At 61.4% G+C, this 56,656-nt stretch carries 54 protein-coding genes and 1 pseudogene (2 of these 55 cut by a window edge); 23 read left to right on the forward strand and 32 right to left on the reverse strand.

Annotation, left to right across the window (positions count from 1 at the left end; genetic code table 11):
- Together mmsA and chvE are read right to left on the reverse strand one after the other, a co-directional pair.
- Nucleotides 1–471, reverse strand: partial view of a multiple monosaccharide ABC transporter ATP-binding protein gene (mmsA, locus tag PVA39_RS08385; RefSeq protein WP_274123680.1) — the 5' end (the start) only. The gene continues 1,056 nt to the left of window position 1, outside the view; the window shows 471 of its 1,527 coding nt (coding positions 1–471); it begins with the start codon at nt 469–471; its stop codon lies beyond the left edge, outside the window.
- A gap of 106 nt (nt 472–577) precedes the next feature.
- Nucleotides 578–1,642 carry a multiple monosaccharide ABC transporter substrate-binding protein gene (gene chvE, locus PVA39_RS08390; protein WP_274123681.1) on the reverse strand — a complete coding sequence of 355 codons (1,065 nt, stop codon included), beginning with the start codon at nt 1,640–1,642 and terminating at the stop codon, nt 578–580.
- A 226-nt stretch (nt 1,643–1,868) separates the two neighbouring features.
- Between chvE and PVA39_RS08395 the strand changes: the two genes are divergently transcribed.
- Entirely contained in the window at nt 1,869–2,804 is a 936-nt protein-coding gene (locus PVA39_RS08395; RefSeq protein ID WP_274123682.1) for a LysR family transcriptional regulator, read from the forward strand.
- Between the two features lie 309 nt (nt 2,805–3,113).
- Here the strand turns inward: PVA39_RS08395 and PVA39_RS08400 are convergent, their stop codons facing one another.
- Nucleotides 3,114–4,025, reverse strand: coding sequence for a LysR family transcriptional regulator (locus PVA39_RS08400; protein WP_274123683.1), 912 nt, complete (start codon nt 4,023–4,025; stop codon nt 3,114–3,116).
- Between the two features lie 105 nt (nt 4,026–4,130).
- Between PVA39_RS08400 and PVA39_RS08405 the strand changes: the two genes are divergently transcribed.
- Nucleotides 4,131–5,126, forward strand: a complete 996-nt coding sequence (locus PVA39_RS08405; RefSeq protein WP_274123684.1) for an aldo/keto reductase — start codon at nt 4,131–4,133, stop codon at nt 5,124–5,126.
- Nucleotides 5,127–5,175: 49 nt separating this feature from the next.
- Here PVA39_RS08405 and tpx read toward each other — a convergent pair whose 3' ends face one another.
- From tpx to PVA39_RS08420, 3 genes are all read right to left on the reverse strand, one after another.
- A complete protein-coding gene (gene tpx / locus PVA39_RS08410; RefSeq protein ID WP_274123685.1) occupies nt 5,176–5,676 on the reverse strand; it encodes a thiol peroxidase in 501 nt (166 codons plus the stop codon).
- A gap of 109 nt (nt 5,677–5,785) precedes the next feature.
- Nucleotides 5,786–9,457 carry a translocation/assembly module TamB domain-containing protein gene (locus tag PVA39_RS08415; protein WP_274123686.1) on the reverse strand — a complete coding sequence of 1,224 codons (3,672 nt, stop codon included), beginning with the start codon at nt 9,455–9,457 and terminating at the stop codon, nt 5,786–5,788.
- Nucleotides 9,454–11,148, reverse strand: coding sequence for an autotransporter assembly complex protein TamA (locus PVA39_RS08420; protein ID WP_443200947.1), 1,695 nt, complete (start codon nt 11,146–11,148; stop codon nt 9,454–9,456). Before PVA39_RS08420 ends, PVA39_RS08415 begins: the two co-directional genes overlap by 4 nt.
- 176 nt (nt 11,149–11,324) lie before the next feature.
- On the opposite strand from PVA39_RS08420, the gene xthA reads away from it, so the two are divergent.
- From xthA to PVA39_RS08440, 4 genes are all read left to right on the forward strand, one after another.
- Nucleotides 11,325–12,137, forward strand: coding sequence for an exodeoxyribonuclease III (xthA, locus tag PVA39_RS08425; protein ID WP_274123688.1), 813 nt, complete (start codon nt 11,325–11,327; stop codon nt 12,135–12,137).
- 76 nt (nt 12,138–12,213) lie between these two features.
- Complete coding sequence (locus PVA39_RS08430; protein ID WP_274123689.1) at nt 12,214–13,593, forward strand: phosphate ABC transporter substrate-binding/OmpA family protein; 1,380 nt, start codon at nt 12,214–12,216, stop codon at nt 13,591–13,593.
- Between the two features lie 154 nt (nt 13,594–13,747).
- Nucleotides 13,748–14,740, forward strand: coding sequence for a TerC family protein (locus PVA39_RS08435; RefSeq protein ID WP_274123690.1), 993 nt, complete (start codon nt 13,748–13,750; stop codon nt 14,738–14,740).
- Nucleotides 14,737–14,931, forward strand: coding sequence for a hypothetical protein (locus PVA39_RS08440; protein ID WP_274123691.1), 195 nt, complete (start codon nt 14,737–14,739; stop codon nt 14,929–14,931). Before PVA39_RS08435 ends, PVA39_RS08440 begins: the two co-directional genes overlap by 4 nt.
- Nucleotides 14,932–14,935: 4 nt before the next feature.
- Here the strand turns inward: PVA39_RS08440 and PVA39_RS08445 are convergent, their stop codons facing one another.
- Entirely contained in the window at nt 14,936–16,147 is a 1,212-nt protein-coding gene (locus PVA39_RS08445) for an acyl-CoA dehydrogenase (protein ID WP_274123692.1), read from the reverse strand.
- Between the two features lie 139 nt (nt 16,148–16,286).
- Between PVA39_RS08445 and PVA39_RS08450 the strand changes: the two genes are divergently transcribed.
- Complete coding sequence (locus PVA39_RS08450; protein WP_274123693.1) at nt 16,287–17,216, forward strand: LysR family transcriptional regulator; 930 nt, start codon at nt 16,287–16,289, stop codon at nt 17,214–17,216.
- A 17-nt stretch (nt 17,217–17,233) separates the two neighbouring features.
- On the opposite strand, the gene PVA39_RS08455 is transcribed toward PVA39_RS08450, so the two are convergent.
- Nucleotides 17,234–17,626, reverse strand: a complete 393-nt coding sequence (locus PVA39_RS08455; protein ID WP_274123694.1) for a hypothetical protein — start codon at nt 17,624–17,626, stop codon at nt 17,234–17,236.
- Nucleotides 17,627–17,820: 194 nt separating this feature from the next.
- On the opposite strand from PVA39_RS08455, the gene PVA39_RS08460 reads away from it, so the two are divergent.
- Nucleotides 17,821–18,135, forward strand: coding sequence for a transcriptional regulator (locus PVA39_RS08460; RefSeq protein ID WP_274123695.1), 315 nt, complete (start codon nt 17,821–17,823; stop codon nt 18,133–18,135).
- A gap of 289 nt (nt 18,136–18,424) precedes the next feature.
- On the opposite strand, the gene PVA39_RS08465 is transcribed toward PVA39_RS08460, so the two are convergent.
- The 8 genes from PVA39_RS08465 to ppsA form a co-directional block, all read right to left on the reverse strand.
- A complete protein-coding gene (locus PVA39_RS08465) occupies nt 18,425–19,405 on the reverse strand; it encodes an OmpA family protein (protein WP_147177572.1) in 981 nt (326 codons plus the stop codon).
- A 105-nt stretch (nt 19,406–19,510) separates the two neighbouring features.
- Complete coding sequence (sigX, locus tag PVA39_RS08470) at nt 19,511–20,101, reverse strand: RNA polymerase sigma factor SigX (protein WP_274123696.1); 591 nt, start codon at nt 20,099–20,101, stop codon at nt 19,511–19,513.
- Between the two features lie 88 nt (nt 20,102–20,189).
- Nucleotides 20,190–21,014, reverse strand: coding sequence for a mechanosensitive ion channel family protein (locus PVA39_RS08475; protein WP_013791623.1), 825 nt, complete (start codon nt 21,012–21,014; stop codon nt 20,190–20,192).
- Between the two features lie 2 nt (nt 21,015–21,016).
- The gene (locus PVA39_RS08480; protein WP_093504413.1) at nt 21,017–21,265 is read right to left on the reverse strand and encodes a CrfX protein; all 249 of its coding nucleotides are present in this window, start codon (nt 21,263–21,265) and stop codon (nt 21,017–21,019) included.
- Nucleotides 21,266–21,319: 54 nt separating this feature from the next.
- Entirely contained in the window at nt 21,320–22,315 is a 996-nt protein-coding gene (locus tag PVA39_RS08485) for a zinc transporter ZntB (protein ID WP_274123697.1), read from the reverse strand.
- A gap of 40 nt (nt 22,316–22,355) precedes the next feature.
- A complete protein-coding gene (gene rraA / locus PVA39_RS08490; RefSeq protein WP_274123698.1) occupies nt 22,356–22,841 on the reverse strand; it encodes a ribonuclease E activity regulator RraA in 486 nt (161 codons plus the stop codon).
- A gap of 90 nt (nt 22,842–22,931) precedes the next feature.
- On the reverse strand, nt 22,932–23,936 hold the full coding sequence (locus PVA39_RS08495) for an alpha/beta fold hydrolase (protein ID WP_274123699.1): 1,005 nt from the start codon (nt 23,934–23,936) through the stop codon (nt 22,932–22,934).
- A 147-nt stretch (nt 23,937–24,083) separates the two neighbouring features.
- A complete protein-coding gene (gene ppsA, locus PVA39_RS08500; protein ID WP_274123700.1) occupies nt 24,084–26,456 on the reverse strand; it encodes a phosphoenolpyruvate synthase in 2,373 nt (790 codons plus the stop codon).
- Between the two features lie 177 nt (nt 26,457–26,633).
- Between ppsA and ppsR the strand changes: the two genes are divergently transcribed.
- On the forward strand, nt 26,634–27,452 hold the full coding sequence (gene ppsR, locus PVA39_RS08505) for a posphoenolpyruvate synthetase regulatory kinase/phosphorylase PpsR (RefSeq protein ID WP_013791629.1): 819 nt from the start codon (nt 26,634–26,636) through the stop codon (nt 27,450–27,452).
- Nucleotides 27,453–27,471: 19 nt separating this feature from the next.
- Nucleotides 27,472–28,110, forward strand: coding sequence for a LysE family translocator (locus PVA39_RS08510; RefSeq protein ID WP_274123701.1), 639 nt, complete (start codon nt 27,472–27,474; stop codon nt 28,108–28,110).
- A gap of 13 nt (nt 28,111–28,123) precedes the next feature.
- Here the strand turns inward: PVA39_RS08510 and prpF are convergent, their stop codons facing one another.
- The 5 genes from prpF to PVA39_RS08535 all read right to left on the reverse strand — a co-directional run bounded on the left by prpF (nt 28,124) and on the right by PVA39_RS08535 (nt 34,903).
- A complete protein-coding gene (gene prpF / locus PVA39_RS08515; protein WP_274123702.1) occupies nt 28,124–29,314 on the reverse strand; it encodes a 2-methylaconitate cis-trans isomerase PrpF in 1,191 nt (396 codons plus the stop codon).
- 159 nt (nt 29,315–29,473) lie between these two features.
- Complete coding sequence (acnD, locus tag PVA39_RS08520) at nt 29,474–32,083, reverse strand: Fe/S-dependent 2-methylisocitrate dehydratase AcnD (RefSeq protein ID WP_274123814.1); 2,610 nt, start codon at nt 32,081–32,083, stop codon at nt 29,474–29,476.
- 29 nt (nt 32,084–32,112) lie between these two features.
- Entirely contained in the window at nt 32,113–33,270 is a 1,158-nt protein-coding gene (gene prpC / locus PVA39_RS08525; RefSeq protein WP_274123703.1) for a bifunctional 2-methylcitrate synthase/citrate synthase, read from the reverse strand.
- Nucleotides 33,271–33,299: 29 nt separating this feature from the next.
- On the reverse strand, nt 33,300–34,187 hold the full coding sequence (gene prpB, locus PVA39_RS08530) for a methylisocitrate lyase (protein ID WP_274123704.1): 888 nt from the start codon (nt 34,185–34,187) through the stop codon (nt 33,300–33,302).
- Nucleotides 34,184–34,903 (reverse strand): GntR family transcriptional regulator, encoded by a 720-nt coding sequence (locus PVA39_RS08535; RefSeq protein WP_274123815.1) that lies wholly within the window; start codon nt 34,901–34,903, stop codon nt 34,184–34,186. The genes prpB and PVA39_RS08535 overlap by 4 nt, the downstream gene beginning before the upstream one ends.
- A 432-nt stretch (nt 34,904–35,335) precedes the next feature.
- Between PVA39_RS08535 and rloA the strand changes: the two genes are divergently transcribed.
- The 4 genes from rloA to PVA39_RS08555 all read left to right on the forward strand — a co-directional run bounded on the left by rloA (nt 35,336) and on the right by PVA39_RS08555 (nt 39,116).
- The gene (gene rloA / locus PVA39_RS08540; protein WP_093504393.1) at nt 35,336–35,866 is read left to right on the forward strand and encodes a retropepsin-like aspartic peptidase RloA; all 531 of its coding nucleotides are present in this window, start codon (nt 35,336–35,338) and stop codon (nt 35,864–35,866) included.
- A gap of 5 nt (nt 35,867–35,871) precedes the next feature.
- On the forward strand, nt 35,872–37,398 hold the full coding sequence (gene rloB, locus PVA39_RS08545) for an osmotic stress tolerance membrane protein RloB (RefSeq protein WP_274123705.1): 1,527 nt from the start codon (nt 35,872–35,874) through the stop codon (nt 37,396–37,398).
- A 4-nt stretch (nt 37,399–37,402) separates the two neighbouring features.
- Nucleotides 37,403–38,389 (forward strand): alpha-L-glutamate ligase-like protein, encoded by a 987-nt coding sequence (locus tag PVA39_RS08550; protein WP_093504389.1) that lies wholly within the window; start codon nt 37,403–37,405, stop codon nt 38,387–38,389.
- Between the two features lie 106 nt (nt 38,390–38,495).
- Nucleotides 38,496–39,116 (forward strand): phosphoadenosine phosphosulfate reductase domain-containing protein, encoded by a 621-nt coding sequence (locus tag PVA39_RS08555; protein WP_274123706.1) that lies wholly within the window; start codon nt 38,496–38,498, stop codon nt 39,114–39,116.
- Nucleotides 39,117–39,172: 56 nt separating this feature from the next.
- On the opposite strand, the gene cysB is transcribed toward PVA39_RS08555, so the two are convergent.
- From cysB to PVA39_RS08570, 3 genes are all read right to left on the reverse strand, one after another.
- On the reverse strand, nt 39,173–40,147 hold the full coding sequence (gene cysB, locus PVA39_RS08560) for an HTH-type transcriptional regulator CysB (RefSeq protein WP_013791640.1): 975 nt from the start codon (nt 40,145–40,147) through the stop codon (nt 39,173–39,175).
- A gap of 106 nt (nt 40,148–40,253) precedes the next feature.
- Nucleotides 40,254–40,751 (reverse strand): universal stress protein, encoded by a 498-nt coding sequence (locus tag PVA39_RS08565; protein WP_274123708.1) that lies wholly within the window; start codon nt 40,749–40,751, stop codon nt 40,254–40,256.
- A 112-nt stretch (nt 40,752–40,863) separates the two neighbouring features.
- On the reverse strand, nt 40,864–41,250 hold the full coding sequence (locus tag PVA39_RS08570) for a thioredoxin family protein (protein ID WP_274123709.1): 387 nt from the start codon (nt 41,248–41,250) through the stop codon (nt 40,864–40,866).
- Between PVA39_RS08570 and PVA39_RS08575 the strand changes: the two genes are divergently transcribed.
- The gene (locus tag PVA39_RS08575) at nt 41,249–41,665 is read left to right on the forward strand and encodes a PilZ domain-containing protein (protein WP_093504381.1); all 417 of its coding nucleotides are present in this window, start codon (nt 41,249–41,251) and stop codon (nt 41,663–41,665) included. The genes PVA39_RS08570 and PVA39_RS08575 overlap by 2 nt on opposite strands.
- 133 nt (nt 41,666–41,798) lie before the next feature.
- Entirely contained in the window at nt 41,799–42,875 is a 1,077-nt protein-coding gene (locus PVA39_RS08580; RefSeq protein WP_274123816.1) for a 3-deoxy-7-phosphoheptulonate synthase, read from the forward strand.
- Between the two features lie 59 nt (nt 42,876–42,934).
- Here PVA39_RS08580 and PVA39_RS08585 read toward each other — a convergent pair whose 3' ends face one another.
- On the reverse strand, nt 42,935–43,216 hold the full coding sequence (locus tag PVA39_RS08585; RefSeq protein WP_013791645.1) for a GNAT family N-acetyltransferase: 282 nt from the start codon (nt 43,214–43,216) through the stop codon (nt 42,935–42,937).
- Between the two features lie 354 nt (nt 43,217–43,570).
- On the opposite strand from PVA39_RS08585, the gene oprI reads away from it, so the two are divergent.
- The gene (oprI, locus tag PVA39_RS08590) at nt 43,571–43,822 is read left to right on the forward strand and encodes an outer membrane lipoprotei OprI (RefSeq protein ID WP_013791646.1); all 252 of its coding nucleotides are present in this window, start codon (nt 43,571–43,573) and stop codon (nt 43,820–43,822) included.
- 100 nt (nt 43,823–43,922) lie between these two features.
- Here oprI and PVA39_RS08595 read toward each other — a convergent pair whose 3' ends face one another.
- From PVA39_RS08595 to PVA39_RS08605, 3 genes are read right to left on the reverse strand one after another with little or no spacing between them, the layout of a single operon-like run.
- Nucleotides 43,923–44,876, reverse strand: a complete 954-nt coding sequence (locus tag PVA39_RS08595; protein WP_093505090.1) for a L,D-transpeptidase family protein — start codon at nt 44,874–44,876, stop codon at nt 43,923–43,925.
- Between the two features lie 59 nt (nt 44,877–44,935).
- Complete coding sequence (locus PVA39_RS08600) at nt 44,936–45,217, reverse strand: hypothetical protein (protein ID WP_013791648.1); 282 nt, start codon at nt 45,215–45,217, stop codon at nt 44,936–44,938.
- A 58-nt stretch (nt 45,218–45,275) separates the two neighbouring features.
- Nucleotides 45,276–45,881, reverse strand: coding sequence for an arylesterase (locus PVA39_RS08605; RefSeq protein ID WP_274123710.1), 606 nt, complete (start codon nt 45,879–45,881; stop codon nt 45,276–45,278).
- Nucleotides 45,882–45,891: 10 nt separating this feature from the next.
- Between PVA39_RS08605 and PVA39_RS08610 the strand changes: the two genes are divergently transcribed.
- The 4 genes and pseudogenes from PVA39_RS08610 to PVA39_RS08625 all read left to right on the forward strand — a co-directional run bounded on the left by PVA39_RS08610 (nt 45,892) and on the right by PVA39_RS08625 (nt 51,194).
- The gene (locus PVA39_RS08610) at nt 45,892–46,575 is read left to right on the forward strand and encodes an ABC transporter ATP-binding protein (protein ID WP_274123711.1); all 684 of its coding nucleotides are present in this window, start codon (nt 45,892–45,894) and stop codon (nt 46,573–46,575) included.
- Nucleotides 46,575–49,079, forward strand: coding sequence for an ABC transporter permease (locus PVA39_RS08615; protein ID WP_274123712.1), 2,505 nt, complete (start codon nt 46,575–46,577; stop codon nt 49,077–49,079). Before PVA39_RS08610 ends, PVA39_RS08615 begins: the two co-directional genes overlap by 1 nt.
- 33 nt (nt 49,080–49,112) lie before the next feature.
- Nucleotides 49,113–49,283 (forward strand): annotated as a pseudogene (locus tag PVA39_RS08620) (transcription elongation factor GreB); the annotation flags it as partial.
- 474 nt (nt 49,284–49,757) lie between these two features.
- A complete protein-coding gene (locus PVA39_RS08625; protein ID WP_274123713.1) occupies nt 49,758–51,194 on the forward strand; it encodes a hypothetical protein in 1,437 nt (478 codons plus the stop codon).
- A 205-nt stretch (nt 51,195–51,399) separates the two neighbouring features.
- On the opposite strand, the gene greB is transcribed toward PVA39_RS08625, so the two are convergent.
- The 3 genes from greB to PVA39_RS08640 all read right to left on the reverse strand — a co-directional run bounded on the left by greB (nt 51,400) and on the right by PVA39_RS08640 (nt 54,178).
- Nucleotides 51,400–51,873, reverse strand: coding sequence for a transcription elongation factor GreB (gene greB, locus PVA39_RS08630; protein WP_274123714.1), 474 nt, complete (start codon nt 51,871–51,873; stop codon nt 51,400–51,402).
- A gap of 460 nt (nt 51,874–52,333) precedes the next feature.
- Nucleotides 52,334–52,951: a hypothetical protein gene (locus PVA39_RS08635; protein ID WP_274123715.1), complete on the reverse strand. Its 618-nt coding sequence runs from the start codon at nt 52,949–52,951 to the stop codon at nt 52,334–52,336.
- 261 nt (nt 52,952–53,212) lie between these two features.
- Nucleotides 53,213–54,178, reverse strand: a complete 966-nt coding sequence (locus PVA39_RS08640; protein ID WP_274123817.1) for a DUF6216 family protein — start codon at nt 54,176–54,178, stop codon at nt 53,213–53,215.
- A gap of 423 nt (nt 54,179–54,601) precedes the next feature.
- On the opposite strand from PVA39_RS08640, the gene PVA39_RS08645 reads away from it, so the two are divergent.
- Both PVA39_RS08645 and tnpB read left to right on the forward strand, forming a co-directional pair.
- Complete coding sequence (locus tag PVA39_RS08645; protein WP_274123716.1) at nt 54,602–55,699, forward strand: DUF4236 domain-containing protein; 1,098 nt, start codon at nt 54,602–54,604, stop codon at nt 55,697–55,699.
- Nucleotides 55,700–56,145: 446 nt separating this feature from the next.
- Nucleotides 56,146–56,349: an IS66 family insertion sequence element accessory protein TnpB gene (gene tnpB / locus PVA39_RS08650; RefSeq protein WP_274123717.1), complete on the forward strand. Its 204-nt coding sequence runs from the start codon at nt 56,146–56,148 to the stop codon at nt 56,347–56,349.
- A gap of 89 nt (nt 56,350–56,438) precedes the next feature.
- On the opposite strand, the gene PVA39_RS08655 is transcribed toward tnpB, so the two are convergent.
- Nucleotides 56,439–56,656: the final stretch of a DUF3320 domain-containing protein gene (locus tag PVA39_RS08655; protein ID WP_274123718.1), read on the reverse strand. The gene runs 6,409 nt beyond the window's last position; only the last 218 of its 6,627 coding nucleotides appear in the window; its start codon lies beyond the right edge, outside the window — the gene reads right to left on this strand; its stop codon occupies nt 56,439–56,441.

Consider the following 56,656-nt stretch of genomic DNA (forward strand, 5'->3'; position numbering starts at 1 on the left):
CTTGGCGATTTCCACCAGTTGCTGCTTGCCGACGCCAAGCTTCTCGACCGGCGTGGTGGCGACCTCGTCGAGGCCAACCTTCTTGAGCAGCCCTTCGGTACGCTGATACACCTCCGGCCAGTCGATCACCCCGTTGCTGGCGATCTCGTTGCCGAGAAACAGGTTCTCGGCAATCGACAGCAGCGGCACCAATGCCAGCTCCTGGTGAATGATGATGATGCCTTCGCGCTCGCTGTCGCGAATGCCGCTGCAGGCCAGCGGCTTACCTTCGTAGATGATCTCGCCTTCGTAGCTGCCGTGGGGGTAAACACCACTGAGCACTTTCATCAGCGTCGATTTGCCCGCGCCATTTTCACCGCACAGTGCATGAATTTCGCCGCGCCGCACCTTGAGGTTGACGTTGTTGAGCGCCTTCACGCCTGGGAACGTCTTGGTGATGCCGCGCATTTCCAGAATGATGTCTTGCTGCATGGTTTTATCCGTCCGCAAGGCACGCGCCAACCGCAGCGGGCACGCCATGCTCAGGTAAACAAAGAGGTGGAGGGCCGGCAGCGCCTGGCTGCCGGCGGGGTGACGCTTACTGGACCTGGTCTTTGGTGTAGTAACCGCTGTCGATCAACACCTTTTCCCAGTTGCTCTTGTCGACGGTGACAGGTTGCAACAGGTAGGCCGGTACGACCTTCTTGCCGTTATCGTAGGTCTTGGTGTCATTGATCTGCGGCTCGCTGCCCTCGAGCAGCGCCTTGACCATACCGACGGTCACTTCGGCGAGCTGGCGGGTGTCCTTGAAGATCGACGAATACTGCTCGCCAGCCAGAATCGACTTCACCGACGGCACTTCCGAATCCTGACCGGTGACGATCGGCATCGGCATGTCGCCCGAGCCGTAACCAACACCTTTCAGCGACGACAGCACGCCAATGGAGATGCCGTCATAAGGCGACAGCACGCCGTCGAGGCGCTCCTTGGTGTAGTTGGCGGACAGCAGGTTATCCATACGCGCCTGGGCGGTGGCGCCGTCCCAACGCAGGGTGCCGACCTTGCCCATGCCGGTCTGCCCGGAGAGGATCTTGATCTCGCCCTTGTCGATCAGCGGCTGCAGCACCGACATGGCACCGTTGTAGAAGAAGTAGGCGTTGTTGTCGTCCGGCGAGCCGCCGAACAGCTCGACATTGTACGGACCCTTGCCGCGCGCCTGCATGCCCTTGACCAGGGATTCGGCCTGCAGCACGCCAACCTTGGTGTTGTCGAAGGTGGCGTAGTAGTCGACGTATTCGCTGTCACGGATCAGGCGGTCATAGGCGATCACCTTGATGCCGGCAGCGTCGGCGTTTTCCAGGGCGTTGGTCAGCGTGGTGCCGTCGATAGCGGCGATGACCAAGACGTTGACGCCCTTGACCATCATGTTTTCGATCTGCGAAACCTGGGTGGGAATGTCGTCTTCGGCGTACTGCAGGTCAGCCTTGTAGCCGGCTTTCTCCAGCTGCTTGACCATGTTGTTGCCGTCGTCGATCCAGCGCGCGGACGACTTGGTCGGCATCGCGATACCCACGAAGCCCTTTTCGGCAGCGCCAACCGATGCAGCGCTGACCAGAGTGGCGCCCATGGCCATGGCGGCCACGAGTTTACGGATGGTGTTCATTCAGCTTCTCCTGGCGACGCCTGGCGCGCTCAGGGACGCGCGACATCGCGATTTATTGTTGTTGGGGCAACGAAGAGCTCAAAGCAGAGCTGACGATAGAAGCACACCGCATATCAGGCAAATTCATATTTCGCTCAACTGCATACCAAAATTGTTATGCAGCTGATCGACAGTACTGACGCTCGGGCGCACACTCGCTCCCACAACGACAACAACGAGCACCACCATGGATATCGGAATTGCCCGCCATCTGAAGATCCCGCAACTGCGGCTGATCGCCGCGATTGCCGAGCACGGCCAGCTCGGCCTGGCCGCCGATGAGCTGACCGTCACCCAGCCGGCAGCCTCGCGCATGCTCGCCGACATCGAACACACCCTCGGCGCGCGGCTGTTCGAGCGCCACGCCAAAGGCATGGTGCCAACGCTGATCGGCCGAGCCCTGGCCCGTCGCGCACACAACATGCTGGTGGAGCTGCGCGACCTGGCCCAGGATGTTGAAGAGCTCAAACGCGGTGAAGGCGGCATGACCACGGTCGGCGCGGTGACCGGTGCAGCGGTGGGTTTCGTGATCCCGGCGATTCGCCAGCTCAAGGCCATCTCGCCGCGCGCCGACGTGCACGTCAACGTCGCCGCCAGTGACGAGCTGGTGCATGACCTGGCCAGCGGCAAGAACGATTTCGTGCTGGCCCGTCTGCCCCGTGGCGTCAACCCGGCGGATTTCGAGATCTACCCGGCGCGCACCGAAACCCTCAAATTGATCGTGCGTCAGGATCACCCACTGGCCAACGTCGACCAGGTGACGCTGCGCGACCTGTCGCCCTACGAATGGGTCATGCAGAGCCACCGCGCGCCGATCCGCGAGGCGATGGAAACCGCCTTTCTCAGCGCCGGCGCGCCGGTGCCGACCAACATCACCAACACCACTTCGCTCCTGGCGATGATTGCCATCCTGGTGTCGTCATCGGCCATCGCGCCGCTGGCCAGTGAAGTGCCGGACCTGCTGCTCGGCGATCAGGTCGGCGCCAAACTCAAGGTGCTGCCGCTGAACATGACTATCGAGATGTCGCCCTACTACCTGCTGCTGGTCAAAGGTCGCGAGCTGTCGCCGGTGGCCAACCGTCTGCGCCGGCTGGTCACTGCCGCGCTGAACAAGGCGCATTGAGCTAGGGTCTGTTGCCGTTTCAACGCGAGCCGCGTTGTCGCGAGAAATCTCGCCAGGCCGGGCGGCGATCCGCTAGGCGGAGGACGCAGGGAATGGACTAGCCGTCCGCGTTTCCCTTGCCAAGTCCTCCAACGACGCATGGCGAGATTTCCCGCACAATCCGAAGGGCCGGGCCCGTTCTGTCGCGATGCGGCGTTTCTCGCCGGCTCATTTAGCTAACTAAACTTCGCGGCTCGTGCCTTGCCTCGCGACAAAACGGGCACCGGCGCGGCCGTGCGTGAAACGGCAACAGACCCTAGGCCGCTTGCCCTATTGGCGATGCAGATCGGCCTGCCCGAACAGCTCGACCAGCCAATCGACGAACACCCGCACCCGCCGCGACAGCTGGCGATGCGGTGGATACAGAGCCGCCAACTCAATCGGCGCGGGCAGGTACTCGGGCAGCACCTCGAGCAGCGTGCCGGCGCGCAATTGCTCGCGCACGTGGTACAGCGGCGCTTGGATGATGCCCATACCAGCCTCACAGGCGGCCACGTAGCCTTCCGAGCTGCTGATCGCCATATAGCCGGGCATCTGCAATTCCCGACGCTCGCCGGCCACCATGAAATCGAAGGGAAAATGCCGGCCAGTAAGCGGCGACACATAGTTGACCGCCTGGTGCTTACTTAACAGTTCGTCCAGGTCCCGCGGTGAGCCATGCCGCTCGATATAGGCGCTGCTTGCACAGGTAACCTGCGGCAATCGCGCCAGCGGCCGAGCGACCAGGCTGACATCATGCACAGCACCGGCGCGCACCACGCAGTCGATGCCCTCACGGACCAGATCGACCGGCCTGTCACTGGCGCCAATCTGCAGCTCGATACGCGGGTAGCGCGTAAAGAACGCGGGTAACGCAGGTATCACCACGCGGTGGCTGATCGAGGCCGGCAGATCAACGCACAAACGACCTTGCGGGTTGGCGCGGGCATCGGAGAACAGCGACTCGGCGTCGTCAATCTCCGCCAGCACGGCCAGGCAGCGCTCGTAGTAGGCGCTGCCATCGAGCGTAGGGCTGACATGTCGGGTGGTACGCTGCAGCAGCTGCGCGCCCAGGTGCTTCTCAAGCTGTTTGATCAGTTGCGTCACCGAAGCCCGGGGTAGCCCCAGGCTGTCGGCCGCCTTGCCAAAACCACCGAGTTCGACGATGCGCGTGAAAACCTGCATGGCGAGCAAGCGATCCATAATTGATTATTTTCCAAAACCGAATAGTGCATGCACTTTTAGCCGGTTTATCTGCAAAACTTCAACAGCCAAACTCTTGGCTCCACTCATTTACAGGAGCTGACGATGAAAACCCGCCAACTAGGCCACAACGGCCCTCAGGTTTCCGCCATTGGTCTGGGCTGCATGGGCATGAGCGACTTCTACACGGCCGGCCGTGACGACCGTGAGTCCATCGCCACCATTCACCATGCCCTCGAGCGCGGCCTGAACTTCCTCGACACCGCCGATATGTACGGCCCGCACACCAATGAACAGCTACTGGCCCGCGCCCTGGCCGGCCGTCGCGAGCAGGCCTTCGTAGCCAGCAAGTTCGGCATCCTTCGCGACGCCAAAGACCCGCACAAACGTGGCGTCAGCGGTCATCCCGATTATGTGCGCCAATCCATCGAGGGCAGCCTGAAACGCCTGGGCACGGATTATCTGGATCTGTACTACCAGCATCGCATCGATCCCGCTGTCCCCATCGAAGAGACTGTCGGTGCGCTTGCCGAGCTGGTCGCTCAGGGCAAAATCCGCCATATCGGCCTCAGCGAAGTGGCACCGGCCACCCTGCGTCGCGCCCACGCGGTACACCCCATCACAGCAGTACAAACCGAGTATTCGCTGTGGACCCGCGACCCCGAGGAAAACGGCGTTCTGGCAACCTGCCGGGAACTGGGCATCGCCTTCGTGCCTTACAGCCCACTTGGCCGAGGCTTCTTGACCGGTGCGCTGCAGAGCCCTGACGATTTTGAGGCCGACGATTTCCGTCGCCACAATCCGCGCTTTCAGGGCGAGAACTTCGCCAGAAACCTGCAACTGGTTGCCAAGGTGCAGAGCATGGCTGCCGACAAGGGCATCAGCGCTGCACAACTGGCGCTCGCCTGGGTATTGGCCAAGGGCGAGGACATCGTGCCGATCCCCGGCACCAAGCGCCGCCGCTACCTGGATGAAAATCTGGCAGCACTGGAGATCGAGTTGAGCATGAACGAGGTGGCGGCGCTGGACGATATCTTTCCTGCTCAGGCTGTCGCCGGTGAACGCTACACGCCAGGGTCAATGCAGACGCTGAACCTCTGAAACGAAAACGGCCTGCGCAAGGCAGGCCGTTTCGGGTAACGCGGTTGGCTTACTTCAGCGCAGCCAGGGCCGCGTCATAGTTTGGTTCGTCAGCGATTTCGCCGACCAGCTCACTGTGCAGCACCTTGTCGTTCTCATCGAGCACCACCACGGCGCGGGCTGCCACGCCAGCCAGCGGGCCGGAGCTCAGGGCTACGCCGTAGTCCTTGAGGAACTCGGCGCCGCGCATGGTCGACAGATTCTGGACGTTTTCCAGGCCTTCGGCACCGCAGAAGCGCGCCTGGGCGAACGGCAGGTCGGCCGAGATGCACAGCACCGCAGTGTTCTCCAGCTTGCTGGCCTCGGCGTTGAACTTGCGTACCGAGGTGGCGCAGGTCGGGGTGTCGACGCTTGGAAAAATGTTCAGCACTTTGCGCTTGCCCGCCAGGCTGCTCAGGCTGACGTCAGCCAGGCCAGCGCCAACCAGGGTGAATGCCGGCGCTTGCTGACCGACTTGCGGCAACTGGCCAGCGACTTCAACCGGGTTACCGCGCAGGGTTACTTGTGCCATGAAACGATCCTTCTCTTGATGGTTGGAAACACGCAGGAGCGGTCATCCTACGCCAGTAACAGCGGCCCGCAAACGCTTATCTTGGCGCCGTGAGCCGCCGGCTACCGGCCTAGAAATCGCGCTTGTAGAACAGGTCAAGAGAGCTGGCCAGGCCGCTGGCAGCCTCCAGATACAGGCGTCGCGTCAGCGCGTAACGCAGCGCCACGGTGTTGACCGGCTCGAACACGCCGACGCCGTAACGCAGGCTCAAGCGCTCGGACAAGTTGCCACTGGCCACCACGCTGGTGCTGCGGCCGCTGCCGTCGGTGTCCAGCTGGAAGTCCTGAATGCCCAGGCTCTCGGCGACCGAGCCGGTGACCCCGGAACTGCCGGCCACGCCGAGAGCCAATGCCGCCTGGGCAAGCATGTTGTTGTCCTCGCTGCCGCTCGACAGCGGGCGCCCTAGCACCAGATAGGACAGCGCCTGTTCCTGGCTCATGGCCGGCTCGGAGAACACCTCGGTGCGTGGCTGATCGGCGCTGCCGGTCAGGCGCAGTCCGGCCACCACGTCGTCGACCTTGCGAATCGCTTCAATATCCAGGAACGGCTGGTCGATAGGCCCAGCGAACAGCAGACGCGCACGTCGGATGGTCAGACGCTGACCGTAGCCGCGGAAGTTGCCCTTGTTGAGGTTCAGCTCGCCGCGGGTATCGAGGTCATCGCCGATGTGCACCCGTCCGACCAGTTCGGCGTTGAGTCCAAAACCGCTGAAGGTCAGCTTGTCACTGCCGACGTCCACGTCGATGTCCATGCTGATCGCCACCGGCTGCTTTTCCCGGGTTTCGTCGCCAACGATCACAGCATCATCCGAGACTTTCACCGTGGACGGCGGCAGCTCGCGTACGACGATCTTGCCGCGGGGAATTGATACTTTGCCGCTGACCGACAATTGATCATCGGCCAGGCGCACCTGCATATCCGGCGCCACTTCCAGATTGGCGTACGGCTCGACATTCACCGGCAGGCGATTGCCCTGCACGTTCAGGCTGCCGCTGAGCGGGCCGCCCCAGGCCAGCGCTCCGTTGAGCGTGCCCTGGCCCTGCTCGCCACTGCGCCAGCCGCCGTTGAGCTGCAGGCTTTCACCAGCGATCAGCACGCGCACCTGCAGATCCTCGAAGCTGGTCGGCAACTCGCCGCCGGACACTTCGCCATTGCTGAGCGCCAACTGGCCGTTGACCAGGGGCTTGAGCAGATCGCCAGACAGCGTGCCGCTGCCATTCAGTTGCCCAGTCAGGCGCTCGACCATGGGCACGAACGGCCGCGCGATGGCCAGGTCGAGACCGCTCAAGCGGAACTGGCCGGACAGCGGCTTGTTATCCGGCCGCGGGTCCAACTGCGCCTGCACCGACAGCTCGCCGATGCGCGGGCCACGCAGGCTCAGCTCGCTGTCGATGCGCTGAGGCCGCAGCTCGCTGCTCAGGCGCAGGCTGTCGTAGGTGAAGTCGACCCACTGTTCGTTGTCGCGCACACGCCAGGTACCGCTGCCGGCATCCACCACCACGCGGCCATTGGGGCCGGCCGCTGGCAGATCCAGATGCACGTCGGCATCGAGGGTGCCCTGCCAGGCGAAATCCTTCGGAAACCACGGCGACAGGCTATCGAGCGGGAAGTCAACCAGGCGATAACGGATCTTCGGCTCCGGCTGCAGGCGCTGGTTCTCGCCGCACAGGCTGGCCCCACCGGACCGCAGGCAATGGGCACCAAGGTCGATCTCGCCACTGGCCAGCCGCACCAGGGAGGCCGGTGCCTGCAAGCGCCAGTCCTGCCCGTCGGCCTGGATCTCGACGCGGCTCAGGCGTCCCCGCCAGTCACCCTTGTCCAGAGTACCGTCCAGCGCCAGGCTGGTTTGCAGCTGCGGCCCCTGCAGGCTCAGGTCCATCTGCTGCTGGCGCTGGTTGCCGGCGCCATTGACCGTCAGGTTCCCAAACTGGCTATCGCCACTGGCGATGCCCTGCCCACGCAGTTGCAGCTTGGCCTGGCCGTTGCCATCCAGGGTGGCGTCCAGACCCAGCTGCCTCAGGCGGGTTTCCTCGAAGGCCAAGGACTGACCGCTCAAGCTGAAGGTGCCTTGCGGGGCCTGCAGGCTGCCGGCCAGATCCAGGCGACCGCTAGCCTGACCTTGCAAACCGGGCCACAACTGGCCGAGACGGTTGAGAGCGATCCGTAACTGGCCCTGCAGGCGCTGATCCAGCTGGCCGCTGCCATCAATGCGGTTGTCACCCAGGCGCAGGCTGAGCGTACTCACATCCCAGCGCTCGCCAGCGCCAGCCACCTGGATTTGCAATTGAGCCGGCTGACCCCGCAGGCGTCCCTGCAAGTCGAGGTCGCCAGTGAGTTCCAGGCGGCCGTCGAGCAGCTGACCTTTGCTGCAAATCGGTCCAGCGATGCGCCCCGGCAACTCGGCGACCCAGTAGGCCGGATCGAAGTCGCTGACCTGCAATTGCGCATCCCAGCGGATCGCCTCGGCAAAACCCACAGTGAGCTGGCCCTCGATCTTGCCCTGCCCGGCACGCACCTGTAGCTGCGGCAGATGGATCTGTTGCAGGTCGCCGCTCAATGGCGTCTGCACTTCGAAGGCGCCGGCCGGGCCATCCAGTGCCGCGGACAGGTTGCCGAGGTAATTGCCATTGTCGTAGGCCAGATCACCGGTCAGCGTCTTCAGGGTCACTGGGGGTGCATCGTCCATGGGATAGAGGCGCTGCCAGGGGAAGTTTTCCCAATCGATGTGGGTATCAGCGCTGAAGCCGTCCTGCCAGTCGAGGCGTCCGTTGACGGCTAAGCGTTCGCCTGGACCGGCTGACAGGCTCAAATTCTCGATATCCGCACCCTTGGCGTCGACGCGGCCGTCCAGCGACAGCGCCACCACGGCGCCATCGGCAGGCAGCAAGCCGACACCGTGAAACTGGTAGCCGTCCTGCAGGTTGCCACCGGCCCGCAGTGCCACACCCTTGAGGCGCAGGGTTTCGGGCAACGAATCGACAGCCTTGAAATCGTCGGCCCTGAAGGACAGGCGCGCCGGAATGTGCTCGGCCAGTGGCTGCACCTCGCCGCTCAGGCGGCCCGCCAGATAGCCGGAGCTGTCGATCATCAGCGCCAGGCCCTGGCGTAGCTCACCTTCTATCTCTAGCGCCAGATTCCAGGGCTTGTCGCCGGGTGCCGGCAGCACAGCGCTACCCTTGAGCTTCAACGGCCATTCGCCACTGGGTTGCACATGGCCCTGTAAGTCGACGACCAGCTCATCGCGCTGCACATGCAGGTGACTGATGTTCAGCCCCTCGCTGGCCCAGTCCGCAGCAAGTTCCAGGCCCTGCAGCTGATCGGCGCCATTGAGCTGCAGGTTGCCGAGCCACACCTCGCCGACCTCGAGCGCAAGCGGCAGATTCAGCTGCGGCAGACTGAAAGGCTCGTCGCTTGGCGGCGCGTCGCTGGGCGCGAAATTCAGCTCGATATGTTCGCTGCGCAGCGTGTCGATGCACAGCGTCAGACGCAGCAGACAGGATGGCGACCAGTCGAATTGCACCTGATTGACCAACACTTGATCGTCACCCTGCTGCCAAAGCAATCGTTCGGCCGTCCAGTGCCCGCCCAGGCGCCCCTGAAATCCGTCGACCGCAAGCCCCGGCACCAGGCCCAGCGTAAAGCGGCTGCCGGCGGCTGTGATCAGCATCCAGAGGAGTACCACCACGAGCAAAGCCAGCAGTCCGGCCAAGCTCAAGCCGGTGTATTTCAGCGCACGCCTCACAGTTCCGGCCCCATGGAAAAGTGCAGGCGCACGCCGCCTTCGTCATCCAGCGGATGGGCCAGATCCAGGCGCAGCGGGCCGACCGGCGAGACCCAGCGCACGCCGATGCCCACGGCGCTCTTGAGCGACGGCATCTGCAGGGAGTTGAAAGCGTTGCCTGTGTCGTAGAAGGTCGCCACGCGCCATTTATCGAGGATGCTGTACTGGTACTCGGCACTGGCCGCGACCATATAGCGCCCGCCGATGCGGTCACCGTCGCTGTTCTCTGGCGACAGGCTCTGGTAGTCGTAGCCGCGCACGCTTTGGTCGCCACCGGCGAAGAAGCGCAGCGACGGTGGCACCGAGGAATTGAAGCCCTTGGATTCTGTACCGCCGAATTGCGCCCGGGCGAGAAAACGGTGCTTCTGCCAGAGGGTGGTCAGGCCCTTGACCAGCACGTTGCCGTGCACCACATCGGAATCGGACAGCAATCCTTCCTTGGCAACCGAGGCATCGAACTGCAGGCGATAGCCGTTGTTGGGGTCGATACGGCTGTCGCTGTGCAGGTACGAATAGCTGATACCCGGCATCAACAACGTGCTGAGCCCCGAATCATCACCGAGGCGGTATTCCTCACGCTGCCACTTCAGGGAAATCACCCGCTGCCAACCGCTGTCGAGCTTGCTGTGCCATTCCGGGCCGACGGTCAGCAGGCGGCTGAGGCTGTCAGTGTTGGCAAGCTCCTCGTATTGGTAGCCGCCGGCGATCCGCAGCTTGTCGGTCATCGGCGGATTGCCGGGAATGTCGTACCACAAACCGACGTTCTGCCGCGGCGCCGACAGCTCCATTTCCGCGCCGTAACTGTGGCCCTGCGGGTTGGCCCAGTGGCGCTCCCACTGGATACGACCGCGCGGGCCGACGTCGGTGGAAAAACCCAGACCCATCCCCATGGTGCGCGGCAGGCGGGTCTGCAGATGGACCTTGACCGGAATCACCTGCTGCTCGGCTACCGTGGGACTGGCATCGACGCGCACCGACTCGAAGTAACCACTGGAGCGCAGCGCCTCATACAGCTCGGCGATCCGCTCGGAGTCGTAGGGCGTGTCTGCCGGGAACGGCACCATGCGCTGCAGCAGTTCGTCATCGAAGGGCATGTCGCCATCGAAACTGACCTGGCCCAGGGTGTAGCGCGGGCCGCTGTCGTAGACCAGCTCGATGTCGGCCACCCCAGCCTGGGGATTGATGCGCAAGCTCTGCTGGGTGAAGCGCCCGCGAAAGAAGCCGTAACGCGATGCCTGATTCTGGATATGCCGTTTGGCGGCCTCATATCGGCCGTGATTGAGCCGCGCCCCCGGTTTGAGCTCGGCGTCCTTCGGTAGCTGGAAGGCGCGCATTTGCGAAGCAGGGCCATCGACGCGCACGGTGACGTTGCCGAGGCGCACCGGCTCGCCGGGCACGACGCGCACGTTGAGGCGCGGCGGCGTCTGCTCGATCACTTCAGTGCTGATCTGCGCCTGGTAGTAGCCCAGCGCCTGGGCGGCTTTTTCGGCCTGGCCCTCGACCACCCGACGCAGACGCTGCAGAGCTTCAGCATCACGTTCGCCCAGGTTGCCGATATAACCTTCGACGTTACTCTTCAGGGCATTGTTGGCCGGCTGCACGCTGACCACCAGGCGAGCATCCTCGGCGAGCAACGTGGCACTGAACAGCATGAGCGCGCATCCCGCGCCGAGGGTCGAAAGTACTCTCATGGCGGCGATGCTATCACGGCGAACGCACCATTTTTATGCCTGTACGTATCGAAACGATTTCCCGCTGCGCTGGCCGCCTGGCGACGCGATCAGCTAGCATCGCGGTTTTACCGCCAGCTACGCTCAGGATCGCCGACATGAAACTCGTTTCCTTCAACATCAATGGCTTGCGCGCCCGCCCGCATCAACTCGCGGCACTGATCGAGAAGCACCAGCCGGATGTGATCGGCCTGCAGGAAACCAAGGTCAGCGACGACCAGTTCCCCGAGGCGGAGATTCGCGCCCTGGGCTACCACGTGCACTACCACGGCCAGAAGGGTCATTACGGCGTGGCGTTGCTGTCGCGCCAGGCACCGTTGGACATCGCCAAGGGCTTTCCGGACGACGACGAAGACTCGCAGCGCCGCTTCATCTACGGCACCTATGCCGATGCCAACGGCAACCCTGTGACCGTGATGAATGGCTACTTTCCCCAGGGCGAAAGCCGTGACCACCCCACCAAGTTTCCCGCCAAGCAGCGCTTCTACGCCGACCTGCAGACGCTGCTGAGCAGCCGCTTCGCCCACGATCAGCCGCTGATCGTCATGGGCGACATCAATATCTCCCCCGAGGATTGCGACATCGGCATCGGCGAGGTGAACCGCAAGCGCTGGCTCAAAACCGGCAAATGTAGTTTCCTGCCCGAAGAGCGCGAGTGGCTGGCGACCCTGAAGAACTGGGGTTTGGTCGACAGCTTCCGCCAGCTGCACCCGGAAGTCGATGACCGTTTCAGCTGGTTCGACTACCGCAGCCGTGGCTTCGAGGACGAACCCAAGCGTGGTCTGCGCATCGACGTGATCCTCGCCTCACGTGCCCTGCAGGACCGCCTCAAGGACGCGGGTATCGACTACGAACTGCGCGGCATGGAAAAGCCCTCCGATCACGCGCCGATCTGGCTGCACCTGGGCTGACCCTTCGTCATCGTGTAGTCATTTTTCTGTCTTATCGTCGCAGCACTTTCGCCATCCCTTGCAAGGTGATTGCCGCATGCTGCGCGCCTCAACCCGTTGTGACCACGAGACCTGGAGCCGAACGGCGACCTTTCTGCTGCTCGGTTTCGTCTTCTACCTGAGCCCCTGGACAGCCTTCGCCGCACTTCCCGTTCCGCCCGGCAATCAGCCCGTGCTGCGCATCCAGGGCTCCAACACCATTGGCGCCAAGCTCGGCCCGGCGCTGGTCAGAGGCCTGCTGCAGGAACAGGGGTTCAATGACATACGCACCAGCGCCACCCAGGAAAACGAGCAGACGGTCAGCGCGCTGAACGCGGCCGGTCGCAAGGTCAGCGTGACCATCGCCGCCCACGGCTCAAGCACAGGCTTCACCGCCCTCGGCCAGGGCAACGCCGAGCTTGCCGCCTCCTCACGCCCCATCAAGGACAGTGAAAATGCCAGCCTGGCTTCGCTGGGCAACATGAAGAGCCGAGACGCCGAGCAGGTCATCGCCATCGACGGCCTGGCTATCGTGCTGCACCCCAAAAATCCCATCGCTGCCTTGAGCACCCTGCAACTGGCGCAAATCTTCTCCGGCGAGATCAGCGACTGGTCACAACTGGGCGGCCGCCCCGGCGCCATCGACCTGTATGCCCGCGACGACAACTCCGGCACCTTCGACACCTTCAAGGAACTGGTGCTGAGCGCCAACGGCAAGCAGCTTTCTGCCAAGGCCAAGCGTTTCGAGTCCAGCGAACAGCTGTCCGACTCGGTGGTGGGTGATATCAACGGCATCGGCTTTATCGGCCTACCCTATGTGCGCAATGCCAAGGCGGTGGCTATCGCTGCCGGCGACTCGCAGCCAATGGCGCCCAGCGTGACGTTGATCGCTACCGAGGACTACCCGCTGTCGCGCCGACTGTTCATCTACGCGCCACCCAAACGCAGCAATCCATGGGCCGAGGCACTGCTCAAGTTCGCGCAAAGCCCTCACGGTCAGGCCATCGTCGCCCAGCACGGTTTTATCGCCCAGAGCATCGAGCCGGTGAAGATCCCAACCACCGCGGACATGCCGCCGGCCTATCAGGAGCTGGCCCGCAACGCCCAGCGTCTGTCGGTCAACTTCCGCTTTCAGGAAGGCAGCGCCAGCCTGGACAACAAAGCGCAGCAGGACCTGTACCGCGTGTTCGACTACCTGCGCGAGCACGACAAGCTGCAGGACAAAGTGGTGCTGGTCGGCTTTGGCGACCCCAAGGCCTTGCCCGCAAGGGCCGAGCTGCTCTCCAAATTGCGCGCCATGGCGGTACGCCGCGAGCTGGTTCGCGAAGGCGTGGTGATGCGCGAAGTCACCGGCCTGGGTGACGAGCTGCCGGTTGCCGACAACGAGGGCGACAGCGGCAGGCTGAAGAATCGCCGCGTGGAAGTCTGGGTCTACTGACCCTTTCGAGGCGCGGCTAAAACTTGCTCGGCCGCGTGATCCGGCCTAGCCTCTCAAGCAAGTGACGCCGGGCCCCTCTGGCGATGAGCTGCTCTCATCGTGATGTCGGAGTCACCAAGTTGAATCTCAACTTAGGCATCGACAGGGAGGGCCCATGACAGCTCTACATGCCTTTATGCTCACGCCGTTTCTCGGCACCCCGTACTACTTCTGGCTGGCCTTCGTGGTCATCGTCATCGCTCTGCTGGTCTTCGACCTGGGCGTTCTGCACCGCGACCAACACGAAATCGAAATGCGCGAGAGCCTGCTGCTCTACTCGGGCTATTTCAGCGTGGGCGTGGCCTTTGGCGGCTGGGTCTGGTGGGAGCTTGGCGCCACCAAGGCGCTGGAGTTCTACACGGGCTTTCTGGTCGAACAGTCGCTGTCGATGGACAACGTGTTCGTCATGGCGATGATCCTCGGCTTCTTTGGCATTCCCCGCAAATACCAGCACCGCGTGCTGTTCTGGGGCATTCTCGGCGTGGTGGTGCTGCGGGCGATCATGATCGGCCTGGGAACCGCCCTGGTGCAGCAGTCCGACTGGATCCTCTATCTATTCGGCGCCTTCCTGCTGTTCACCGGCATCAAGATGCTGTTCAGCAAGGACCATGACGAGCATCCGGATCTGTCGCAAAACAAGCTGCTCATCTTTCTACGCAAACACATCCGTATGACCGACGATATGCACGGCGGCAAATTTCTGGTGCGGCAGAGAGATCCGGCCAGCGGCAAGATGCTGCTGTTCGCCACGCCGCTGCTGCTCGCTCTAGTACTGATTGAGCTGGCCGATCTGGTGTTCGCGGTGGACAGCGTGCCAGCGGTGTTCGCCATCACCCAGGATCCGTTCATCGTCTACACCTCGAACATCTTCGCCATTCTCGGCCTGCGCGCGCTGTACTTCGCCCTGGCCGCGCTGATGCATCGCTTCGTGTACCTGAAGTACGCGCTGGCCATCGTGCTGATGTTCATCGGCTGCAAGATTTTCCTGCACGGTTTCATCAAGGTTCCCGCTTTGCTTTCGCTCGGCGTTACCATGGGCGTGCTGTTCGGCGGCGTCATCCTGTCGCTGCTGAAAACCCGAAACAAGCAACCTGCCGAGACGACGTGAACGAACAAGAGGTGCAGCTTGAGCGACTGGAAAAGCCCGACGGCGTGCGCTGGTGTGTGCGCCTGGGCAAACGCACACTGATGTTCGACGATGAAGGCGCCGCTCGCGCCGTCGCGGCCCAACTGCATATGCGTCTGAACGGCGAACGGCTGAGCCTGGTGCCCGACACCGGCAAGGAGCCGGGCAGCTAGGTCATCAGGTTTTTTGCTGATACTTGCCCAGTTCGTATTTGCCGATGGCCGCACGATGCACCTCGTCCGGGCCGTCGGCCAGGCGCAGGGTACGCTGCATGGCGTACCAGTAGGCCAGCGGAAAATCTCCACTGACCCCGGCCCCGCCATGGATCTGGATGGCGCGATCGATCACCTTCAACGCTACATTCGGCGCTACCACTTTGATCTGCGCGATCTCGCTGGCTGCCACCTTGTTGCCGACGGTATCCATCATGTACGCCGCGTTGAGGGTCAGCAGGCGCGCCATATTGATCTCCATGCGCGACTCGGCGATGAGGTCGATATTGCCGCCCAGCCGGGCCAGCGACTTACCAAAGGCGGTGCGATCGAGCGCGCGCTCGCACATCAGTTTCAGGGCCCGCTCGGCCATGCCGATGGAGCGCATGCAATGGTGAATGCGACCCGGCCCGAGGCGGCCCTGGGCAATCTCGAAGCCGCGACCCTCACCGAGTAGCACGTTGCTGTACGGCACGCGCACGTCCTCGAACAGCACTTCGGCGTGACCATGAGGCGCATCGTCATAGCCGAACACCGGCAGCGGGCGCAGCACCTTCACGCCAGGCGTGTCCATGGGCACCAGAATCATCGAATGCTGCTGGTGCCGTGGGCCATCGGGGTTGCTCAGGCCCATGAAGATCATGATCTTGCAGCGTGGATCGCAGGCGCCCGAGGTCCACCACTTGCGGCCATTGATCACCCATTGATCACCATCACGCACGGCGGTGGCCTGCATGTTGGTGGCGTCCGATGAGGCAACACCCGGTTCGGTCATCGCGAAGGCCGAACGGATATCGCCATTGAGTAGCGGCTCAAGCCACTGGCGTTTCTGCTCTTCGCTGCCGTAACGCACCAGCACTTCCATGTTGCCGGTGTCGGGGGCCGCACAGTTGAACGGCTCAGGGCCGATCAGCGAGCTGCCCATGATCTCGGCCAGCGGCGCGTATTCGGTATTGGTGAGCCCCGCGCCCAGCTCGGAATCGGGCAGGAACAAGTTCCACAGCCCCTCTCCTCTGGCGCGATCCTTGAGCTGTTCCATGATCACGGTGGGCTGCCAGCGATCACCCTGGGCGACCTGGCGCTCGAACTCGGCCTCGGCCGGATAGACATGCTCCTGCATGAACGCGGTAACGCGCTCGCGCAGTTGCTGAACCTTGGGGGAATAGGCGAAATCCACGGCACACCTCGGCTGCGTTTCTGTGTGCCAGGGATGCTAGTGGACGGCGAGTCATAAATCGACGCTATTTTCGGCGTGTATTAACATTCATCACCGATATAAGATCGGCGCACAAGAACAACTCTGGAGTCGCTCAGGCATGAACCTGAACAAGGTCGATCTCAATCTTTTTGTGGTCTTCGACGCCATCTACACCGAAGCCAATCTCACCCGCGCCGGGCAGATCGTCGGCATCACCCAACCGGCGGTGTCCAACGCCCTCGCCCGCCTGCGCGAGACCTTCAACGACCCGCTGTTCGTGCGCACCGCGCAGGGCATGGTGCCCACGCCTATGGCGCAGAACATCATCACCCCGGTGCGCAACGCCTTGCAGCAGCTGCGCATCTCGGTACAGGAAAGCCGCACCTTCAACCCGGCACAGGCTACCAAGAGTTTTCGCATCAGCATGACCGACCTGACCGAGGCGGTGGTGTTGCCGCCGCTGTTCCAGCGCCTACGTCGCCAGGCACCGAGCGTGACCATCGAAAGCATGCTGGTGAAACGTCGTGAGACCACCAAGGAGCTGGCCGCCGGCCGCCTGGACTTCGCCGTGGATGCGCCGCTGAACATCGACCCGCAGGTACGTCACGTCAAATTGATGGAAGACCGCTACGTCTGCGCCATGCGCCATGGGCATCCGCTGGCCAAGGAGAAGCTTAGCCTGGAAGCCTATCTGTCACTGACCCACATTCAGATCTCCAGCCGCCGCAGTGGGCTGGGCTATGTCGATTTGGCGCTGGGCAAGATGGGCATTCAGCGGCGTATTGCGTTGCGTTCGCAGCACTATCTGATGGCCTGCCGGGTGATGCGCGATACCGACATGGCGATCACCGTGCCGGAACGTTTCGCTCGCGACAACGACCTGCACTTCAGTGAATTGCCAGTAGCAGGCATCCCCTCGCTGGAAACCCACCTGTACTGGCATGAAAGTACCGATCAGGATCCCGCCAACCGCTGGATGCGCGAACAGATCATCGAGATCTGCCAGCGTATCACCGCCGAGGAACGCAAAGCGTCGGCCAGCGCCTGAGGTCGACTGAGGAAAGATCAGCTGGAATAGTCCAGCACCGTCCAAACCCGCGTCAGGCCCTCGCCGATAACGCAGTTCGACGCGCTCAGTTGCTTGTTGTCGTGCAGGGTCATGCGGGTAGTAACGCCATCGGCGGCGTCCTGGCGTTCGACCAGCCACTGGAGCTTGCCGCAATTGGGTGTGTCGATCACATAGCTCGCCGCAACCGGCGCCTGCTTGCTGTCGAGCTTGATGGCATCGACCACCACGCCATGTTCCTCGACCCGCTTGCCATCGGAAACCAGTACCGCCCAGGCCTGATCGTCTTCGATGACCAAGTAATTGGCATTGACCTTCGGTTGCTCGACCTGAGGCTGTACGCAGCCGGTCAGTGTTACCAACAGCACAATTGTCATGAGCATCTGGTGCATTACAGGGAGTCCTCGGCATTGATCAGCGGCGCCTTACAGGGCCACCAGACAGGGGAGTCAGCAAGCGTCGGGGCTCACTATCACCGAACACTGTTTATTTGTACAGTACTTTTGAATTACCCTAGCAGCCGTCATCACACGATCGCCGACCCGGATATTTTCCGGCGAACTCAGGCCTAAGCGGGAGCCTAACGATGCTGGACGTATTGCAACTCAAACACACGATCAACCAGATGCCGCTGGATAAGGTGCGCCTCATCGTTGAGGAACTGCACTTGGAAGGAATCGTTACCGAAGGTAAAACGCCCTTCAATCGTCTGCACTTCAACACTTGCTTCGCCGAGATCGAAGCGTTGCTGCAGCGCGCCGGCTATCACCGCCAGCTCGACGTGGTGGGTTATCAGGGGCTGGCCTATGCGATGTTCGACCCGAATCGCTGGGAGGCCGTCGAGGTGCTGCACTGGCTAAGGGATTACGTTGAAGAAGCCAGGGCCTGCCCTGCCTCCTGATGAAGCAGCGATGGGCGCCGATGCTCGCTAATGGCTCGATACAGGCCGGTGCCTGGTCATATTGCGCCGGCATCGACTGCGCCCTAGTACCTTGGCGCGATGTTTGCTTTAACGAGAACCACATAGCCTGGCAGCCCTTGAATGGGAAGCTGGGTAACGCACACGGCATCTGCCAGACCACCTTCCCCCATCGGGTGTTCTGGTAGATGCCGTTTTTATTTGTATCGCACTTTTTTACGGGCAAAGAAAAACCCGGCCTGAGCCGGGTTTTTCATGATGCCTGAGCCTATTACTTGGCTTGGGCTTCTACTTCAGCTTCAACGCGACGGTTGATGGCACGGCCTTCTTCGGTAGCGTTGTCAGCAACCGGGCGGGACTCGCCGTAACCAACCGAGTTGACGCGGTCAGCGCCTACGCCGTACTGGTTGACCAGCACTTCACGAACAGCGTTTGCACGACGCTCGGACAGCTTCTGGTTGTAAGCGTCAGTACCGACGGAGTCAGTGTGACCTTCAACAGTGGTGGTGGTCTGCGGGTACTGGTTCATGAAGTCAGCCAGGTTCTTGATGTCACCGTAGCTTTCTTGCTTCACAGCAGCTTTGTCGAAGTCGAATTTCACGTCCAGTTCGACGCGAACGACTTGCGGAGCTTCTTCAACGACCGGAGCCGGAGCCGGGGTCGGCTCTGGAGCCGGCTCAGTTACCTGAGCGACCTGACGGGTGCTGCCACCGAAGTTCAGACCGACACCAACGCCGGCTTGCCACTCGGTGTCACCTTTGTCGATGTTGTACAGTGCTTCAACGCCTGCACGGGCATAGAACATTTCGGTGAAGTAGTACTTGGCACCGCCACCAACGATGGCCAGAGTCGAAGTATCACGGCCGCCTTTGTTGGCGTCGCCGATGCTCTGGTGGCCAACGCCGCCGGAAACGTAAGGACGCAGACCTACACCCGGCTGGCCGAAGTGGTAGAGGGCTTTCAGATCAGTCAGGTTGCCCTTGATGTTCTTGCTGCCAGCAGCGCCTTCGCCACGCAGGTCGTGGTATTCGCCGTAGGACAGTGCCAGCTCGACATCGTCGGTCAGGTAGTAGCCAACGCTTGCGCCGAACTGGTTGCCTTCGTCGTGAGCGAAATCACGCTGGCTGTCGGTGAAGTAGCGGTTGGCAAAGCCTTCCACCTCGACAGCGCCTTGGCCTTGGGCCAGCACGCCCATGGAGGTAGCGGCTACCAAGGAGCCAATGACTACGCCTAAGGTGTTTTTCAGTTTCATCCGTTAAATCCCCATCTATGAGTGATTGATCCGCATGCAGGTAGACATGCGAGTCTGCGGTAAGTTTACTAAAACTCACCTTTGCCAGTTAAAGCTTGCCCCGAACTAACTTTCGGTAATACCTGCAAACTTTTCCCGCAATCGGTCCAACGCTCGCTTGTAACGCATCTTGGTAGCACTGAGTCCCATATGCATGATATCGGCGATCTCCTGGAACTCGAGTTCCGCGACAAAACGCAGCACCAGAATTTCCCGGTCAATCGGGTTCACATGCACGAGCCAGCGATCCAGTCCGCCTTTGTCCTCTATCTTTGGCGCCTTTTCTTCCGACGCCTCTTCCAGAGGATCCAAACTCAGTGCATCCATCAAACGACGTTTGCGACGCTCCTTGCGGTACTGAGTGATGCATTCGTTGTAAGTAATGCTGTACAGCCAGGTCTTGAACTTCGATTTACCCTCGAAGTTCTTGAGCCCATATAGAACCTTGAGCATCACCTCCTGACAGACATCGTCGGCATCTCGATCGTTCCCTAAATATCGCGCACATACATTGAACAGGGTGCGTTGGTAACGTCGCATCAGTTCTTCGTACGCACGGGTGATATGGAACAGCTCGTCATGGGCACGTGCCACCAGCTCCTCGTCGGAGAGCTCGCGTGGGTCATAGCGCAGTGACGGTGTTTGGGGTGCGTTCAAAGCAGATTGGGCCAACGGTCAGGACGAAAGCAGCCAGCGCCTGTCGAGCAGGCCACTGGCTGGGCGCATAGCGTAGCAGAAATGCCCTTCAGCGGCTGCTCACCCGTTGCTCGAGCAATACCCGATTGGCGAGCGAAACCAGCTCGCCGGAGTCCGTCAGCACGGTGGTTTTGACCGTGCCGATCTCCTCGATCTGCCCCTGCACGCCGTCCACTTCGATTTCCTGCCCCACCTGGTACAACTCACGTACATAAATGCCCGCCAGAATCTGGCTGGCTAGCCCGCGGCTGCCCAGGCCAAGGGCCAGCGCCACGGCCAGGCCGACGGAAATCAGCACGATGGCGATGACGTTGTTGAGCAGGTCGGTCTTGACCTCCAGCTGGCCGATGGCCACGGAGATGCTGATGATGATCACCAGCCCCTGGGCAAGACGTGCCAGACCATGGGCGTAATCCAGGCCAACGCCTTCGGCGGCGCCGCGTACCAGGCCGCTGAGCAGATGACCCAGCAGCACACCGGCGAGCAGGATCAGAGCTGCGCCAAACACCTTGGGCAGGTACAGCGCCAGCACATCCAGGGTGGCAGAGACCCGTTCCAGGCCCAGCGACTCGGCGGCGGAAACCAGAAACACCAGCAGTACGAACCAGTAGACGATCTTGCCGATCAAGGTGGAGACCGGCACCTGGAAGCCGGCGCGACCGAGGATCTTGGTCAGCCCGGTACCGGCCATCAGGCGGTCGAGGCCGACTTTGCCTAGCAATTTGGAAAGCAGCGTATCGAGCAGCTTGGCGACGATGAAGCCCAGCAGCACCAGCACCAGCGCCACGAACAGATTGGGAATGAAGCTGGCGACTTTAGTCCACAGCGCCGTCATCGCGGCGACCAGGCTATGAGTCCAAGGATCGAGTTCCATTTTCATTGAGCCTTATCGGAAGAACGAGCAGAAGCACGACGGCGTGATACCGGTGCGACATGGGAAGAGCCATTGTTGAGGGCGATCATCAGGGCGCCGGCCCAGTGCCCCATCAGGCCGAACAGGTCACCCGCGCCCACCTGGCGGTTGGCGGTTTTCAGTACCCGGTTCAGGCAGGCATCGTCGTCTCGCGCAGGCGAGGACGAGGCTTTCAACAAATCACGCAGAGATTCTTCAAATGGATCGTGCATGGCAGACCTCACAGAACGTCTCCGCTAGACGAAGCGCTTGCCGAGTGAGTCACATCACACCCAGCGCAGACGTCGAAACAGCAGCCACTGCCCCACGCCAATCAGCACCATCAGCAAACAGGCGACCAGAAACCCGTAAGGACTCTCGGCGCCAGGAATGCCGCCCACGTTGATACCCAAGAGACCAGTGACGAAGCTCATGGGCAGGAAGATGCAGGTGATGATGCCGAAGCGGAACATGATGTGGTTCATGCGCACGTCCAGCCGGCGGTTCTCGGTTTCCAGCAACAGGCCGATACGCTCGCGGGTCAGCTCCAGTTCCTCGAGATAACGCAGCAGTCGGTTGTTCAGCTCGTTCCAGTACAAGCTGTCTTCGTGGCTCAACCAGGGCAACTGGCTGCGCGTGAGCTGTGCGTAGATATCACGCTGCGGCGACAGGAAGCGGCGCAGGCCCGCGGCGCGGCGGCGGATATGCAGCAGCAGACCGTGATCGGGCAAGGTGCGTTCGTTGCCATCGACCTGCTCTTCCTGCTCATCGACCAGGTCGGACAGCCCGGTCACCAGGTCCTCGATCTTGTCGGTCAGATAGTCGCTGAGTTGCAGAATCAGCTCAGAAGGATTTTTCGGCCCCTTGCCCGCCTGCAGGCGCTCGATCAGGTCTTCGGTAGCACGCAGCGGACGCAAGCGCAGTGAGATCACCCGTCGCGCACCCGCAGAAATGCGCACTGAAACCATGTCCTCAGGCTCGGCGCCTGGGTTGAGGTTGACGCCGCGCAGGAACAGCAGCAGCTCGTCGTCAGGTAGCGGCAAGGCACGCGGCCGCGTGTTTTCCTCGAGCAGCAGGTCGCAGGCGAACTCGCTCAATCCGCTGTCACGGCGCAGCCAGCTCTGGGTCTGCGGGTGGCTGCGATCCCAGTGCAGCCAGAGGCTCTGCCCGTCCTCAAGCTGCAAGTCATCAAGTTGCTCGCGGGCCACCGCCTGAGCGCCGCCCTTGCCGTCCAGCACGAAGCCGTGCACCAGGCCCCACTGGGCATTGTCTTCCTCGTACATCCATACCCCTTGCTTGCTGCCAGGCGGCGTAAGCGCCTGGTTATTCGCTTTGCAGCGCCTGCGGTGAAACGATGATGCCGTTGTTGTCGGCATACAGGTATTCGCCCGGGCGGAAGGTGACCCCACCGAAGTTGAGCGCCACATTGAGGTCGCCTAGGCCGCGCTTCTCGGTTTTCATCGGATGGCTTCCGAGTGCCTGCACGCCAAGATTGGTCTGCGCCAGCACGTCGACGTCACGCACGCAGCCGTAGATCACCATGCCTTCCCAACCGTTACTCGCGGCCTTCTCGGCGATCATGTCGCCCAGCAGCGCGCAACGCAGCGACGCCCCGCCGTCGACCACCAGCACCTTGCCAGCGCCTGGCTGCTCGGCCTGGGACTTGACCAGGGAATTGTCCTCGAAACATTTGACGGTGACGATTTCACCACCGAACGAGTCGCGGCCGCCAAAGTTGCTGAACATCGGTTCCACGACGCTGACCAGTTCCGGGTTGGCATCACACAGATCGGGCGTGCTGTAGTGCATGGCGAAGCTCCTGGTGAGTGTTCGAAGCCTGCAGCATAGCCTTATCCGGTACGCCTCGGACACTCTCGCAGGCGCATCCCCCTGGCTGTATCAGAGCGTGGCAGAAATCGCCGTCCCACCCTGTTCATCCACCTCAAGAGCCGGCGCCTGGCGTTCGCCGGCAAGCCAGCGACGCACCAGCGGCCAGACTTCGTCCTGAGCAGGTTTGCTGACCAGCATCTGCACATGATCGTACTCATGGGCAAAGCCATGGCCGCGCCCCAGCACGACTAACTCGCGATCGGCCGAGGCGAACTGCGCGAACAGCTCCCGGCAGGCTTCGGGTGGGCATTGCACATCCGCGTCGCTCGCCACCGCCAGCAGCGGCACCCTCACCTCCTGCAGCCCGGCCCACCAGTCGCGCTCGGCATCGCCGAAACGGCCGAACAGGCGATGCCAGCGCAAGGTTTCCAGGGCAATACCGATCGGCTCGTCCTCCGGCCCGCGCTTGAACCGTGCGCCCGAAAGCACCGGGAAACGCTTGAGCAGCAAACGGGCGATCCATTCAACAGGCGGCACCTTGAGCATCCAGTAGCGGCGGCTGACCTCGGCGCCGAACAGCCCGACACTGGCGACACCAACCTGCGGCAGATAACCGCCGCCCAGCGCCGCCGCCAGGGTCAGGCCGCCCAGGGAATGCCCTAGCCAGTGAATAGGTGCCGGGTTCTGCTCGGCGACGAAGGCGGCGATCGCCGGCAGATCGTAACGGGCGTAGTCCGCCACGCAGTTGTCCCGGTAGGCCAGGTTGCGCGGCGACAGACCATGGCCGCGCATCTCGGCGATCCACACATCGAAACCGGCGCGCACCAAATAAGGCCCAAGGCCAACACCACCAGCCGAGTACCAGAAGCGCCGGTTGGAAAAACTGCCATGCAGCAGAATTACCGGCTCGCCACGGGCCTCTTCCTGCCCGGCGAGCCCAAGACGGGTCAGGGCCAGTTCGACGCTGAAATCCGGACTGTTGCCCGGCTTGAGGCGGTAGACATCTTCACTCAAATCGCCACGTAGCTCGGCACTCATCAGCGCTACGGGAAACAACTCACTGCTGCTTTGCATCTTCTTCGCTCTGACACAACAAATTGCCTGCCGCAGACGCTCTGCGGCAGGCATCAATATTCAAAACCGGGTGAAACGGCTTACGGGCCTGCTGGCACAAAAAAGGGCAGGTAGAACCTGCCCTCGGGTCACCTCAACGCGAATCGATCAGCTTGGCTGACCTTCGGCCAGGAAAAACCAGGTTTCCAATACCGAGTCAGGATTAAGGGACACGCTCTCGATACCCTGCTCCATCAACCAGCGCGCCAGATCCGGGTGGTCCGACGGCCCCTGGCCGCAGATGCCGATGTACTTACCGGCCTTGTTGCAGGCCTGGATGGCGTTCGATAGCAGTTTTTTGACCGCCGGGTTACGCTCGTCGAACAGGTGCGCGACGATCCCGGAATCGCGATCCAGCCCCAGGGTCAGCTGGGTCAGGTCGTTGGAACCGATGGAGAAGCCGTCGAAATACTCGAGGAATTCTTCGGCGAGGATGGCGTTGGAGGGCAGCTCGCACATCATGATGACCTTCAGGCCATCCTGACCGCGCGCCAGGCCGTTTTCAGCGAGCAGATCGACCACCTGCTTGGCTTCGCCCAGGGTACGCACGAACGGCACCATGATCTCGACGTTGGTCAGGCCCATCTCGTTGCGGACCTTCTTCAGCGCCCGGCACTCGAGCTCGAAGCAGTCACGGAACGACTCGCTGATGTAGCGCGAGGCGCCACGAAAGCCCAGCATCGGGTTTTCTTCTTCCGGCTCGTAGAGCTTGCCACCGATCAGGTTGGCGTATTCGTTGGACTTGAAGTCCGACAGGCGCACGATGACCTTCTTCGGCCAGAACGCGGCTGCGAGGGTGCTGATGCCCTCGACCAACTTCTCGACGTAGAAACCCACCGGGTCGGCGTAGCCGGCGATGCGCTTCTCGACGCTTTCCTGAATTTCCGGCGGCAGGCCGTCCATGTTCAGCAGCGCCTTGGGGTGCACGCCGATCATGCGATTGATGATGAACTCCAGGCGCGCCAGGCCGATACCGGCGTTGGGCAGCTGGGCGAAATCGAAAGCGCGGTCGGGGTTGCCGACGTTCATCATGATCTTGAACGGCAGTTCGGGCATGGCATCGATGGAGTTCTGGCGTACGTCGAAGCCCAGCTCGCCCTCGAAGATGAAACCGGTGTCGCCTTCGGCGCAGGAAACCGTCACACCCTGGCCGTCACGCAGCGCGTGGGTGGCGTTACCGCAACCGACCACGGCCGGAATGCCAAGCTCGCGGGCGATGATTGCCGCGTGGCAGGTGCGCCCGCCGCGGTTGGTGACGATGGCGCTGGCGCGCTTCATGACCGGTTCCCAGTCCGGGTCGGTCATGTCGGAAACCAGCACGTCGCCGGGCTGAACCTTGTCCATCTCGGACACATCGTTGATCACGCGGACCTTGCCGGCGCCGATCTTCTGGCCGATGGCGCGTCCTTCGACCAGCACGGTGCCTTTTTCCTTGAGCAGGTAGCGCTCCATCACGGTAGCGCTGGCGCGGCTCTTCACGGTTTCCGGGCGGGCCTGAACGATGTACAGCTTGCCGTCGTCACCGTCCTTGGCCCACTCGATATCCATCGGGCGGCCATAGTGTTTCTCGATGATCATGGCCTGCTTGGCCAGCTCGCTGACCTCGGCGTCGGTCAGGCAGAAACGCGCGCGGTCGGCGCGGTCGACGTCGACCACCTTGACCGACTTGCCGGCCTTGGCTTCGTCGCCGTAGATCATCTTGATAGCCTTGCTGCCCAGGTTGCGACGCAGGATCGCCGGGCGGCCGGCTTCCAGGGTCTGCTTGTGGACGTAGAATTCGTCGGGGTTCACCGCGCCTTGCACCACGGTCTCACCCAGCCCGTAGGCGCCGGTGATGAACACCACATCGCGGAAGCCCGATTCGGTATCCAGGGTGAACATCACGCCGGCGGTGCCGGTTTCCGAGCGCACCATGCGCTGTACGCCCGCGGACAGGGCGACCAGCTTGTGGTCGAAGCCCTGGTGCACGCGGTAGGCGATGGCGCGGTCGTTGAACAGCGAAGCGAAGACTTCCTTGGCCGCGCGAATGACGTTCTCCACACCGCGGATGTTCAGGAAGGTTTCCTGCTGGCCGGCAAAAGAGGCGTCGGGCAGGTCTTCGGCGGTGGCTGAAGAGCGCACGGCGACGGCCATGTTGTCATTGCCGTTCGCCATGGCGGCGAAGGCGGTGCGAATCTGCTCGTTGAGCTCGGCCGGGAACTCGGCGTCCATCACCCACTGGCGAATCTGCGCGCCGGTCTTGGCCAGGGCGTTGACATCGTCGACATCCAGGGCGTCCAGCGCTTCGTGGATCTGCGCATTCAGGCCGCTCTGCTCGAGAAAGTCGCGGTAGGCCTGGGCCGTCGTGGCGAAACCACCGGGAACCGAAACACCAGCGCCCGCCAGGTTGCTGATCATCTCGCCGAGGGAGGCGTTCTTGCCCCCTACATGCTCGACGTCATGATTGCCGAGCTTATCGAGGGAAACTACGTACTCTGCCAAGGTGATCTCTCCACTTCAGTGTTGGAAAAGCTCATGGGCTGGAAACGCCGTCGGCATGCGCCGGGTGGGCAATGGCCTGGCCCTGGAAAATAAGTAACAATGCAAACCCATCAGGGCCGGCAAAAAACCGACCTATCATAGCCAAGATTCGTTCCCAGCTTATAGGCCATTTGCGCAATGACTCGAACCGCGTACTTCATCTCCGACGGCACCGGTATCACCGCAGAAGCGTTGGGGCAAAGCCTGCTGGCCCAGTTCGACACCATCGGCTTCACCAAGCTCACGCGGCCTTATGTCGACAGCGTCGAAAAAGCGCGCGCCATGGTACAACAAATCAATAATGCCGCCGACAGAGACGGCGCCAACCCGATCGTCTTCGCCACCATCGTCAACCAGGAAATCCACGACATCCTGGTCGAGTCCCGCGGCTTCATGATCGACATCTTCTCGACCTTTCTCGCGCCCTTGGAGCAGGAACTCGATTCCCACTCCTCTTACTCGGTAGGCAAGTCGCACTCGATAAGCGGCAACACCAACTACATGGAGCGTATCGAGGCGGTCAACTTCGCCCTCGACAACGACGACGGCGCGCGCACCCACTACTACGACAAAGCCGACCTGATCCTCGTGGGCGTGTCGCGTTGCGGCAAGACCCCGACCTGCCTTTATATGGCCATGCAATACGGCATCCGCGCCGCCAACTACCCGCTCACCGAAGACGACATGGAACGCCTGCAACTGCCTGCCTCGCTAAAGAAACACCGCGACAAGCTGTTCGGCCTGACCATCGACCCCGACCGCCTGGCGGCGATTCGCAACGAGCGCAAGCCAAACAGCCGTTACGCCAGCTATGCTCAGTGCGAATTCGAGGTGCGCGAAGTGGAAAGCCTGTTCCGCCGGGAATCGATCAACTTCATCGACTCTACCCATTTCTCGGTCGAAGAGATCTCCGCCAAGATCCTGGTGGAAAAAGGCGTCGAACGACGCTTCAAATAACCGTCCTGAGGGACCTGCCATGACGCTGTTCGATGCCGTGCTATTCGCCCCGCTCGCCTTTCTGATCGCGTTGACGCCAGGCCCCAACAACTTCTGCGCGATGAACAACGGCATCCGCCATGGCATCGGCGCGGCCCTGGTGGCCACTACCGGGCGCGTGGCGGCGTTCATCATCTTCCTGAGCATTTCCGCGGTGGGCCTGGGCGCCATGCTGCTGGCCTCGGAAACCGCGTTCACGGTGATCAAGTGGGTCGGCGCACTGTACCTGCTGTATCTGGGCATCAGCGCCTGGCGCAGCCGGGAGTTCAACGGCCTGGATCTGGAAGGCGCCGTGCCGGCCGTGCAGCCGCAGCGGCGAGTGTCGCGACTGATGCTGCAGGAGTTTCTGATCGGCATCAGCAACCCCAAGGCCATTCTGCTGTTCGCGGCAGTGTTCCCGCAATTCATCAAGCCGGGCGAGCCGGCGACCGAGCAGTTCATCTACCTGGGCGCCACCTACCTGCTGGCCGAGTACGCGGCCTCGCTGGTCTACGCCCTGTTCGGCCGGCAGATCCGCCGCTTCATTCGCACCCGGCAAGGCGCGCAGCGCCTGAACCGCACCACAGGCGCCTTCTTCATGGGTGCGGGTGGCCTGCTGATCAGCGCTACCCAGCATTGAGCGGCCGCGGGTGCTAGGCCGGCACCCGCACCCAGCCCTCCATGAGAATCCGCGCACTGCGGCTCATGATCGCCTTGGTGACCACCCAGCTGCCGTCGACCTGCCCCGCTTCGGCACCAACGCGCAAGGTGCCGGACGGGTGCCCGAAGCGCACCGCCTGACGCTCGCCACCGCCCGCCGCCAGGTTGACCAGCGTGCCCGGCACCGCCGCCGCCGCGCCGATGGCCACCGCGCAGGTGCCCATCATGGCGTGATGAAGCTTGCCCATAGACAGCGCCCGCACCAGCAGGTCGACCTCACCGGCTTCGACCGTCTTGCCACTCGATGCCAGGTAGCTTTTCGGCGGGCTGACGAAGGCAACCTTGGGCGTATGCTGGCGGGTCAGCGCTTCTTCAGGGGTCTTGATCAGCCCCATGCGCAGGGCGCCGGCCACGCGAATCTGCTCGAAACGCGCCAGCTGCGCCGGGTCCGAATTGATGTCCTCGCGCAACTCGGTGCCCTGGTAGCCGATATCCTCCGCATTGACGAAGATGGTCGGAATGCCAGCCGCGATCAGCGTCACCTTCAGGGTGCCGCCTTCTACAACATCGGCGGGCACGTCGAGGTCATCGACCAGGTTGCCGGTCGGGAACATCGAGCCGCCCTGCTCGCCATCGTCCGACGGATCGAGAAACTCCAGCACGATCTCCGCCGCCGGAAAGGTCACGCCGTCCAGTTCGAAGTCGCCGGTTTCCCGCACCTGGCCATTGCTGACCGGCACGTGGGCGATGATGGTCTTGTGGATGTTGGCCTGCCAGATGCGCACCACGCAGGTGCCGTTGTCGGGAATCCGCGCGGGGTCGACCAGGCCGGCGTGAATGGCGAAGGCACCTGCTGCGGTCGAGAGATTGCCGCAGTTGCCGCTCCAGTCGACAAAAGCCTTGTCGATGGATACCTGACCGTAGAGGTAGTCGACATCGTGATCCAGCTGCGTGCTTTTCGACAGGATCACGCACTTGGAGGTGCTCGACGTCGCCCCGCCCATGCCATCGATATGCGCCCCGTAAGGATCCGGGCTGCCGATCACCCGCATGAACAGCTTGTCACGGGCCTCACCCGGCACCTGGCAAGGTTCGGGCAGGTCCTGCAGGCGAAAGAACACGCCCTTGCTGGTGCCGCCACGCATATAGGTGGCGGGGATTTTCACTTGAGGCAGATGAGCCATGGGTGCAGTCCTGAAAAATGGCCCGGATGCGATCCGGGCAAGTTGATACTGGTTTTCCCGGGTTGGCTACAGGGTGGGTCGGCACGCGTAGCTGGCGCTTTCCATCCACCGGGGAGAGCCCCCCTGGTGGGTCGGTAAAGCGCCATACACCCTACTCGATCAAGCCACCGCGCCTTCGAGGAAGTCCTTGGCGAAGCGCTGCAGCACGCCGCCGGCCTTGTACACGCTGACATCCGCCGCCGTATCCAGGCGGCAGGTCACTGGCACCCATACCACCTCGCCATCGCGGCGATGGATCACCAGCGTCAACTCACAACGGGGCGCAATATCGCCTTCGATGTCATAGCGCTCGGTGCCATCCAGCCCGAGGGTCAGGCGCGTGGTGCCCGGTTTGAACTCCACCGGCAGCACGCCCATGCCCACCAGATTGGTGCGGTGAATGCGCTCGAAGCCTTCGGCGACGATCACCTCCACACCCGCCAGGCGCACGCCCTTGGCCGCCCAGTCGCGGGACGAACCCTGGCCGTAGTCGGCACCGGCCACGATGATCAGGTTCTGCTTGCGGTTCATGTAGGTCTCGATGGCCTCCCACATGCGCATCACCTTGCCCTCGGGCTCGACGCGGGCCAGCGAGCCCTTTCTCACCTGCCCATCGATCACGACCATTTCATTGACCAGTTGCGGGTTGGCGAAGGTGGCACGTTGGGCGGTCAGGTGGTCGCCCCGGTGAGTCGCGTAGGAGTTGAAGTCCTCCTCCGGCAAGCCCATTTTCGCTAGATACTCGCCGGCAGCCGAGTCCGCCAGGATGGCGTTGGACGGCGACAGGTGATCGGTGGTGATGTTGTCCGGCAGGATCGCCAGGGGCAGCATGCCCTTGAGCGTGCGCTCACCGGCCAATGCACCCTCCCAGTACGGCGGGCGGCGGATATAGGTGGACATCGGCCGCCAGTCGTACAACGGGCTTTCGGCCTCCTGCACGCTGCCCAGGTCGAACATCGGGATGTAGATCTGCTTGAACTGCTCGGGCTTTACCGACGCGGCGACGATGGCATCGATTTCCTCGTCGCTCGGCCACAGATCCTTGAGGGTGATCGGATTGCCCTGCGCATCGCGGCCCAGCGCATCCTGCTCGATGTCGAAACGCACAGTGCCGGCGATGGCGTAAGCCACCACCAGCGGCGGCGACGCCAGGAACGCCTGTTTGGCGTAGGGATGGATGCGCCCGTCGAAGTTGCGGTTCCCCGAAAGCACGGCGGTGGCGTACAGATCGCGGTCGATGATTTCCTTCTGGATCACCGGATCCAGCGCGCCGGACATGCCGTTACAGGTGGTGCAGGCGTAGGCGACGATGCCGAAACCGAGCTTTTCCAGCTCCGGCAGCAGGCCGGCCTCTTGCAGATACAGCTTGGCGACCTTGGAGCCTGGCGCGAACGACGTCTTCACCCAAGGCTTGCGCACCAGACCCAGAGCGTTGGCCTTCTTGGCGACTAGGCCGGCAGCCACTACGTTGCGCGGGTTGGACGTGTTGGTACAGCTGGTGATCGCCGCGATGATCACCGCGCCATCGGGCATCAGCCCCTGGGCTTCTTCGCCCTTGCCGGCTTGCAGTTTGGCTTCGTCGGCGATGCCGCGCTCGGCCAAGGCCGAGGTCGGCAGGCGCCGATGCGGGTTGCTCGGGCCGGCCATATTGCGGCCCACGCTGCCCAGGTCGAAGCGCAGCACACGCTCATACTCGGCGCTGGTCAGCGCGTCGCTCCACAGCCCGAGAGTCCTGGCATAGTTTTCTACCAGCGCCACCTGCTCCGGCTCGCGGCCGGTGAGCTTGAGGTAGTCGATGGTCTGGCCGTCGATATAGAACATCGAGGCGGTGGCGCCATATTCCGGGCACATGTTGGAGATGGTCGCGCGATCGCCGATGGACAGGCTGTCCGCCCCTTCACCAAAGAACTCGACCCAGGCGCCCACCACGCGCTCCTTGCGCAGAAACTCGGTCAGCGCCAGAACGATATCGGTGGCGGTGATGGCCGGCTGACGCTTGCCGCTCAGCTCGACGCCGACGATATCCGGCAGGCGCATCATCGACGGATGGCCGAGCATCACCGTCTCGGCCTCCAGGCCGCCGACACCGATGGCGATCACGCCCAGGGCATCGACGTGCGGGGTGTGCGAGTCGGTGCCCACGCAGGTATCGGGAAAGGCGATGCCGCCGCGCGCCTGGATCACTGGGCTCATTTTCTCCAGGTTGATCTGGTGCATGATGCCGTTGCCGGCCGGAATCACGTCGACGTTCTTGAACGCGGTTTTCGTCCAGTCGATGAAGTGGAAGCGATCCTCGTTGCGGCGATCCTCGATGGCGCGGTTCTTCTCGAAGGCGTCCGGGTCAAACCCCGGCGCCTCAACGGCCAGCGAGTGATCGACGATCAACTGGGTCGGCACCACCGGGTTGACCTTGGCCGGGTCACCGCCCTGCTCGGCGATGGCATCACGCAGGCCGGCCAGGTCGACCAGCGCGGTCTGGCCGAGAATGTCATGGCAGACCACCCGCGCCGGATACCAGGGAAAGTCCAGGTCGCGCTTGCGGTAGACCAGCTGCTCCAGCGACGCGGTCAGGTCCTGCGGCTCGCAACGGCGCACCAGCTGCTCGGCGAGTACCCGCGAGGTGTAGGGCAGCTTCGCCCAGGCGCCGGCCTGGATCGCCTCGACCGCCTCGCGGGCGTCGAAGTAATCCAGCACAGTGCCAGGCAGGCGCTTGCGGAATTGGCTGTTCACGGTGTCGTTCATTTGGCTTTTCATAATTATCAGGGGCGATCCTTGAGCGGCACGAACTGCAGGTCTTCTGGGCCTGTGTAGTTGGCGCTCGGGCGGATGATCTTGCCGTCGATGCGCTGCTCGATGACGTGGGCTGACCAACCAGCGGTGCGGGCGATGACGAACAGCGGGGTGAACATGGCGGTGGGCACGCCCATCATGTGGTAGCTCACGGCGCTGAACCAGTCGAGGTTGGGGAACATCTTCTTGATGTCCCACATGACGCTCTCCAGGCGCTCGGCGATGTCGAACATCTTGTTGTTGCCCTGCTCGGTCGACAGCTCGCGAGCCACTTCCTTGATCACCTTGTTGCGCGGGTCGGCAACGGTATAGACCGGGTGACCGAAGCCGATTACCACTTCCTTGCGCCCTACGCGCTCGCGGATATCGGCCTCGGCCTCGTCCGGGCTGTCGTAGCGTTTCTGCACCTCGAAGGCCACTTCGTTGGCGCCGCCGTGCTTGGGGCCGCGCAGCGCGCCGATGGCGCCGGCGATGCAGGAGAACAGGTCTGAGCCGGTGCCGGCGATCACCCGCGAGGTGAAGGTCGAGGCATTGAATTCGTGCTCGGCATACAAGTTCAGCGAGGTGTGCATGGCGCGCACCCAGGACTCGCGCGGTTTCTCGCCATGCAGCAGATGCAGGAAGTGGCCGCCGATGGAATCGTCGTCGGTGTTCACCTCGATGCGCTTACCGTTATGGCTGTAGTGGTACCAGTACAGCAGCGCCGACCCGAGGGAAGCCATCAGCTTGTCGGCGATATCACGGGCACCCGGATGGTTGTGGTCGTCCTTCTCTGGCGCCAGGCAGCCGAGCACGGACACCGCGGTACGCATCACATCCATCGGGTGCGCCGAAGGTGGCAGTTGCTCCAGTGCGGCCTTGACCCCAGCCGGCAGGCCGCGCAGGGCCTTGAGCTTGGCCTTGTAACCGGCCAGCTCGGCGACGTTTGGCAGCTTGCCGTGCACCAACAGGTGGGCGATCTCCTCGAACTCGCAGCGGTTGGCGAAATCCAGCACGTCATAACCGCGGTAATGGAGGTCGTTGCCGGTACGGCCCACGGTGCAAAGCGCGGTGTTGCCGGCGGCGGTGCCGGAAAGGGCGACGGACTTCTTCGGTTTGAAGCCTGGCGTGGTTTCGGTGGCGCTCATGGTGATCTCCTCAAGATTTTGTTCTTGTTTTACTTCTTGCCGGCGGCGAACAACGCGTCGAGCTTCTGCTCGAAAGCGTGATAGCCGATGCGGTCATAGAGCTCGGCGCGGCTCTGCATCTGCTCGACCACGTCTTTCTGGTGGCCGTTCTGGCGGATCGAGGTGTAGACACTTTCCGCTGCCTTGTTGGCAGCGCGGAACGCGGACAACGGATACAGCTGGATGGCCACGCCGACCGAGGCCAGCTCGTCACGGGTGAACAGCGGCGTGGCGCCGAATTCGGTGATGTTGGCCAGCACCGGCACCTTTAGCGCCTCGACGAAGCGCTGATAGGTCGGCAGGTCATAGGCCGCCTCGGCGAAGATGCCGTCGGCGCCCGCCTCCACATAGCGCTGGCAACGCGCTATGGCGGCGTCAACGCCCTCGGCCTGGATGGCGTCGGTGCGGGCGATCAGGAAGAAATTCGGGTCGGTCTTGGCATCGGCGGCAGCCTTGACGCGGTCGACCATTTCCTCGCAGGAGACGATCTCCTTGCCCGGCCGATGACCACAGCGCTTGGCGCCGACCTGATCCTCGATATGAGCCGCCGCGGCGCCCGCCTTGATCAGGCTCTTGATGGTGCGCTCGATATTGAAAGCACTCGGCCCGAAGCCGGTGTCGATGTCGACCATCAGCGGCAGGTCGCACACATCGGTGATGCGCCGCACGTCGATCAGCACATCTTCCAGGGTATTGATGCCCAGATCCGGCAAGCCCAGGGAGCCGGCCGCCACGCCGCCACCGGACAGGTAGATCGTCTTGAAACCGGCACGTTGGGCCAGCAGCGCATGGTTGGCGTTGATCGCGCCAATCACCTGCAGCGGTTGCTCTTCGGCGAGGGCCTGGCGGAAACGCTGGCCGGCGGATAGCTGGGTCATGAATCACCTCGGATCTTGGATGAAGTGGCAAGCGCCTCTTTATAGTGGCGCTCGATATTGCGTTTGGAGGCGCCGATATGGCGACGCATCAGCAGCTCGGCCAGCTCGCCGTCACGGTCGGCAATGGCGTCGAGAATGCGGTGGTGTTCGGCGAAAGCCTGGTGCGGCCGATTGGGCGTGGCGGAGAACTGCAGGCGGTACATACGCACCAGCTGATACAGCTCGTCGCATAGCAACTTGGCCAGGGTGCGGTTGCCGCTGCCTTGGATGATCCTGTAGTGGAAGTCGAAGTCGCCTTCCTGCTGGTAGTAGCCGACACCGGCCTGGAACGCCGCGTCCTGCTCGTGCAAGTCGAGCACCCGGCGCAAGTCGCCGATCTCGGTTTGGCTCATGCGCTCGGCCGCCTGTCGACAGGCCATGCCTTCCAGAGATTCGCGGATCTCGTACAGCTCGATCAGCTCGGCATGGCTGAGCGATACCACACGTGCGCCGATATGGGGCACGCGCACCAGAAGCTTCTGCCCTTCCAGCCGGTGAATAGCCTCACGCAACGGCCCACGGCTGATGCCGTAGGTACGCGCCAGCTCTGGTTCGGAAATTTTCGAGCCCGGCGCAATCTCGCCACGCACGATGGCCAACTGAATTTGGCGAAAGACGTTTTCCGCGAGCGTGCCGGAATCCTCCTGAGCACTTTGCACTTCGATGGCATCCAGCATATTGTCGACACTCAAGAATCAATACACCTAGATAACTCGATAAATTGAGTTTACTCAAGCACAAGGTGTCGACAATTAGACAAAAAATCAGTGCGGCTGGCACCCAGCCTTCTTATCAGCCTAGGCACCCAGCTGCCAACGTGCCGCGCATGGCGCCGCGCGCACCCCAGCATTGCGCAGGTGTTTAGGCAGCGCAGTCCTGCTAATCCTCAAGCGCCACCTCAATGCCGAAAGACTTAGCAAACAACCACATGCAGCAACGTATCAGCGGGGGCAGGCCGCCTTGGCCGCGCCGCACAAGCGATTGTCAGCACGCTCGCCGCCCATGCTAGACTTCGCCTCATTTCGCCCACGGGCCGCTGCTGCACTGGCGCCAGGGGCCGTCTTCAATGGCGCATGGATTGTCCCATCGCTTCATCGACTCAAGGACCCATGAGACTTCATTTCCTGACTACCCTGCCCTGCCTGCTGGCGCTGTCCTGCCAGGCCATCGCCGCGGACAAGACCATCTACGGTCTGAACGAATACGTCAGCCTCGACCTCGACGTGCAAGTGGCCGCCAAACTCGACACCGGCGCCCAGACCGCCTCGCTCAGCGCCCGCGATATCGAACGTTTCAAGCGTGACGGTGAACGCTGGGTGCGCTTTTACCTGGCGATCGACGATGCCCACGCGCACCCCATCGAGCGGCCTCTGGCGCGCATCAGCAAGATCAAGCGCCGCGCCGGTGATATCGAAGAAGACGACGAGAAGACCTACACCGCACGTCCGGTCATCGAGCTGGACGTATGCATGGGTAACGTCAAACGCCAGATCGAAGTGAACCTTACCGATCGGAGCGCCTTCCAATATCCGCTTTTGATCGGCTCCGACGCGCTCAAGCGCTTTGATGCCCTGGTCGACCCAAGCCTAAAATACGCAGCAGGCAAGCCTGACTGCTCCAACGCAAAATCCGGCGAGTAATCCCCATGCGCTCTCTTACCCTGCATCTGAAAATCCTGATCACCGTGCTGGTGACCCTGGGCGTTCTGATTACGGCCTATCAGATTTTCATTCTCGGCATTCCGGTCAGCAGTGACGAAACCGACGACCTCTGGAACATCGACACCCGGGTCGAATTCCAGGCCAACGGCCGCGACCCGATCAAACTGCAGATGTTCGTACCGCCGCTGAACCAGGACTATGTCAGCCTCAACGAGAGCTTCATCTCCAACAACTATGGCGTGAGCGTCAACCGTGCCGATGGCAACCGCAAGGTGACTTGGTCGGCACGCCGCGCCAACGGCAAGCAGACCCTGTACTACCGCCTGGTGCTGACCAAGCGCTACAGCGGCGAGCAGGCCAAGCCCAAGGGCCCGATCTTCCGTGACAGCATCCCGGTCGAAGGCCCCGAGAAGATTGCCGCCGAGGCGCTGCTGGCGCCGATCCGCCAGCACTCGGCGGACGTCGAGACCTTTATCAGCGAGACCATCAAGCGCGTCAACAACACCAACGACGACAACGCCAAGTTGCTGCTCGGCGGCGATGCCTCGACCACCAAAAAAGCCCAGGCCGTGGAGCTGCTGCTGTCCATCGCACACGTGCCGATGGAGCGCGTACACACCATTCGCCTGGCGGCCGACATCCAGCAGAGCCCGGAACTGTGGCTGCGCAGCTTCAACGGCGACCGCTGGCTGTACTTCAACCCGGAAACCGGCGAGCAGGGCCTGCCGGCTGATCGCCTGGTCTGGTGGACCGGTGACGAGCCGCTGGTCACCCTCGATGGCGGCCGTCAGGCCACCACCACCTTCACGCTCAACAACAGCGAGATGAATGCCATTCGCCTCGCCCAGCTGACCGACGAAAACACCGACGCCGACTTCCTCGAGTACTCGCTGTACGGCCTGCCGCTGCAGACCCAGCAGACCTTCATGATCATGGTGATGATACCCATCGGCGTGCTGGTGATCCTGATCCTGCGCAACCTCGGCGGCCTGCAGACCCTGGGCACCTTCACCCCGGTGCTGATCGCCCTGGCTTTCCGCGAGACCCAGCTGGGCTTCGGGATCTTCCTGTTCACGGTGATCACCGCGCTGGGCCTGTCACTGCGCTCCTACCTGGAACACCTGAAGCTGCAGATGCTGCCGCGCCTGTCGGTGGTTCTGACCTTCGTGGTGGTGCTGATCGCCACCATCAGCCTGTTCAGCCACAAGCTGGGCCTGGAACGCGGCCTGTCGGTCGCCCTGTTCCCGATGGTGATTCTGACCATGACCATCGAGCGCCTGTCGATCACCTGGGAAGAGCGCGGCGGCAGCCATGCCTTCAAGGTTGCTCTCGGCACGCTGTTCGCCGCCACCGTCGCGCATCTGCTGATGACCGTACCGGAGCTGGTGTACTTCGTGTTCACCTTCCCGGCGATCCTGCTGATCCTGGTGGGTTTCATGCTGGCGATGGGGCGTTACCGCGGCTACCGCCTGACCGAACTGTTCCGCTTCAAAGCCTTCCTGAAGGACTAAGACCATGTTCGGCCTGATCAAGACGTGGAAAGCCCTTGAGGCCAAGGGCATCATGGGCATCAACCGCCGCAACGCGGACTACGTGCTCAAGTACAACAAACGCCACCTGTATCCGATCGTCGATGACAAGATCATCACCAAGGAACGGGCCATCGAAGCCGGCATCCATGTGCCGGAAATGTACGGGGTGATCTCCACCGAAAAGGAGATCGACAACCTCGACAAGATCATCGGTGAGCGCAGCGACTTCGTCGTCAAGCCGGCCCAGGGCGCCGGCGGCGACGGCATCCTGGTGATCGCCGACCGCTTCGAGGATCGCTTCAAGACGGTATCGGGCAAGATCGTCAGCCACTCGGAAATCGAGCAGCAGATCTCCAGCATTCTCTCGGGCCTCTACTCGCTTGGCGGCCACCGCGACCGCGCGCTGATCGAATACCGGGTAACGCCGGACAGCATCTTCAAGAGCATCAGCTACGAAGGCGTGCCGGACATCCGCATCATCGTGCTGATGGGCTATCCGGTGATGGCCATGCTGCGCCTGCCGACCCGCCAGTCCGGCGGCAAGGCCAACCTGCACCAGGGCGCCATCGGCGTCGGCGTGGACCTGGCCACCGGCGTGACCCTGCGCGGTACCTGGCTGAACAACAAGATCAGCAAGCATCCGGACACCACCAACGCGGTGGACGGCGTGCAGTTGCCCAACTGGGATGGCTTCATGAAGCTTGCAGCCGGCTGCTATGAGCTGTGCGGCCTGGGCTACATCGGCGTCGACATGGTGCTGGACCAGGACAAGGGCCCGCTGATTCTCGAACTCAACGCCCGCCCCGGCCTGAACATCCAGATCGCCAACGATTGTGGCCTCACCCACCGCGCCCATGCCGTGGAAGCGCGTCTTGAAGAATTGGCCGCCAAGGGCATCCAAGAGAACGCCGAGGAGCGCACCCGCTTCTCCCAGGAACTATTTGGCCACATCCCACCCGCAGAAATCTGAGCGCGTCACCCGCTGCCGACCTCGGCAGCGGATTTGCCCGGCCCGCCCGGCGGCCGCACGGATTTGTTACCATCGCCCTTTTCACCCACATGCCTCGGAGCCCGCAATGGATCTCGACCTGGACAGACTCAACGCCGAATTCGCCAATCAGCCGCAAAAGCTGATCGAGTGGGCAATCGGCCTGGGCAAACCGGCGATCTGCACCACCAACTTCCGTCCGTTCGAAGCGGTGATCCTGCACATGGTCAGCCAGGCTAAAGCCGATATCCCGATCGTGTGGATGGACAGCGGCTACAACACAGAGGCGACCTACCAGTTCGCCGATGAGGTCACCAAGCAACTGAACCTCAACCTGATCACCTACCTGCCCAAACGCAGCCGTGCCCACCGCGAGGCCATCGACGGCCCGACGCCAGCACTGGACGATCCGCGTCACGCCGCATTCACCGAAGAAGTGAAGCTCGAGCCCTTCGCCCGCGCCCTGCGCGAGACGGCGCCGAGCGTCTGGTTCACCGCACTGCGCGCCACCGACACGGCGGTACGTGCCCAGATGCAGCCGGTAAGCATCAATCCGGACGGCCTGATCAAGGTCGCCCCGCTGCTGCACTGGTCCTCCAAGGATCTGTACCAGTACCTGACCGCCCACAGTCTGCCGAACAACTTCGATTACTTCGACCCGACCAAGGGCGAAGACAACCGCGAGTGCGGCCTGCACCTGAGCCACTGATCTCGGGACGAAAAAATGGCGCCTCTTGGCGCCATTTTTCGTTTATGCCGCAGCGATCAGTGCAGCGGCAACTTGACGTCCTTGAACAGCTCTTCGAGCTCGACCTTGTTGTGGCACTGCACGGCCTTGGCCAGCATGTCGCGGGTCAGGTGAGGAGCGAAGGTCTCGATGAAATCACACATGAAACCGCGCAGGAAGGTGCCACGGCGAAAACCGATGCGCGTGACGCTGGATTCGAACAGCTCGCTGGCATCAAGCACCACCAGGTCCGGATCTAGCTTCGGGTCGACCGCCATGCCGGCCACGATACCGACACCCAGGCCGAGGCGCACATAGGTCTTGATCACGTCGGCATCGACGGCGGTGAACACCACCTTTGGCGTCAGCCCGCGATGACTGAAGGCTTCATCGAGTTTGGAGCGACCGGTGAAGCCGAAGGTGTAGGTGACGATCTCGTGCTCAGCCAAGGCCTCGAGGGTCAGCTTCGGCAGTTTGCTCAGCGGATGACCCTGGGGAACGATCACGCAGCGGTTCCAGCGGTAGCAGGGCATCATCACCAGGTCGTTATAGAGTTCCAGACCTTCGGTGGCGATGGCGAAATCGACGGTGCCGTCAGCGGCCATTTCGGCGATCTGCGTCGGCGTGCCCTGATGCATGTGCAGAGCGACTTCCGGGTACTGTTTGATGAAGCTGCTGATCACCGGCGGCAATGCATAGCGCGCCTGGGTGTGCGTGGTGGCGATGGACAGCGTGCCCTTCTTCTCGTTGGAGAACTCCTGGGCGATCTGCTTGATGCTCTCGACCTTGCGCAGGATTTCCCCTGCGGTAGTGATGATGCGCTCGCCGGCCGGCGTGACGCGGGTCAGGTGCTTGCCGCTGCGGGCGAAGACTTCGACGCCGAGCTCGTCTTCGAGCAGGCGGATTTGCTTGCTGATCCCCGGCTGCGAGGTATACAGGCTCTGCGCCGTGGCGGAAACGTTGAGGTCATGGTGCGCGACTTCCCAGATGTAGCGCAGTTGCTGAAGCTTCATATAAATCCCTCAAAGCGGATAGGCCGCCGCCTGATCGTCGATCAGCTATATAACCATATTAATGGTAAAGGCGGTATATATAGATTTTTTATCTGGGTCGAGCCGCTTACTCGTGGCGAGATCGATGCTGCAGCATGGGCACCAGGTAAACCGGCACATCGCATAACTGCAGCAGCCTGGCAGCAGTGCGGCCCATCGGCACCTCGAGCGCAGCGCCATGGCTATGACTGCCTACGACCAGCAAATCCACGGCGAGTTTATGGGCGTGCTCGAGAATGGAAATCGGCGGATCGCCACGCAGGACGCTGACCGAGCCGATCAGTTCGAGATCGTCCTGGCTGTCACCCAGCTCGTCACGAAAGCCCTCGAGCACGCGCAATTCGATATTGCTCATCACGGTCTCCAAGCCCGTGCTGCGCAGTTCCTTGAGACGGTCTTCATCGACGTAGGTCTGCAGCACGGATTCGGCGAACAACCCCATGGGCTCCACGACGTGTACGACATGCAGGCGCGCCTTGAAACTGCGCGCCAATGCCAGCGCGTGTTGCAGCACATAGGGCGCATACAGACCAAGATCGGTGGCGTAGAGAATCGAACGGATCATGCGGCCTCCTCGATTGCCGGTACGGCGGGGCCTGTGGCTAGAGCTTAGCAGCGCCTTGGCAAAGCCACCGGAAAACGCGGGAGCTGGCATAAAGCGACCAGCGCAACGGCACTCAAGGTAGTTCTTCGGGCGCTCTGGCAAGAGCCTCGGTCAATGCCTGGCGTAGATCGGCAGGCGTAAGGCTGGTGTGCAGCGCTCCGAAAAACTCGCCGTTCTGTACCAGGAACAGCGCCGGTAACTGGAAAACCTCGTAGCGCTGCACCAGGCCGAAATTCTCCTGAGCATCGATCCATACGAGCCGCTCGACCGGCAACCCCAGGCGTGGCAGTTGCTGGCGCGCATAGCGGCAGGCAGCGCAGCCCTGGCTGGTAAAGATCACCAATGAGGTGCCTGAGAGATCGAGTAATTGCCGATCGGCATCGAAATCGGTCAATTCCAGTTGTGTGGCTATACTCGGCAGGACAATATCATATTGCCGGCAATCGGAGTGCCCGTTCATGCGTCGCTTTCTTCGTCATAGCAGCAATTTGCCGGTGGAGTTGAGGCTACGTCGCCACTCGCCCAGCGCTAGCCAACGTTTGGATAATATCAGCCTGGGCGGTGCGGCCTGCCATTCAAGCCACCCGCTTGCCCTGGGCACGCCGATCACGCTGCACATTCCCTTGCTGGGCGACCAGGCAGCCTACCCCGGTGAGGTGGCCTGGTGCACAAAGCAAACAAACAATTATCTGCTCGGCGTGGCTTTCAGCGAACACGCACCGGAGCTGCGCGCGCATATGGTCGAGGAAGTCTGCCACCTCGAACAGTATCGTCGCCATCGCGAACAACAGGCTGGTCAGGCACTGCCCCTGGAGCTGATCGCCGAGGAATGGCGCGAGCAGCGCCTGACTGTCTTTAAGCCCGCCAATCCCTAAATTCCATTGTCTCGACCGGCGCTAACGCGCTAAGGTTCGGCTTCCCCGCTGTGCCCATACTGCTGTGCCCGCTGCACGGGGATCGCTGGCGGCCGGCTCCCGTGACCCGATGACACACCCGATGAAAAGCACGATAGCTGATTTACCGATTAACGACCTGAACGTCGCCTCCAACGAAACCCTGATCACCCCCGAGCAGATCAAGCTCGAGATTCCGCTGACCGAGCTTGCCCAGCGCACCGTTTCAGCCGGCCGGCAAGTGGTACGCGACATTCTCGATGGCAAGGATCACCGCCTGTTCGTCGTGGTCGGCCCCTGCTCCATTCACGACATCAAGGCTGCCCACGAATACGCTGAGCGCCTGAAAGTGCTCGCCGAGGAAGTGTCCGACACGTTGTATCTGGTCATGCGCGTCTACTTCGAAAAGCCGCGCACTACCGTCGGCTGGAAAGGCCTGATCAACGACCCGTACCTGGACGACTCCTTCAAAATCCAGGATGGCCTGCACATCGGCCGCAAGTTGCTGCTGGACCTCGCCGAAATGGGCCTGCCCACCGCCACCGAAGCCCTGGATCCGATTTCCCCGCAGTACCTGCAGGATCTGATCAGCTGGTCAGCCATCGGCGCGCGCACCACCGAATCCCAGACACACCGGGAAATGGCCTCGGGTCTGTCTTCGGCAGTCGGCTTCAAGAACGGTACCGATGGCGGCCTTACCGTCGCGATCAACGCCCTGCAGTCGGTTTCCAGCCCGCACCGCTTTCTGGGTATCAACCAGCAAGGTGGCGTCTCCATCGTCACCACCAAGGGCAATGCCTACGGGCACGTAGTACTGCGCGGCGGCAACGGCAAGCCGAACTACGACTCGGTGAGCGTGGCCATCTGCGAACAGGAACTGAAAAAGGCATCAATCAAGCCGAACATCATGGTCGATTGCAGCCACGCCAACTCCAACAAGGATCCAGCGCTGCAACCGCTGGTGATGGACAACGTCGCCAACCAGATCCTGGAAGGCAACCAGTCGATCGTCGGCCTGATGGTCGAAAGCCACCTGGGCTGGGGCAACCAGTCTATTCCCAAGGATCTCGATCAACTCAAGTACGGCGTCTCGATCACCGATGCCTGCATCGACTGGGAAAGTACCGAGAAGACCCTGCGCGCCATGCACGCCAAGCTCAGGGACGTGCTGCCCAAGCGCCAGCGCGACTAACGCCGGCACCATGAAAAACGCCGAGCAATTGCTCGGCGTTTTCATATCTAGTGCTTGGCTCAGTCCTGATCGGGCGAGCCTTCGCTGCGCTCCATGTAGCGCTCCACATAGGAGCACGAAGCAATCACCGTGTAGCCCATGCTGTCGGCATACTCCAGCGCCGTTTTGGTCAGGGCGGCGGCGATGCCGCGACCACGCAGCGAATTGGGCACGAAGGTACGGTAGATATCCAGGGTCTGCTTGCCCAGATCCATATAAGAAAGGTAAGCGCGATCCCCATCCACTGTGGTCTCGAACTGGTGACCGGCTAGGTCATGATGAATGGACAGTGGTTCGCTCATTACTGCTCCTCTCGGCTGGGCCAGACACGACATCCCCGGCAGGGCCTGCGTACATCCGGTAACAATAGGATATAAAGCCACTGTAAGCGGCAAAGGGCAAGGCAAAATCCTGAGCTTTCAACATTGCAAGCAATCTTGCCGGTCGCTAGGTGAAAATCCTGTCAAATGGCCGCATACATGATCGAATTTTGTACAGCTTTTGCCGCTAGCGTACTAATTTCAGTGAAAAAAATGCGGAACCCTTGCCTGTCGTCCGTTTACTTACTAAAAGTTACAGGTAGTATGTACGCCGGCCATTTTCCAGGTTCGGGAAAGGGCTTCAATAAGCAAAAAACTGACCCTAAGGGGAACACGATGAACAACGTTCTGAAATTCTCTGCTCTGGCTCTGGCCGCAGTTCTGGCTACCGGTTGCAGCAGCGTCACCAAAGAAACCGAAGCTCGCCTGACTGCTACCGAAGACGCAGCAGCTCGCGCTCAAGCTCGCGCTGACGAAGCCTACCGCAAGGCTGACGAAGCTCTGGCAGCTGCTCAGAAGGCTCAGCAAACTGCTGACGAAGCCAACGAGCGTGCTCTGCGTATGCTGGAAAAAGCCAGCCGCAAGTAATAGCCCCCGGGCAATAAAAAAGCCGGCTCTTAAGCCGGCTTTTTTATGTCTGCCTGAAAGGTTGTACAGGCGCTCTCGCAAGCGCCCGTGCAACTGATCATCAGAGACTTGGCGATTGCGCCTGAATGACCGTCTCGCGCGGCGAAGCGATTTCCACCGGCAGGCCATCGTGGGCCGCCACCACTTCGCGCACCACATCCCAGTCCAGGGTATCGGCGCTCAGGTCGCTACGGCGGATCAGCGCATTGACTACCTCGGTGTGATGATCCACGGCCGGCTCATTCTCCTCGCCCAGCGGCGTATGCGCTTCCAGATAAACCTTGCCGCCGCTCACACCGAACTTGTACGGCTCATTGACGATACGCACCGACGTGCCCACCGGCACCATGTCGGCCAGCTCAAGCACATTGTTGTTGAGCATGCGGAAACAACCATGGCTCACGCGCATACCGATGCCGAACTTCTTGTTCGAGCCATGGATCAGGTAACCCGGTACCGACAGCGACATCTTGAAGGGCCCCAGCGGATTGTCCGGGCCTGGTGGAACGACGCTCGGCAGCGGATCGCCATCGGCGGCATGCTCCTCGCGAATCGACTGCGGTGGGTACCAGGCCGGGTTCGGCGTCTTGGCGGTGATGCGCGCCTGGGTTACCGGCGAGCTCCAGCCTTCACGACCGATCCCCAGCGGATAGGTGTAAACGACGTTCTGCCCTTTCGGGAAGTAGTACAGCCGGTACTCGGCCAGGTTGATCACGATGCCTTCGCGAGGGCCCGAAGGCAGGATGTAGCGCGTCGGCAGCACGATATCGGTGCCCTCACCCGGCAGCCAGGCATCGACGCCCGGGTTGGCAGCGACCATCTCCAGATAGCCCAGATCGTTGGCTGTGCCGATGTCGGCGAAGGTGTCCTCGTAGCGCGCCTTGATCACCTTGATCTCGCCGACGATATCCTCACCAGGAGGCGGCAGGGGCAATTCAAGTGCGGCAGCGGAGCCGGCCACAAAGACGGCACACAACGACACACAGCGGGCAACAGCTGAAACGCGCGGCGACATGCAGAAAACCTTCGAGGTGGTAAGGGGATATGGGAGGTGATTGTATACCTTGGCGCCGATCAGCGCCCCGGCCACGCGGGCCGATCACCACGGCGCTGAGCCTCGAGCGTGGCCAGGCAGGCGCGGCACAGACGACGGTCCTGCAACATCGGCCTTTCCAGGTCGCGCCATAGCGGCTGCGCGGGCAGCAGGCCGCCGCACAGGGTGCGATCGGCGTACCCGCCAAGCTCCAGCTGACGAGCGACCAGGTGCACCTTCACTTCACGGCAGGCGAACAGGTCCAGCTGTTCGTCCGGCTCGATCAGTTGGTAGGCATACAGGGACCAGACGGGTCGCAACATTGGGGGCTCCAGAGCGGGGGCGCCACATTAGCGGAAACACCGTCAGTGGAAAAGCCCGTTACAGCAATGGCTTGAGGGTCGGCCAGACATTCTCCAGCAGCTGCGGCTGGGCCGCCACGGCTGGATGTACGCCGTCATCCTGCATCAGGTTGGCAACGCCGCCGACCCCCTCGAGAAGAAAGGGCACCAGCGGCACCTTTTTCTCGGCAGCAAGATCGACGTAAACCTTGGCGAAGGCAGTGGTGTAGCGCTCGCCATAATTGGGCGGAATGCGCATGCCCAGCAGCAGCACCTTGGCACCAGCATTGCGGGAGGCATCGATCATCGAGGCAAGATTCTGTTGCAATTGGCTCGGTGGCAAACCGCGCAGCCCATCGTTGCCACCCAGCTCGACAACCACCAGTTGCGGCTTGTGCTCGGTGAGCAGCGCCGGCAGCCGCGCCGCGCCGCCAGCGCTGGTGTCGCCGCTGATCGACGCATTCACCACCTGATGCTCGAAGCCCTCCTGGCGCATGCGCTCGTCGAGCAGATGAACCCAGCCCTGCTGGGTATCCATGCCAAAAGCGGCGCTGATACTATCGCCGACGACCAATATGGTCCCCGCCTGCGCCATCTGCCCTATCAGCAGCAGGCCGAGCATGGCCCCCTTCACTATCGCACGCATCGGATTCCTCATGAGCTCAAGCATTCTGTCTGCGCAGAACCTTAACAAAGTGGTTTCCAGCGCGGAAGGCGAGTTGACCATCCTGCACGACCTGTCACTGGAACTGGAAAAAGGCGGCAGCCTGGCCATCGTCGGCAGCTCGGGATCCGGCAAGTCCACCCTACTCGGCTTGCTGGCCGGCCTCGACCTGCCCAGCACCGGACGTATCCTGCTGGCCGGCAATGACCTGGGCAGCCTGGATGAAGACGCCCGCGCCCGGGTCCGCGCCGAGCACGTCGGGTTCGTGTTTCAGTCCTTCCAGCTGCTCGACAGCCTCAATGCGCTGGAGAACGTCATGCTGCCACTGGAGCTCGAAGGTCGCAGCGATGCCCGCCAGCGTGCTACCGAACTGCTCGAACGCGTCGGCCTGGGCGCGCGCCTGAGCCACACACCGCGCCAGCTCTCCGGTGGCGAGCAGCAACGCGTCGCCATCGCCCGGGCCTTTGCCGCCGATCCCGACGTGCTGTTCGCCGACGAGCCGACCGGCAACCTGGACACCCACACTGGCGAGCGCATCAGTGATCTGCTCTTCGAGCTCAACCAGGAGCGCGGCGCCACTCTGGTACTGGTCACCCACGACGAACGCCTGGCCGCGCGCTGCCAGCGCGTCATCCGCCTGGAGGCCGGCCACCTGGTGGCAGCGGTGAACGCCTGATGCGCAACCTGTCCTTTGCAAGCCTGCTGTCACTGGCGGGCCGCCAGTTGCTGCGCAATGCGCGCTCGGGTGAGTTGCGCGTGCTGTTCTTCGCACTATTGATCGCCGTGGCCTCCAGCACCGCCATCGGCTATTTCGGCGCGCGACTGAATGAAGGCATGAGCCTGCGCGCCACCGAGTTTCTGGGCGCTGACCTGATTCTCAGAGGTAGCGCCCCGGCCGAACCCGAGCAGATCAAGGCCGGCACCGGGCGTGGTCTGCAGCACGCCCAAGTGGTCGAGTTCTCCAGCGTGATCGCCAGCGACGCCGGCATCCAGCTGGCCAGCGTCAAGGCCGCCGGCAACGGCTACCCGCTGCGCGGTGAGTTGAAGAGCGCTGCCGCCCCCTATGACGAGGAGACCGTCAGCGCTGGCCCCGGGCCTGGCGAAGTGTGGGCCGAATCGCGCCTTTTGGTGGCACTGAATTTGAAGGTGGGCGACGAGATCGAAGTCGGCGCCAAGAAGCTGCGCCTCACCCGGGTGCTGACCTACCTACCGGATGAAGCCGGCGACTTCTACAGCCTGACGCCCCACGTGCTGATGCACCTCGACGACCTGCCGGCCACCCGTGTAGTGCAGCCGGGCAGTCGAGTGCGCTATATCGAGCAATGGAACGGGCCGAGCGATGCCCTGACCAGCTATCGGCAGGCTACTGAACCCGGACTGGCCGCCAACCAGCGCTTCGATGACGCCCGCGATGGCAGCCGCCGCGTTGGCGGCGCGCTGGATCGCGCCGAGCGTTATCTGAACCTGGCCAGCCTGGCGGCCGTGCTGCTGGCCGGCGTGGCAGTCGCCCTGTCGGCCGCGCGCTTTGCCAGCCGCCGCTTCGACGCCAGCGCCCTACTGCGCTGCCTGGGTCTATCGCGTCGTCAAGCATTGAGCCTGTTCGGCCTGCAACTGGCGATCCTGGGTTTAGTCGCCAGCCTCGCCGGCGCCCTGCTTGGCTGGCTCGCCCAGCAGACCCTGTTCCACCTGCTACAAGGCCTACTGCCGGCACAAATTCCCGCCGGCGGCATAACCCCGGCACTAGCTGGTATCGCCACCGGCTTGGTAGCCCTGGCCGGCTTCGCCCTGCCGCCGCTGGCTGCGCTGGGCCGCGTGCCTCCACTGCGCGTGCTGCGCCGCGACATGCTGCCGGTGCCGGCCAGCTCCTGGCTGGTCTACGGCACCGCGTTGCTCGCCCTGGGGCTGATCATGTGGCGCCTGAGCCTGGATCTGACGTTGACGCTCGCCCTGCTCGGCGGCGGGTTGGTCACTGCCCTGCTGCTGGGCGGTCTGATGCTGCTGGGCCTGCAGAGCCTGCGGCGCCTGCTGGCACGTGCCGCGCTGCCGTGGCGCCTGGGCCTTGGCCAGTTGCTGCGTCGCCCGCTGGCCGCGGCCGGCCAAGCCCTGGCCTTCGGCCTGATTCTCCTGGCCATGGCGCTGATCGCCCTGCTGCGCGGCGAACTGCTGGACAACTGGCAGGAGCAGCTGCCGGCCGACGCACCCAATCATTTCGCTCTCAACATCCTGCCAGCCGAGCGCGATGCTTTCGCCGAGCGCCTGGCTCAGCTTTCTCCCCATCCCGCGCCGCTGTATCCCGTGGTGCCGGGCCGCCTGACCCAGGTCAATGGCGAGCCGGTTCGCCAGTACGTCACCGAGGACTCGCGTGGCGAGCGTGCAGTGCGCCGCGACTTGAGCCTGACCTGGAGCGCCGATCTACCGGACGGCAATACCCTGACGGCCGGCCAGTGGTGGACGGGCGACCAATCGCGTGAGCTGCCTGGCGTGTCGGTAGAAGACGAACTGGCGCAGAGCCTGCACATCAAGCTCGGCGACCGGCTGACCTTCAACGTCGGCGGCGTCGACCGCGATGCCGTAGTCAGCAACCTGCGCACCGTGGACTGGAACAACTTCCAGCCCAACTTCTTCATGATCTTCGAGCCCGGCACCCTCAAGGACCTGCCGGTGACCTACCTGACCAGCTTCTACCTGCCGCCGCAGCACGAGCAGCAACTGGTGGAGCTGTCGCGGGCCTTCCCGTCGGTATCACTGCTGCAGGTCGAGGCGATCCTCAACCAGCTGCGCAGCATCCTGGCCCAGGTCACCATCGCCATCGAGTTCGTACTGCTGTTCGTGCTGGCCGCAGGTCTTGCGGTGCTGTTCGCCGGCCTGCAATCGACGCTGGACGAGCGCATCCGCCAGGGCGCACTGCTGCGCGCCCTGGGCGCTGAGCGCCGCTTGCTGGTGCAGGCCAGGCGTGCCGAATTCGGCCTGCTCGGCGCAGCCAGTGGCCTGCTGGCCGCCCTGGGCTGCGAGCTGGTGAGCTTTCTGATCTATCGCTACGCCTTCCAGATAGCCTGGCAACCGCACCCCTGGCTGCTGTTGCTGCCACTGATCGGTGCACTGCTGGTCGGCCTCGCCGGTGTACTCGGCACGCGCCGCGCGCTCAACGCCAGCCCGCTCACCGTTCTGCGCGAGGGTTGATAAACTGCGCATCCGCTACCGACCGAGCCCAGCATGAGCCGATACCGACCTCCCCGCGCCGCGGGAACGCCCCTCATCACCCCACAAGGCGAGGCGCGCCTGCGCGCCGAACTGCATGAGCTCTGGCACGTGCGCCGGCCCGAGGTGACCCGCTCGGTCAGTGAGGCGGCGGCCCAGGGCGATCGCTCGGAGAACGCGGAGTATAAACAGGATCCGAGGTTCTCCTACTATTTCGCCTGAACGCTCCGCGAACACTGGCCAGAGACCTGAGTAGTCTACTCATTTCCAACCTACTATCTTCCATCCCTTCCGTAAGCTGGCGCCTTCTCGCCTGATTCATCACCACCTCCTATCGACAGCCGCCTTAATCCGTACTCCGGATGTCGAGAACAGCGATTCGCCCAGAAATTTCTTACGGTCAGCTGCCCAAATTGCCCCGGATGGAGCCCGGAGCCGGCGACAGACATTCACCACTCGAACCGCTAATATTCCGAGAACCGGTTGCGCTCTGCTGTGCGCCCAAACCCGGCATTGCTTCCGAGGAAGCTGCATCCCCACTCCCCCCACTTTCCGGTGAGCCAAGACCATACAGCCGGGTACCACGAAAGAACGGCGCCAAACTGATAGCAACGTGTCATCTTCCCACGCTACTCTCTAAAAACACCAAGGAGAGACAGCATGGATGCACAGAGCCGAATCGAGCGCGCCCGCATAAAAGCCTTCTACAAGTTACTCGTAGATAGGCTGGGGAAGGACGGGAAAGATGCCTGGGCGGAGCGCCAAGCCGCCTACGAGGCCCGCATCCGAGAGAAAGAGTCGAAGTTCGACATCAGGCTACCGGTGGAGCCGCAGCTCTTCACGCCACCGGAAGATGACATCGACTGGTACATCCTTGCGTCCCACCTGGCATTCGACTCCCCTCTCAGTGACTCCGCCTACAGCAGCAGACGCGTGTACACCTATGCCATGGCGATCGGCGCGGTGGCCGAAGAGCTTCGGAACGTCCCCAACGTCAATCCCGTACTCGATAAGATGCTGGCGAACAAAAGCAAACCTGAGACCCAGCTTTTCGAGCTGCTGACGGCGGCGTTCTACCTAAAGAACGGCTACGAGGTTTCCTTCATTCCAGAGAACAGCCTCACCTGGCCTGATGGGAAGAAGAAGTCTCCCGATCTGCTCGTCAAATTGGATGACGAGCAAATGTACGTCGAGTGCAAGCGATCAAATAAGCAGACGAAGTACTCGCAATCAGAAGAGGCGGCGTGGGCAGAAATTTGGGCCAAGCTCAGCCATCACATGCTAAGGGCAGCCCCCTGGAGCACAGTCGATCTTACGTTCCATAGCCAAGTAGCTGAAGCCTCCGCTGAGGAGGTAATTCAGATCACCAACCTAGCTCTCAAGGCGAATGGCCAGAAGGTACGAGCCGGCGCGATCACTGGTCAGGTAAGCGCCATCGACAAGAAAAGGCTCAAGCTCCACTACCGAGCCAATTCCGTCAGGCCCAACAGCCCTCAACAGGAGTTACTGGTATTTGGGGACGTCGACAGCAATGAGAAAAGAAGCATCGCTACTGTCGCCAAGAGGGTGATCTGGCCTGGCACTCAAAACAACGTTCTCAACATGTTCATCCACGACGTTGCTAAGTGCGTGGGGGCTCAATGGCGCTGCGACCATGAGGTCTCGCTGGACTCACGCTCAAAACACTTCAAAAGTTTGGTCAACGATGGGGTGAAGCAAATCCCTCCTGACCTACCTGGCGTTGTGCATGTTCTGTACGAGACTCGTGACGGGATTGATGTCGAGCAGCTGCGTAGGGACAAGAATATGTTCAACATTTCGGACTATGACGCCTCTGAAACGACGGTACTTGGCGTGCTCGTGCACGCCGTGAATTACTACCCGTTCGAGGACAGCTACGAGGTGGCTGAAACGGTGGAGTATTTTTCCCGGGTGCCGGACTTGCTATCCCTCTTTCGCCGTCAGAGATTGATGATTTCTTGCGGTGGTACGAATGAGGTCGAAGACGTGACTCATTGGGAGCAAGACAGGGCAGCCAAAAGCCAGAAATCACGGGAATTGATGGATAATCCGCTTTGGGAGCGAGTGGACGAGTAAGTGATAACGAGGGATATTGGGCCATTCACACAACAGATGTGCGTGCCCTACCGGGCCGGGCTGTCGTGAACCAAGCCGGCCTGCTGAGCAGACCTGTCTTGGCCCTTCGGGCTTCCATCCTCACGCCTGGCGCGCTCCGCTTGCCTCTCCCTGACGCCCCATGCATAGGTCGATAGGATGCCCAGCTCCACCGCTGGAAAGATGATCAGACCTCGTAGGTGATTTTCTCAACGTACCAGGAAGCCTCGCCTGCTGGGGTCTGCACCACACACTCGTCACCGACCTGCTTCTTGAGTAGCGCCCTGGCCATCGGCGAGTCGATGGAAATGTAGTCATTGCGACCGTAGATCTCGTCGTAACCCACGATCCGGAATTTTTTCTGTTCACCGTCATCGTTCTCAATCTCGACCCAGGCTCCGAAGAACACCTTACCCTCCTGCTCGGGCGAATAGTCGACGACCTTCACATCCTCCAAGCGCTTGCGCAGATACCTGACGCGCCGATCAATCTCACGCAGGAGCTTCTTGTTGTACTGGTAGTCCGCGTTTTCACTCCTGTCCCCGAGCGAGGCTGCCCAGGTGACCTTTTGGGTAATTTCAGGGCGGTAAACACGCCACAGATGATCCAACTCACCCTTGAGCTTCTCGTGGCCGGCGCGGGTGATTATGTTCGTGGGCAAGCACTCATCTCCAACAGACTGAACAGTCGCAGAACCAGGTATCCACGCGCAGATAGGCACAATTCGCGTCTGCCTGGCCCGGCTTTCGACCTAAATGGTAACTGAAATCACGGCGCCTTTAATCGGCCCTGTAAGCTGATCAGCTAGGCTTGGCCTTGCGCTTCGAGCACAAGGTATTGAGGAGGCGCTGCGCAGGCTCAGCATGAGACGCTTGAAGGGATTGAGATCGAGCGGTTTGCGTGGAGTTTTTGTGCGTGCCCTGCCGGGCCGGCTGTCGTGAACCAAGCCGCCCCTGCTGCGCGAGGCTGTCTTGGCCCTTCGGGCGTCCATCCTCACGCCTGGCGCGCTCCGCTTGCCTCTACCTCTGCAGGGTAATACTAAGACGATGAATGGGGGCCGCTCACTCAGCGAGGGGCTAGCCCAACATGTATGGCCTCGGACAGTTCACTTAAGCGGACACTCACAAACCAAGATCACGGGCGAATCTCATGTCTATCGCCTTCGAATTACGATCGCTGATCATCCGCTCAAGCAGCTCATCAGTCATGTTAGCCCAGCCACAGCCGTTGCGCTCTGGAGAGCGGCCTGTCATCGGATCGAGTATCGCCCAGTGATAATCACCTACGACCAAGCGCGCTTTGGCCTCTCGCTTCACAGCAGCGGATGCGGCAGCGACAGAAGGAAAGTGTATGTCGGCTGACGGATCTCGCAGCCCGTCGTACGAGGACTCCAGCTCCTCAACCAACCTTCCCATTGAATAGCCCCCTGACGCGACCAGTTCTTCGAAGATCGCTGCAAGCTGGTCAGCACTGTACACCTCGCACGCAAGCTCCCAGATCAGGAAGTCGGCATGATCGTCCCGGTCACTGTCGAACATCAATGCGGCGAAGACGTTGTCTGTTCCTAGTCGGCGAATAAATCGCTTGAGGTGAATGGATTCTCCCGGGGTAGCACGCTTGCGACTCACCCGACGCCCTACCCCTGAAGTGCGCGGAGCGACAGGCTGGCTGTTATCACCAAAGGCAAGGCCATCATTGACTTGGTGAGGCTCTTGCACAGAATCCCCGTCAGAATGCATATATTTCCTTTATACCGTACTCTTCAAAAACTCGAATAAGCAGCCGTGCCGTTAACTGAAGCCGGCGTCGTATTTTACTTGTAAGCCCTGACGGAAACAGCCTCAAATACCCAATGACGCTAGAGGACGAAATTGGCCGCTCCAGGGCGCGTTTGAAAACGGCAGAATATGACATACGCCAATGCACAGACCTCACTGATGAATCTAAGGTAGGGCCAATCGTACTCCTGAGATCAGCTAACCGGCGCAGGTCAACTCTCTCTAACTTTCAGATTGATTTGTTTTTTCAAAGTTAACCGCACATTTCATACTTCGACTCACTGCCCCGTAAGACTCACTGAACTGATTCCCACTCCATTCAGGAAGCATATAACTATCAAGTTGAGGCCGAACTGTTTCATGCTTATTCAAAACCGCCTCGCCCTGCTTAATAGACAGGCGTTTATTCAACTTCACAGCATGATTCTGCCATTTTGTACGCAAAGCCCAGAAAACCAAAATAATGAAACCTAGAATAGCCAATACGCCCCCTAGATTTTTCTGAGACCTGATCGTTTCAGCGACGTAGTCTCCATAAAACCCAAGAACCACTGTGCAAATTACATTTTTGTCCCATGAACTTCCAGCAGGGCCAGCACCATCAACATACTTACAGTGATACGGTTTTATCTTCCATTCTTTATCTCTGAACAGCTCCCACGCGTCATAAGAAAAACTATTAGCCTCATAATGTTGACCCGCCCAAAACCAAGTTCCAGTTGCAGTAACCTTCAGCAGCGCCTTATCTGGGGTAATCAATAACTGCGCACACACAAGAAAAAGCAATCCCACGATTGGAGCAATAACTCGCGCCGTCCTCATAGCCAAGCTCTGATTTATATCGAATCGAAGCTCGTTTGCTTTAAAATAACTTCCAGCTAAGCGCAGCTCTGAAAGCTCCACATCATTGGATCTCATCCACTCATGCAGATTAGACTTTGCTCTAACAGACTCCAATCGCAGCCCGGTCTTGAGGTTGAATCTATTCAAATCTAGCAGTTCATCAGAGGCTTTTTGATCATCAGGATTTGAGTACTTACCCTCCAAGCCCAGCAGGCTAAAGACTCGATAAAACAAAAAATACAGCGACTTGGTTCTAGAATAAATAACTACCGCTATCAGGACAGCAGAAATAATCGGCCATACCTTATGTAGAAAATCCAAAAACGGCATAGCAGAAGTAACCATTTGCTCCACAATCTCACCTCCATTTGTGAGCGTGATTGAGTGATTCGTCTTGATCTCTAAAAACGGCCATCCATGCAGGCATGTGAGGACGCGCATTTGCCGCAAAACTAGATTGGGTGCACCGGGGAAGGTCGCAGTCAGGTAGCGCTAGTAACCAGAAGGTTCGTCTTTACCCGTCCAACCGGGCGGGATGGAAGTCAGTGCATTGAGACCCAGCGCTCCGCCTAAACAGCCTCTGGCAAAGCAAGAAAGCTCGATGTAGGCGGGATCATCGTCCTGCGCCTTTGCATCAGCCTAACTGGCGTGAGATCATTTTGCCATCCAGCAAAGCGACCTACGAAGGCCGTGCTTGACGCTGGACGAATAGTAAGCGCGACGACGACGGCGCAAGGAAGTTAGCCAAGCACCGCACCAGGAGGGAGCATGGGGTTATCTGTTCGCAAATCAGTTCGCGTTGGCCCGTTCAGGTTCAACTTGTCGAACTCCGGAATCGGTGTTTCGGCAGGCATCAAAGGCCTTCGGGTCGGGACTGGCCCTAGGGGCAACTACATCCACATGGGGCTTGGCGGCTTTAACTACCGCCACACGCTTTCCTCAACACGTCCCGCGCCAACGATTGCTCCTTCGCGCCCGATGCGCCCTTCCTCCACGGCCCCTGAACCTCTGTCGGCTACTCATGAGGCGCTACAGGAGATCGACAGCGGTGAGATTGGATCGATGGTCGACTCCTCATCTCAAGCGCTTGTTGAGGAGTTGAACGACAAGCGTAAACGCCTGCGTCTGTGGCCGTTCGCCCTTGCCTTAACCGTCGGGGCATTTTTGCTCGGTAGCAACAAGCAGCTCGATGCCTGGCTGACCAATTCAATTCTGATCGCAGGCCTTCTGCTCACAGCGGCAATTTACTACTGGGATCTGTTGCGCAAAACGACCGTCATACTCTACGACATCGAGCCGCAGTTAGCCGCCGACGTTGAGCAGATGCACACTGCGTTCGAGGCGGTGCGTAGCTGTCAATCAACCTGGCACCTCCAGGCGCAAGGCAAGGTGTTAGATCGAAAGTACCATGCAGGTGCGAGTCATCTAGTCACCCGGCGCTCCATCGCGCTCACCCTCAAAACTCCGCCCTACGTCAGAACCAATATCGCAACGCCCAGCATTCCCGTAGGCCGGCAGACCCTCTATTTTTTCCCAGACAAGGTATTGGTGTTTGAGGCCAATGGCGTCGGCGCTGTGACCTACGAAAACCTGAGAATCGATATCTCGGCCACCAATTTCATCGAAGACGGTGCGGTACCGAAGGACTCCCAAATCGTCAGTACCACCTGGAAATTTGTGAACAAAAAAGGTGGGCCAGATCGGCGCTTCAAGAATAACCGGCAGTTGCCGGTGGTGCGCTACGAAGAGGTTCAGTTTTCGAGCAATACGGGCCTACTGGAGCGTATACAGATCTCTTGTGTGGGGCGCACTGCTGGGCTGGCAAAAGCGATTGTCGATATCAGCAAACTGAAGGGGCGTAGCTGAGCGAGGCGTGCGGGCACATAGCGATGCTAGATAGTGAAGTGTAAGCGTTCCGCAAAGACAACTACCTGATCCCTGTATTAAGGGCGATGGTGTCCACCTATTTGAGTGGACAGGATTTTTATCTCCTGCACGCGGATCGCCATGCGCAAACGAAACTCTTATCCCAAGCCGTTCAAATCCCAGGTTGTCCAGGAATGCCTCCAGCCCGGTGGCCAGTTTCGCCTTGAGCCACGGCATCAACGCCAACGTCGTCCGCAAATGGCTGCCGCTATGCCGTGGTCAGCCGGCGACGGCATTGCCTGCCTTCATTGCGCTACACACTGAGCTGAAGTCTACGCCCATGGCAGCGGTGATCATCGAGCTACCGCTTGGTCAGCAAACGCTGACCGTAAAATGGCCAGCCTCGATCCCGAAGGCTGTGCCCGCTTCATCCGCAGCCTATCGCAATGATCCGCATCGACGCCATCTGGCTCGCCACCGAGCTCATGGAAATGCGTACCGGCAACGATACGGCGCTGGCTCGTGTGCTCGCGGTGTTCGGTGCGGCGAAGCCGCTCTGCGCTTATCTATTCGCCAATCGCCGTGCCAACCGGATGAAAGTGCTGGTGCATGAGCTGTCTTCAGACTGCGGCTGTAACCTAGAAATTTGACCTGTAAACCCACTCAGTTTATGGGTCAAAAAGTAGGTTTACAGACCCCTCTGTGGGTTAAAAGGCGCCTTAAAGGCGCCCTAGCACGATCAGTCAGCGTTTAGATTTATGGCTCGTTCAATACGCTGACGTCCGGCATGAGCAAGCTTGCTGACCCCCGACTCTTTCGCCACGGCATACACAAGCGCCTCCCCGACGTGACCACGCTTAGACATCTCATCTACAAGAGCCCCTAGTTCTGGGATACAGATTTCAGCAAGCGGACGCGTCGAATCATCATCACCGGGCCTGCGAAACACCACATTCT

Source organism: Pseudomonas sp. CNPSo 3701, assembly GCF_028674975.1.
Taxonomy (GTDB): Bacteria; Pseudomonadota; Gammaproteobacteria; order Pseudomonadales; family Pseudomonadaceae; genus Aquipseudomonas; species Aquipseudomonas straminea.

What these genes read in the sequence shown, in the direction of transcription:
- PVA39_RS08430 (WP_274123689.1), top strand. Translation starts at nt 12,214, where the DNA reads ATGCTGCGCGCCTCAACCCGTTGTGACCACGAGACCTGGAGCCGAACG.
- rloA (WP_093504393.1), top strand. Translation starts at nt 35,336, where the DNA reads ATGAGACTTCATTTCCTGACTACCCTGCCCTGCCTGCTGGCGCTGTCC.
- rraA (WP_274123698.1), bottom strand. Translation starts at nt 22,841, where the DNA reads ATGCACTACAGCACGCCCGATCTGTGTGATGCCAACCCGGAACTGGTC.
- PVA39_RS08460 (WP_274123695.1), top strand. Translation starts at nt 17,821, where the DNA reads ATGCTGGACGTATTGCAACTCAAACACACGATCAACCAGATGCCGCTG.
- PVA39_RS08395 (WP_274123682.1), top strand. Translation starts at nt 1,869, where the DNA reads ATGGATATCGGAATTGCCCGCCATCTGAAGATCCCGCAACTGCGGCTG.
- PVA39_RS08615 (WP_274123712.1), top strand. Translation starts at nt 46,575, where the DNA reads ATGCGCAACCTGTCCTTTGCAAGCCTGCTGTCACTGGCGGGCCGCCAG.
- xthA (WP_274123688.1), top strand. Translation starts at nt 11,325, where the DNA reads ATGAAACTCGTTTCCTTCAACATCAATGGCTTGCGCGCCCGCCCGCAT.
- PVA39_RS08455 (WP_274123694.1), bottom strand. Translation starts at nt 17,626, where the DNA reads ATGCACCAGATGCTCATGACAATTGTGCTGTTGGTAACACTGACCGGC.
- PVA39_RS08600 (WP_013791648.1), bottom strand. Translation starts at nt 45,217, where the DNA reads ATGTTGCGACCCGTCTGGTCCCTGTATGCCTACCAACTGATCGAGCCG.
- rloB (WP_274123705.1), top strand. Translation starts at nt 35,872, where the DNA reads ATGCGCTCTCTTACCCTGCATCTGAAAATCCTGATCACCGTGCTGGTG.
- PVA39_RS08485 (WP_274123697.1), bottom strand. Translation starts at nt 22,315, where the DNA reads ATGTACGAGGAAGACAATGCCCAGTGGGGCCTGGTGCACGGCTTCGTG.
- PVA39_RS08480 (WP_093504413.1), bottom strand. Translation starts at nt 21,265, where the DNA reads ATGCACGATCCATTTGAAGAATCTCTGCGTGATTTGTTGAAAGCCTCG.
- PVA39_RS08435 (WP_274123690.1), top strand. Translation starts at nt 13,748, where the DNA reads ATGACAGCTCTACATGCCTTTATGCTCACGCCGTTTCTCGGCACCCCG.
- PVA39_RS08420 (WP_443200947.1), bottom strand. Translation starts at nt 11,148, where the DNA reads ATGCTGTTCAGTGCCACGTTGCTCGCCGAGGATGCTCGCCTGGTGGTC.
- PVA39_RS08400 (WP_274123683.1), bottom strand. Translation starts at nt 4,025, where the DNA reads ATGGATCGCTTGCTCGCCATGCAGGTTTTCACGCGCATCGTCGAACTC.
- oprI (WP_013791646.1), top strand. Translation starts at nt 43,571, where the DNA reads ATGAACAACGTTCTGAAATTCTCTGCTCTGGCTCTGGCCGCAGTTCTG.
- PVA39_RS08510 (WP_274123701.1), top strand. Translation starts at nt 27,472, where the DNA reads ATGACGCTGTTCGATGCCGTGCTATTCGCCCCGCTCGCCTTTCTGATC.
- PVA39_RS08610 (WP_274123711.1), top strand. Translation starts at nt 45,892, where the DNA reads ATGAGCTCAAGCATTCTGTCTGCGCAGAACCTTAACAAAGTGGTTTCC.
- cysB (WP_013791640.1), bottom strand. Translation starts at nt 40,147, where the DNA reads ATGAAGCTTCAGCAACTGCGCTACATCTGGGAAGTCGCGCACCATGAC.
- PVA39_RS08595 (WP_093505090.1), bottom strand. Translation starts at nt 44,876, where the DNA reads ATGTCGCCGCGCGTTTCAGCTGTTGCCCGCTGTGTGTCGTTGTGTGCC.
- PVA39_RS08640 (WP_274123817.1), bottom strand. Translation starts at nt 54,178, where the DNA reads ATGGTTACTTCTGCTATGCCGTTTTTGGATTTTCTACATAAGGTATGG.
- PVA39_RS08450 (WP_274123693.1), top strand. Translation starts at nt 16,287, where the DNA reads ATGAACCTGAACAAGGTCGATCTCAATCTTTTTGTGGTCTTCGACGCC.
- PVA39_RS08575 (WP_093504381.1), top strand. Translation starts at nt 41,249, where the DNA reads ATGCGTCGCTTTCTTCGTCATAGCAGCAATTTGCCGGTGGAGTTGAGG.
- PVA39_RS08585 (WP_013791645.1), bottom strand. Translation starts at nt 43,216, where the DNA reads ATGAGCGAACCACTGTCCATTCATCATGACCTAGCCGGTCACCAGTTC.
- PVA39_RS08405 (WP_274123684.1), top strand. Translation starts at nt 4,131, where the DNA reads ATGAAAACCCGCCAACTAGGCCACAACGGCCCTCAGGTTTCCGCCATT.
- PVA39_RS08495 (WP_274123699.1), bottom strand. Translation starts at nt 23,936, where the DNA reads ATGCAAAGCAGCAGTGAGTTGTTTCCCGTAGCGCTGATGAGTGCCGAG.
- PVA39_RS08535 (WP_274123815.1), bottom strand. Translation starts at nt 34,903, where the DNA reads ATGCTGGATGCCATCGAAGTGCAAAGTGCTCAGGAGGATTCCGGCACG.
- ppsR (WP_013791629.1), top strand. Translation starts at nt 26,634, where the DNA reads ATGACTCGAACCGCGTACTTCATCTCCGACGGCACCGGTATCACCGCA.
- PVA39_RS08645 (WP_274123716.1), top strand. Translation starts at nt 54,602, where the DNA reads ATGGGGTTATCTGTTCGCAAATCAGTTCGCGTTGGCCCGTTCAGGTTC.
- prpC (WP_274123703.1), bottom strand. Translation starts at nt 33,270, where the DNA reads ATGAGCGCCACCGAAACCACGCCAGGCTTCAAACCGAAGAAGTCCGTC.
- prpF (WP_274123702.1), bottom strand. Translation starts at nt 29,314, where the DNA reads ATGGCTCATCTGCCTCAAGTGAAAATCCCCGCCACCTATATGCGTGGC.
- PVA39_RS08465 (WP_147177572.1), bottom strand. Translation starts at nt 19,405, where the DNA reads ATGAAACTGAAAAACACCTTAGGCGTAGTCATTGGCTCCTTGGTAGCC.
- PVA39_RS08475 (WP_013791623.1), bottom strand. Translation starts at nt 21,014, where the DNA reads ATGGAACTCGATCCTTGGACTCATAGCCTGGTCGCCGCGATGACGGCG.
- PVA39_RS08550 (WP_093504389.1), top strand. Translation starts at nt 37,403, where the DNA reads ATGTTCGGCCTGATCAAGACGTGGAAAGCCCTTGAGGCCAAGGGCATC.
- PVA39_RS08555 (WP_274123706.1), top strand. Translation starts at nt 38,496, where the DNA reads ATGGATCTCGACCTGGACAGACTCAACGCCGAATTCGCCAATCAGCCG.
- PVA39_RS08625 (WP_274123713.1), top strand. Translation starts at nt 49,758, where the DNA reads ATGGATGCACAGAGCCGAATCGAGCGCGCCCGCATAAAAGCCTTCTAC.
- PVA39_RS08635 (WP_274123715.1), bottom strand. Translation starts at nt 52,951, where the DNA reads ATGCATTCTGACGGGGATTCTGTGCAAGAGCCTCACCAAGTCAATGAT.
- PVA39_RS08605 (WP_274123710.1), bottom strand. Translation starts at nt 45,881, where the DNA reads ATGCGTGCGATAGTGAAGGGGGCCATGCTCGGCCTGCTGCTGATAGGG.
- chvE (WP_274123681.1), bottom strand. Translation starts at nt 1,642, where the DNA reads ATGAACACCATCCGTAAACTCGTGGCCGCCATGGCCATGGGCGCCACT.
- tpx (WP_274123685.1), bottom strand. Translation starts at nt 5,676, where the DNA reads ATGGCACAAGTAACCCTGCGCGGTAACCCGGTTGAAGTCGCTGGCCAG.
- tnpB (WP_274123717.1), top strand. Translation starts at nt 56,146, where the DNA reads ATGATCCGCATCGACGCCATCTGGCTCGCCACCGAGCTCATGGAAATG.
- PVA39_RS08570 (WP_274123709.1), bottom strand. Translation starts at nt 41,250, where the DNA reads ATGAACGGGCACTCCGATTGCCGGCAATATGATATTGTCCTGCCGAGT.
- PVA39_RS08565 (WP_274123708.1), bottom strand. Translation starts at nt 40,751, where the DNA reads ATGATCCGTTCGATTCTCTACGCCACCGATCTTGGTCTGTATGCGCCC.
- prpB (WP_274123704.1), bottom strand. Translation starts at nt 34,187, where the DNA reads ATGACCCAGCTATCCGCCGGCCAGCGTTTCCGCCAGGCCCTCGCCGAA.